Origin of the sequence: Pseudomonas huaxiensis, assembly GCF_003231275.1 — a bacterium.
Classification (GTDB): Bacteria; Pseudomonadota; Gammaproteobacteria; order Pseudomonadales; family Pseudomonadaceae; genus Aquipseudomonas; species Aquipseudomonas huaxiensis.
On sequence record NZ_QKVL01000043.1, the window covers coordinates 1 to 44,906 of the forward strand.

The 44,906-nt window shown below is 55.6% G+C and carries 37 protein-coding genes and 5 pseudogenes; 17 read left to right on the top strand and 25 right to left on the bottom strand.

What is annotated here, in order from left to right; all coding sequences use genetic code 11:
- A pseudogene (locus DM374_RS33850) lies at positions 1 to 253 on the top strand (hypothetical protein); the annotation flags it as partial.
- 138 nt (positions 254 to 391) lie between these two features.
- On the opposite strand, the gene DM374_RS34545 reads toward DM374_RS33850, so the two are convergent.
- The 3 genes and pseudogenes from DM374_RS34545 to DM374_RS33855 form a co-directional block, all read right to left on the bottom strand.
- Positions 392 to 721 carry an antibiotic biosynthesis monooxygenase family protein gene (locus tag DM374_RS34545; protein ID WP_110972708.1) on the bottom strand — a complete coding sequence of 110 codons (330 nt, stop codon included), beginning with the start codon at positions 719 to 721 and terminating at the stop codon, positions 392 to 394.
- 325 nt (positions 722 to 1,046) lie between these two features.
- Positions 1,047 to 2,069 (bottom strand): AraC family transcriptional regulator, encoded by a 1,023-nt coding sequence (locus tag DM374_RS27415; RefSeq protein WP_177431613.1) that lies wholly within the window; start codon positions 2,067 to 2,069, stop codon positions 1,047 to 1,049.
- A gap of 176 nt (positions 2,070 to 2,245) precedes the next feature.
- A pseudogene (locus DM374_RS33855) lies at positions 2,246 to 2,605 on the bottom strand (methyl-accepting chemotaxis protein); the annotation flags it as partial.
- A gap of 348 nt (positions 2,606 to 2,953) precedes the next feature.
- Between DM374_RS33855 and DM374_RS33285 the strand changes: the two are divergent.
- From DM374_RS33285 to DM374_RS34680, 3 genes are all read left to right on the top strand, one after another.
- Complete coding sequence (locus tag DM374_RS33285; RefSeq protein WP_157969757.1) at positions 2,954 to 3,691, top strand: substrate-binding periplasmic protein; 738 nt, start codon at positions 2,954 to 2,956, stop codon at positions 3,689 to 3,691.
- 174 nt (positions 3,692 to 3,865) lie between these two features.
- Positions 3,866 to 5,485 carry a methyl-accepting chemotaxis protein gene (locus DM374_RS27425; protein WP_110972710.1) on the top strand — a complete coding sequence of 540 codons (1,620 nt, stop codon included), beginning with the start codon at positions 3,866 to 3,868 and terminating at the stop codon, positions 5,483 to 5,485.
- Positions 5,486 to 5,694: 209 nt separating this feature from the next.
- A complete protein-coding gene (locus DM374_RS34680; RefSeq protein WP_110972711.1) occupies positions 5,695 to 7,320 on the top strand; it encodes a methyl-accepting chemotaxis protein in 1,626 nt (541 codons plus the stop codon).
- Positions 7,321 to 7,468: 148 nt separating this feature from the next.
- Here DM374_RS34680 and DM374_RS27435 read toward each other — a convergent pair whose 3' ends face one another.
- From DM374_RS27435 to rutA, 7 genes are read right to left on the bottom strand one after another with little or no spacing between them, the layout of a single operon-like run.
- The gene (locus DM374_RS27435) at positions 7,469 to 8,230 is read right to left on the bottom strand and encodes an SDR family NAD(P)-dependent oxidoreductase (protein WP_110972712.1); all 762 of its coding nucleotides are present in this window, start codon (positions 8,228 to 8,230) and stop codon (positions 7,469 to 7,471) included.
- Between the two features lie 23 nt (positions 8,231 to 8,253).
- Entirely contained in the window at positions 8,254 to 8,790 is a 537-nt protein-coding gene (gene rutF, locus DM374_RS27440; RefSeq protein WP_177431615.1) for an NADH-dependent FMN reductase RutF, read from the bottom strand.
- A 26-nt stretch (positions 8,791 to 8,816) separates the two neighbouring features.
- Positions 8,817 to 9,407 carry a malonic semialdehyde reductase gene (locus DM374_RS27445; protein WP_110972714.1) on the bottom strand — a complete coding sequence of 197 codons (591 nt, stop codon included), beginning with the start codon at positions 9,405 to 9,407 and terminating at the stop codon, positions 8,817 to 8,819.
- Between the two features lie 2 nt (positions 9,408 to 9,409).
- Positions 9,410 to 10,204: a pyrimidine utilization protein D gene (gene rutD / locus DM374_RS27450; protein ID WP_110972715.1), complete on the bottom strand. Its 795-nt coding sequence runs from the start codon at positions 10,202 to 10,204 to the stop codon at positions 9,410 to 9,412.
- Positions 10,201 to 10,593, bottom strand: coding sequence for a pyrimidine utilization protein C (rutC, locus tag DM374_RS27455; RefSeq protein ID WP_110972716.1), 393 nt, complete (start codon positions 10,591 to 10,593; stop codon positions 10,201 to 10,203). The genes rutD and rutC overlap by 4 nt, the downstream gene beginning before the upstream one ends.
- Positions 10,594 to 10,639: 46 nt before the next feature.
- Positions 10,640 to 11,371: a pyrimidine utilization protein B gene (gene rutB / locus DM374_RS27460; RefSeq protein WP_225422605.1), complete on the bottom strand. Its 732-nt coding sequence runs from the start codon at positions 11,369 to 11,371 to the stop codon at positions 10,640 to 10,642.
- A 14-nt stretch (positions 11,372 to 11,385) separates the two neighbouring features.
- Entirely contained in the window at positions 11,386 to 12,510 is a 1,125-nt protein-coding gene (gene rutA, locus DM374_RS27465) for a pyrimidine utilization protein A (RefSeq protein WP_110972718.1), read from the bottom strand.
- A gap of 461 nt (positions 12,511 to 12,971) precedes the next feature.
- On the opposite strand from rutA, the gene rutR reads away from it, so the two are divergent.
- The 6 genes from rutR (at position 12,972) to DM374_RS27495 (ending at position 19,611) form a co-directional block, all read left to right on the top strand.
- Positions 12,972 to 13,616 (top strand): HTH-type transcriptional regulator RutR, encoded by a 645-nt coding sequence (gene rutR / locus DM374_RS27470; RefSeq protein WP_110972741.1) that lies wholly within the window; start codon positions 12,972 to 12,974, stop codon positions 13,614 to 13,616.
- A gap of 357 nt (positions 13,617 to 13,973) precedes the next feature.
- Complete coding sequence (locus tag DM374_RS27475) at positions 13,974 to 15,068, top strand: BMP family ABC transporter substrate-binding protein (protein ID WP_110972719.1); 1,095 nt, start codon at positions 13,974 to 13,976, stop codon at positions 15,066 to 15,068.
- The gene (locus tag DM374_RS27480; protein ID WP_110972720.1) at positions 15,065 to 16,579 is read left to right on the top strand and encodes an ABC transporter ATP-binding protein; all 1,515 of its coding nucleotides are present in this window, start codon (positions 15,065 to 15,067) and stop codon (positions 16,577 to 16,579) included. The genes DM374_RS27475 and DM374_RS27480 overlap by 4 nt, the downstream gene beginning before the upstream one ends.
- Positions 16,572 to 17,687, top strand: coding sequence for an ABC transporter permease (locus DM374_RS27485; RefSeq protein ID WP_110972721.1), 1,116 nt, complete (start codon positions 16,572 to 16,574; stop codon positions 17,685 to 17,687). The genes DM374_RS27480 and DM374_RS27485 overlap by 8 nt, the downstream gene beginning before the upstream one ends.
- Entirely contained in the window at positions 17,687 to 18,613 is a 927-nt protein-coding gene (locus tag DM374_RS27490) for an ABC transporter permease (RefSeq protein WP_110972722.1), read from the top strand. The genes DM374_RS27485 and DM374_RS27490 overlap by 1 nt, the downstream gene beginning before the upstream one ends.
- Positions 18,614 to 18,837: 224 nt before the next feature.
- Positions 18,838 to 19,611: an outer membrane protein OmpK gene (locus tag DM374_RS27495; protein ID WP_110972723.1), complete on the top strand. Its 774-nt coding sequence runs from the start codon at positions 18,838 to 18,840 to the stop codon at positions 19,609 to 19,611.
- A 91-nt stretch (positions 19,612 to 19,702) separates the two neighbouring features.
- On the opposite strand, the pseudogene DM374_RS33860 reads toward DM374_RS27495, so the two are convergent.
- The 11 genes and pseudogenes from DM374_RS33860 to DM374_RS27545 form a co-directional block, all read right to left on the bottom strand.
- Positions 19,703 to 19,834 (bottom strand): annotated as a pseudogene (locus DM374_RS33860) (IS5/IS1182 family transposase); the annotation flags it as partial.
- Between the two features lie 189 nt (positions 19,835 to 20,023).
- Entirely contained in the window at positions 20,024 to 21,376 is a 1,353-nt protein-coding gene (locus DM374_RS27500) for an aminotransferase class III-fold pyridoxal phosphate-dependent enzyme (protein WP_110972724.1), read from the bottom strand.
- Between the two features lie 83 nt (positions 21,377 to 21,459).
- Positions 21,460 to 22,935 (bottom strand): NAD-dependent succinate-semialdehyde dehydrogenase, encoded by a 1,476-nt coding sequence (locus DM374_RS27505; protein WP_110972725.1) that lies wholly within the window; start codon positions 22,933 to 22,935, stop codon positions 21,460 to 21,462.
- Between the two features lie 455 nt (positions 22,936 to 23,390).
- The gene (locus DM374_RS27510) at positions 23,391 to 24,242 is read right to left on the bottom strand and encodes a DMT family transporter (RefSeq protein ID WP_110972726.1); all 852 of its coding nucleotides are present in this window, start codon (positions 24,240 to 24,242) and stop codon (positions 23,391 to 23,393) included.
- Positions 24,243 to 24,305: 63 nt separating this feature from the next.
- Positions 24,306 to 25,028 carry a haloacid dehalogenase type II gene (locus tag DM374_RS27515; RefSeq protein ID WP_110972727.1) on the bottom strand — a complete coding sequence of 241 codons (723 nt, stop codon included), beginning with the start codon at positions 25,026 to 25,028 and terminating at the stop codon, positions 24,306 to 24,308.
- 68 nt (positions 25,029 to 25,096) lie between these two features.
- Complete coding sequence (locus DM374_RS27520) at positions 25,097 to 25,426, bottom strand: tRNA-binding protein (protein WP_110972728.1); 330 nt, start codon at positions 25,424 to 25,426, stop codon at positions 25,097 to 25,099.
- Between the two features lie 46 nt (positions 25,427 to 25,472).
- Positions 25,473 to 26,756 carry a 4-aminobutyrate--2-oxoglutarate transaminase gene (gabT, locus tag DM374_RS27525; RefSeq protein ID WP_110972729.1) on the bottom strand — a complete coding sequence of 428 codons (1,284 nt, stop codon included), beginning with the start codon at positions 26,754 to 26,756 and terminating at the stop codon, positions 25,473 to 25,475.
- Positions 26,757 to 27,006: 250 nt separating this feature from the next.
- Positions 27,007 to 28,434, bottom strand: a complete 1,428-nt coding sequence (gene gabP / locus DM374_RS27530; protein ID WP_110972730.1) for a GABA permease — start codon at positions 28,432 to 28,434, stop codon at positions 27,007 to 27,009.
- A gap of 216 nt (positions 28,435 to 28,650) precedes the next feature.
- Entirely contained in the window at positions 28,651 to 29,100 is a 450-nt protein-coding gene (locus tag DM374_RS27535) for an amino acid kinase family protein (RefSeq protein WP_157969758.1), read from the bottom strand.
- 131 nt (positions 29,101 to 29,231) lie between these two features.
- Positions 29,232 to 30,794: a PucR family transcriptional regulator gene (locus DM374_RS27540; protein ID WP_110972732.1), complete on the bottom strand. Its 1,563-nt coding sequence runs from the start codon at positions 30,792 to 30,794 to the stop codon at positions 29,232 to 29,234.
- A gap of 104 nt (positions 30,795 to 30,898) precedes the next feature.
- Positions 30,899 to 33,805, bottom strand: coding sequence for an FAD-binding and (Fe-S)-binding domain-containing protein (locus DM374_RS27545; protein WP_110972742.1), 2,907 nt, complete (start codon positions 33,803 to 33,805; stop codon positions 30,899 to 30,901).
- A 649-nt stretch (positions 33,806 to 34,454) separates the two neighbouring features.
- On the opposite strand from DM374_RS27545, the gene DM374_RS27550 reads away from it, so the two are divergent.
- The 5 genes from DM374_RS27550 (at position 34,455) to DM374_RS27570 (ending at position 39,415) form a co-directional block, all read left to right on the top strand.
- Positions 34,455 to 35,570, top strand: coding sequence for a branched-chain amino acid ABC transporter substrate-binding protein (locus DM374_RS27550; RefSeq protein WP_110972733.1), 1,116 nt, complete (start codon positions 34,455 to 34,457; stop codon positions 35,568 to 35,570).
- 66 nt (positions 35,571 to 35,636) lie between these two features.
- Positions 35,637 to 36,548, top strand: a complete 912-nt coding sequence (locus tag DM374_RS27555) for an ABC transporter permease subunit (RefSeq protein WP_225422604.1) — start codon at positions 35,637 to 35,639, stop codon at positions 36,546 to 36,548.
- Between the two features lie 16 nt (positions 36,549 to 36,564).
- Positions 36,565 to 37,833, top strand: coding sequence for a high-affinity branched-chain amino acid ABC transporter permease LivM (livM, locus tag DM374_RS27560; RefSeq protein WP_110972734.1), 1,269 nt, complete (start codon positions 36,565 to 36,567; stop codon positions 37,831 to 37,833).
- Positions 37,830 to 38,702: an ABC transporter ATP-binding protein gene (locus DM374_RS27565; RefSeq protein ID WP_110972735.1), complete on the top strand. Its 873-nt coding sequence runs from the start codon at positions 37,830 to 37,832 to the stop codon at positions 38,700 to 38,702. Before livM ends, DM374_RS27565 begins: the two co-directional genes overlap by 4 nt.
- Complete coding sequence (locus DM374_RS27570; RefSeq protein WP_110972736.1) at positions 38,699 to 39,415, top strand: ABC transporter ATP-binding protein; 717 nt, start codon at positions 38,699 to 38,701, stop codon at positions 39,413 to 39,415. Before DM374_RS27565 ends, DM374_RS27570 begins: the two co-directional genes overlap by 4 nt.
- A gap of 300 nt (positions 39,416 to 39,715) precedes the next feature.
- Here the strand turns inward: DM374_RS27570 and DM374_RS27575 are convergent, their stop codons facing one another.
- Complete coding sequence (locus DM374_RS27575) at positions 39,716 to 40,627, bottom strand: LysR substrate-binding domain-containing protein (RefSeq protein ID WP_110972737.1); 912 nt, start codon at positions 40,625 to 40,627, stop codon at positions 39,716 to 39,718.
- 96 nt (positions 40,628 to 40,723) lie between these two features.
- Here DM374_RS27575 and DM374_RS27580 point away from each other — a divergent pair, with 96 nt between their 5' ends.
- On the top strand, positions 40,724 to 41,821 hold the full coding sequence (locus DM374_RS27580) for a tartrate dehydrogenase (RefSeq protein ID WP_110972738.1): 1,098 nt from the start codon (positions 40,724 to 40,726) through the stop codon (positions 41,819 to 41,821).
- Between the two features lie 241 nt (positions 41,822 to 42,062).
- On the opposite strand, the pseudogene DM374_RS27585 reads toward DM374_RS27580, so the two are convergent.
- Both DM374_RS27585 and DM374_RS27590 read right to left on the bottom strand, forming a co-directional pair.
- Positions 42,063 to 42,164, bottom strand: a pseudogene (locus DM374_RS27585) (IS5/IS1182 family transposase); the annotation flags it as partial.
- Between the two features lie 243 nt (positions 42,165 to 42,407).
- Positions 42,408 to 43,640 carry an MFS transporter gene (locus DM374_RS27590; RefSeq protein WP_110972739.1) on the bottom strand — a complete coding sequence of 411 codons (1,233 nt, stop codon included), beginning with the start codon at positions 43,638 to 43,640 and terminating at the stop codon, positions 42,408 to 42,410.
- A 98-nt stretch (positions 43,641 to 43,738) separates the two neighbouring features.
- On the opposite strand from DM374_RS27590, the gene DM374_RS27595 reads away from it, so the two are divergent.
- The gene (locus DM374_RS27595; protein ID WP_110972740.1) at positions 43,739 to 44,710 is read left to right on the top strand and encodes a LysR family transcriptional regulator; all 972 of its coding nucleotides are present in this window, start codon (positions 43,739 to 43,741) and stop codon (positions 44,708 to 44,710) included.
- 12 nt (positions 44,711 to 44,722) lie between these two features.
- Here the strand turns inward: DM374_RS27595 and DM374_RS33865 are convergent.
- Positions 44,723 to 44,906 (bottom strand): annotated as a pseudogene (locus tag DM374_RS33865) (hypothetical protein); the annotation flags it as partial.

Here is a 44,906-nt window from a genome sequence, read left to right on the forward strand (position 1 = left end):
CCGTTCCTCGGCTGTTTTCGCCTTGCCTGACCTTCGTCTCCAGGCTTTTCATACAGAGCCTAGGGCCTACGGATTTGGCATTCCGGTACTGGACATCGACGGTTATCCGGTCGGCACTATGAGCATCGCAGCGCCGGCAGTGCGCTGTACCACGGAGGAACTCGAACGCAGAGCGCTGTCGATAACCATCACAGCGGCTAAGACCATTGGCCGAGCGCTGCAAGCTAGCGGAAACGTGAACTCAAGCCTGTAATCATCGCGCGGCAAAAGGAGTAACCAGTGATGAGGTTGCCGGGACTTCAAAAACTGTCATACAAAGCCTCGCACCAGGACACAGCCTTTGAATGGTGTAGCCGGGTTCATCAATTGCTTTATATCTATGAAGATCGAGTTAGTACCGATCAGATACCGGCGTCACCGGTTCCATCTCGACACAGGAAGCAAATGTATTGAACCTCATATGAATGCAATGCAGAATCAAAAACCCAACAAACTTAGAGAACACCGGGCTAGAGAAGTGATCATACATATCCTTTTGATTGCACCAGAAACCGCTAACAAAAACCGTATGGTCACCAAGCTTTGGACGCCGCAATGAATAACCTAGGCACCCTGAATGGGATCGAAAATCAGCAATGAATTTTTCTAGTCTCTTCAACGTCTCTACATCCCAATTGCTAGATAAATCCACCGCCAAGACACTAATAGTTACAAGCCTCATCTCAGCGCCTCTTTCACTTACATCGACGATTCGCGAATATCTCTACCGCAATATCCAGCAGACACGCAAAACATTAATCCCGAACACTGGACACAGCTCATTTCGCCGCCCCGCTAACGAATCACACTTTTTGACACGACCTGAAAATAAAAGGCATTGCGCATAATTCATTGGAAACTTATCCGCTAGCTTCGTACCAAAAAACCGGATCGCGGGAGCTCGACATTGTCAGAGATTTTGACACTACGAACAGCGCCAATCTTATGTTGTCGCCTCAGGCACCACAAATAAGAAACCCGCTTCCTACAGGGATTTATTTTGGCCTCTACGATAACTGCCTAACGCCGCCATACTCGGCCCTGTATTGGGCTGGCGGGACGTTAAACCACCTCAAGCACGCTTTATGAAAACTGCTAAGTTCGTGAAACCCTAGCGCAGCTGAGATATATTTCAGATTTTTGGAAGAATTGAGCAGAAAATTCTTCGCTCTTTCCCGACGGTACTCATCTTGCAGATCGGAAAAACTGGCATTTTCTTTGGCCAGTTGCTTTTGCAGCGTACGCTTAGTCATCCCCAGGCACTCAGCAACCTGCTCGAGAGACATCAGAAGACTTTCTACAGATGACTCTGCAAAAGCCTTACGAACCCTCGCTTGGACCGCCCCCTCTATAGCTTTAATCCATGCATCAGCGTAATTACAGTGCACCGTATCAAGCGAGCTGTCAGCAGTAATTATCGGCAAATCACACACTTGATCTCTAAAAGTGAGCACCAGGTTTTCAGCGTCAAAGGACAAGCCACCACCAAACATCATCTTTAACTGCAGTGTGTCTACAGGTTCAGAGTAGGGGAACTCTATAGACAACGGTAGCGGGCGCTCTTCCGGCACCAACCAGTGGATGAGCCCCAAAAGTAATGCAGCGCCAACGTCAATGTAGCAACGCGGTGTAGAATTCGGCGAAACACCTTCGTCGATTCCTGTAATGGTGAACGTCCCCGGGGCTCTTTCAATAAGAAGCCGTGACCCTGTCACGGCACTCGCCAGGTACTTTGCTAGACGCTCCAAAGCGATTCCCAACGTTGGACTGGACATCACGGCATAACTTGGGGGTCCCAAGCCCCCCGGGTGCGAGAAAGCGTAGGCGCAAAGCCCGATATCCGGATCACCAGTTTGTTCCACGGCCTGCAGGAGCAATTGGTAAACGATATCAAGACTCAACCAGCTTCCGCTGGCCAGCTTTATTCCTCGTGCGGCTGCCAGCGCTTGCAGCGTGGTTTCGACATCCACGCCCCGCTGAGAAAGCCCCTGTGCTATGGCCCCAAACCCCCGGTCTGAGATGCCTCTCATACCTTTCCACCTAGCTTGACAACGGGCAGAAAAAGAGAGAAGCCAGACAGGTAGGGGGGCATAGATCGTCTCCTCGCACGGAATTTGTCCGGACATAATAATAGATAGATAGGACACTATGCAAAGGCTCCCCGAGGGGGGACTCTCCAAATTTGACTGCTGGTTCCAGAGTGTGAATCGGTTGCCATAGCGGCCAGTGTTTGAATCTCTCCTGCCGTGGCGTGGACATTAGAAACCATCAGATTGATAGCGTTTACAGTGTCATTGACCTGCGTACGTCCTACTAACGCTGACGCGCTTGACGGTGAGGTCAAGTGAGACGTCGAGGCGGTATTACTGGCAACTTCCTCCACTGCCGAACTCATTTCATTCACTGCGGTGGCAGCCATCTCGATTTCATGGCCTTGACGTGGAATTGTTTGTGAAGCGCTTTCAGTAACAGCGTGCATTTCTTCCGAGGTGGTCGCCAACTGGGTCGATGAGTCAACAATCAATATGAGGGCACCACGCAAATTAGACTGCATCAAAGCTGAAGCCAAAGCGTACCGCCGAGCCGGGAGCGAGGTTCAATTTTCCGGAGACTCATATCAACCAACCTCAGATTCTGTTATAGCTCTGTCGCCCGTGATGCTTGAAACTTTAGCTTCAGCCTAAAATTTTTCACTTCGAGCCTAACCTCTACAAGTGACAATCTACAAAAAATCTCCGGGCACACTCAAGATGGCACTCAAGGACATAAAAAAGGGGCTCAGCGGACACTTTACAACGCTGGAGTTCAATGGCTACGCATGTAAAATAAGCATGATAAAAAACACACCAACACTTTAAAATTTATGTAATCGATTACTCCTGCACTATTAACCAATCCATTAATTTCAATCGCCATGTCAATATTAAAAATCGGATTACTCATTTTAATGACAATAGGCGAGGCCTCAGCCAACGAAACCATTGACTTATACATTCCCGATGCCACTCCGCTGTTGAAAACCGAACCCGGGTTTAGATCCCCCCTGATAGCACCAGTTGAAGCGGCGCTAGAACTGACGAAGCAATATCGAAAAATCTCAACACTACCTTGGGCGCGAGCACAAAAAACGGTAAGCAATGGAAAGAATCATTTGATTGCCCCACTCGCCCGAACAACAGCGCGAGAGGGAAAATTTATTTGGGTGGCGCCGATCGCAATTTCCCTACATGCCTTTTTTTCACTTCATGACCCAGTCCATACGTTTTCAGAAGCAAAAGCTCGCTACAAACGCATAGGTGTAGGGCTGGGCACCGCGCAAATAGAAATACTGTTAGCAAGGGGTTTTAGCCGAAGCCAATTGGTAGAGCTAAAACTTGGTGACACTCCCGCACAGCTACTTGCAAAATATCGAATCGACGCTTGGTTTACCGAAATAGCGGAGGGCCGCCATGTTTGGCTGGACACCATCGGTCAACTTGGAAAACTAAAAGTCAGTCAACCACTGGCCACTACAAATTTATACCTCGCCTGTTCTCTAGACTGTTCTCCAGCACTCGTAAAAGATCTGCGCGAGGCATTAAGCAAGTCTCTTGGCGATTTAGATAGCCTCGAGAAAATCAAAAATTATAACTCTCTAGATCTTCCGGAGTGACCTTTACGTGCCCTCATGGGCTGCAGCAGTCACACCGCTGCTCAGGAGAGGGATGCAACCTTCTTCTCATGCCGCTTGCCAGGTTTCAGACACCGGTATGGATGAGTGATCTGAACTGCCCGAAATAGTACTCAAAATACATAAATCTACTGCGTAACGGTAAGAGGAATTGCAATGAACCTTCGAACGATGAAAATTGCCCCAAGAAGCTTTTTGTGCTTTGGAGCGATTGCAGTGGTCGTCGCGGCGCTTGGCTTTTTTGGTTTGAACCAGATGTCCGGCATTCGCAACGAGGGAAAACTAATCGAAGACGACGTTATACCGGGCATCATTTCCAGCGACAACTTGGCATTTCAACTCGTTCGAGTTCGAGCGGAGGCCTTGCGCATGCTTGCGGTGCCCGAAAATATTTTAAGTACGCAGCAAAATATAAAAAATATCAGCCAAGGCGTAGATGCCGAGTTCGCCAGATATAAAGCCATGGTCAATGGTAATGAAGAACAACTGAGCTATGACGACTTACTGTCGACGTATCGAGACTATCTGGCCTACACAGAACGGCTTGCCAGCTACATAATTCAAGGTGATAAGGCAGCGGCCCACACTTTAATCATGAATGAGATGGCGAAAGCTGGCGCGCGGATGAACGAGCTGGCCAGTAAACTCCAGTCAATTAATCTCGCTGCATTGGCTCACCATAGTAAAGCCGGTAATTTACTCTACAGCCAGTCCAAGATGGTTACAGCGTTCGCCATCCTATCCGCACTCTTGCTCACCATCTTTCTGTCATGGCGAATGACCCGAAGCTTAACCACCCCCCTCAATACCGCAGTGATCGCAGCGCAGACAATTGCGTCCGGTGATCTCACTCACCGTCTAGACGTGCAAGGCGATGACGAGGCCGCACAGTTACTACAAGCAATGGCATCAATGCAGGCGACCCTGAGGGAAACACTCGAACAGATTGGCCGTTCCTCCGAACAACTCGCGTCGTCCACTGAGGAGATGAGTGCGGTCATGAGTGAAAGCGCTCGCGGGCTTCAACAACAAAACAATGAAATAGAAATGGCGGCCACTGCGGTTACGGAGATGAGCCAAGCTGTCGAAGAAGTCGCTTCGAATGCTGTTGTCACGTCCACGGACTCCAAGGCCGCATCGAAAACTGCAAATAACGGACAAGCTCAGTTGGCTGATACTTTGACGGCAATCAGCGCACTAACTGAAAACGTGCTCGGCGCCTCTGTACAGGCACGCAACCTCGCCGAACAGACACGCAGCATCAGCACAGTGCTGGATGTTATCCGCGCGGTCTCAGAGCAGACCAACCTGTTGGCATTAAACGCAGCGATTGAAGCCGCACGAGCAGGTGAGGCGGGGCGAGGTTTTGCTGTGGTCGCAGATGAGGTTCGATCACTTGCCTACCGTACTGGTGAATCCACTCGCGAAATTGAGTCTCTAATCAATCATATCCAAGCAGGCACAAACCAGACCGTAACCGCACTTATCACCAGTGCCGATCAAGCACGGCAGACGCAAGTGCAAGCCCATGCCGCAAACCAGGCACTTAGCACCATCGCTCAGGCTGTATCGGGAATTGATGAGCGCAACATGGTTATCGCCAGCGCTGCAGAAGAGCAGGCGCAAGTCGCCCGTGAAGTAGACAGAAATCTAGTACGCATCCGCGACCTTTCGATTCAGACTTCAGCTGGTGCGGAACAGACGCACACTGCGAGCCAAGAATTGTCAAAGTTAGCCGGAAGCCTGAGTGGCTTAGTCAGACGCTTTACCGTATGAGAAAAATGGCAGTTGCCAGCATTGGGGTGCTTGAGAGCCACCTGCCAAACGCTATCTCTTGCTGGATCTAATAAACGAGATTCACTTATTTATCTAACCGCCCCTCGCCACCAATCAAAATCTAAAATCTGGCGTTCGAACGATCATCTATTTTCCTGTTCTGAATGCCATACCCTCTATTCCCTACCTTAGGAAACATTGGAGCACACGTGAATCTAAATAAGTTCAAAATTGGCACGCGATCTATCTTGCTATTTTCCATCGTTGCCGCGCTAGTAATACTGATGGGCGCCATTTCGCTGTATCAGTCAAAGAGTATGAATAATGCTTCCGATGAAATTCGATCGGTATGGATGCCTGGACTATTTGAGCTTTCAGATATCGGCACAAATATTGGTAGAGGCCGCGCCTTAACTCTTCGCGCTTTTCTACTAGAAAGCGACAACGATAGAAACCTGACCCTTAACAAATTAAAAAAAATCAAGGAATCCATCCCGCCCTCGTTAGAACGATACCGAAAAACAATTAGCACTGAAAAAGAAAAAATAACATTTGAAAAATTTGAAGCACTGTATTGGCGCTATCAAGAGCTGCAAAATAAAATCGTTGAAAATATTGTGTCCAATGATAGAGACGAGGTCAACCGTCTAATTAACGGCCCATTGATTGAGTATGCCGAATCAATGATTTCGGGACTCGAACTGGTTGCAAAGCTAAACTATGAGGGTGCAAGTTCTGCTGCGACAGCGAGCGACGATGCTTATAACGAAAATATCATTTCGCTTTGCTCTTCGCTGGTTGTTATTTTATTAACCATGATCGGCCTTGCCACTTATTTTACCAATAGCATTGTCACACCGCTGGCCAAGGCAGTCGAGATATCACATGAAATCTCACAGGGCAACCTCTGTCAAGATATTGAAATTACTGGCCAAGATGAAACAAGCGCCCTGCTCTCCTCACTTAAAAAAATGCAGGTTGACCTGAAGAACACTATCTCCCAGATCGCCAGTTCGTCCGACCAATTGGCCTCAGCGTCTGAAGAGCTTCAGGCAGTCACAGAGGATGCCAATAGAGGCCTTCATCAGCAAAATTTAGAAATTGATCAAGCCGCTACCGCAGTTAATGAAATGACTGCAGCCGTTGAAGAGGTTGCAAGGAATGCCGCTAGCACTGCTGAAGCATCCAAAGAAACTGAAAGTGCTACGAAAACAGGAAGCTATCAAATTGACCAAGCGCTCACTTTGATTGAGCTATTGGCCGGGGATGTAAGCATGACCTCTAAGGAGGTCGAGCTTCTTTCCGGAAATATTGAAGATATCAATAAGGTCCTAGAAGTAATCGGTTCAATTGCGCAACAGACCAACCTGCTAGCACTGAATGCCGCTATTGAAGCAGCACGTGCGGGCGAGGCCGGTCGTGGGTTTGCGGTGGTTGCAGACGAGGTAAGGGCCCTTGCTCACCGAACACAGCAGTCAACTGAGGAAATCGGCGGGATGGTCAATATGATTCTGTCCGGTACCTCTCGCGTTGTGGGCGCAATGACTGCCAGTGAGAGGCGCACTCACGAAACCTTGCTGGCAGCTAAGGCTGGCGGTGATGCCCTGCGTAAAATATACGACTCTATAATTGCCATAAACGAGCGGAATTTGATTATTGCTACCGCTTCCGAGCAGCAGGCCCAAGTCGCGAGGGAGGTCGACAGAAATATTATCAACATCAGGGACCTATCTACTCAAAACTCAGCCGGGTCTAATCAGACAAGCGCCTCATCGCAGGAACTTTCAAAGCTGGCTATTCGACTGAATGGTATGGTGCTGAGATTTAAAGTATAGCGCTCACCCAAGACGGCTCTGATAAATAGGTGAGCCGCTTTCGCCGCTTTCACACTGCCGGCCCCCAGCTGCCGTCTATAGATGGCACTCGGGAACCAATAATGCGCCCACTGAGAGCTTCACCTGGAGCACGCGTTCTCCCAATGCGTTAATTGTCTCGATCTATGGCATAAGCAGCCCACGCTTGTCGCGTAGGAACCACTTCGAGTCGATTTATGTTGATGTGTGCTGGCAAGCAACATACGTAAAAGATCTGCTCAGCAACGTCCTCCGCGGTCAACGGCGTCGTATTACCGTACAGCGCGTCAGAAGCCGCCTGGTTGCCCTGAGTACGCACCAGAGTAAACTCGGTCTCGGCAATCCCTGGCGCGATGTCGGTGACTCGCACACCACTCGCAATCAAGTCGCAGCGCAGGTTGTAGCTGAACTGTTTGACGAACGCCTTACTGGCGCCATAGACATGACCGCCCGGGTAAGGCCACTCACCTGCCACCGAACCAATATTGATGATGCTCGCACCCTGCCCGGTTTCCAGCAGCTTAGGCAATACGGCGTGAGTGACGTTGACCAGCCCGGTGATGTTGGTATCAATCATGGTATGCCAGTCTTGCAATGCCACCGTCTGTGCCGATTGTGGTGCCAGCGCCAGGCCGGCGTTGTTGACCAATGCGTCGATGCGCTGGAACGCTTGGGGTAATCCAGCAACAGCGCGCGCTACCGCGCATGCATCGCGAACATCCAGTTCTGCTACGTGGACCGGCACGCTTGCAGCCAGCTCATCCTGGAGGGCTAGCAGGCGATCCAGGCGGCGGCCGCTGAGGATCAGCGACCACCCAGCGGAGGCGAAACGTCGGGCAGTAGCGCGGCCAAAGCCGGAGGTGGCTCCCGTAATGAAAACAACTTTTCTCATGACATCCCCAGGTTGGGCGAGGCTCAGTGGCTGGACTGCAGCTCGTGATACTCGCGATTGAAGTAGATCAGGCTGTGGGCGTTTTGATTGCTATGGATAGCAAGCACTTCACAGATGAGGATGTCGTGGGTACCTACTTCGGTGATCTGCTGCAGCCGGCAATCGAAGGAAACACTCGCCTGCTCCATCACCGGTGAGCCGGAGACTCCATCGTGCCAAGTGGCGGCCGCGAAACGCTCTTCCATCGACGTTTTGCCGCCGAACAGGTTGGAAATGTCCTGGTGGCCAGCGCCTAGTACATTCACGCAAAGCACCGCATTGCGCTTGAAGATTTCGTACACCGAAGCACTGCGGTTGAGGCACACCAGCAGGCTCGGCGGCTCATCAGTTACGCTGCACACGGCAGACGCGGTAAAGCCGGCACGACCACCAGGGCCATCCGTGGTGATCACGTTGACGGCGGCGCCGAGGCGCGCCATGGCACTGCGAAAATCGGCTTTGCTGGGCGCCGTATGCTCGGCGCCTCGGGGGCTGAAGGTTGCGGCAAGGCTACTGGACATGATGGGTCACCAGGTTGAGGTAGTTTTCAAAGCAGTTGGCAGGCGTCTTCAAAGGCAAGGCGTGGCAGGCGGCCGAACAGTTTCTCCGGATTGCCATGGCCCAGGTTGACGATGAAGTTGGCGGTCCAGGTGGTGCCGGCGAAGAACTCGGCGTCGACCTTGCTCGCCTCAAAGCCGGAGAGAGCCCCGACATCCAGCCCAAGGGAGCGGGCAGCTATGATCAAATAAGCGCCCTGCAGGGAACCATTGCGGAAAGCGGTTTCGTGAGCCGCCTCAGGACTATGGGTGAACCAACTCTTGGCATCCGCATGCGGGAAAAGCGTGGGCAGGTGCTCATAGAAAGCAGTGTCCCAAGCGACAACAATGCTAACCGGCGCCGTCATGGTCTTCTCCAGATTCCCCTTGGAGAGAGCAGGCGCCAGGCGTTCCTTGGCAGCCATGCTACGCAGGAAGACAAAGCGCCCAGGTGAGCAGTTGGCAGAGGTCGGGGCCATCTTCAGCAGGTCGTATAGTTGACGAAGGACATCATCATCAATGCCTTGCGTGCTCCAGCCGTTATGGCTGCGGGCGGCACCGAACAGTGTGGCCAATGCAGAATCATTCAGGGGTTGGCTCATGGTCACACCTTGGTTTGAGCGTCAAGAAAGGCCAGCAACTGCTCGTTGAACTCACTGGCGGCGGTGATGTTATGGGCATGCCCACCATGCTCAGCGGTATGCAGCCGTGCGTTAGGCAACCTCTGGGCGAGGGTCATTGAACAGGTCCAAGGCACCAGCACATCATCCTTGGCCACCGACACCAGCGTGGGCACACCGATATCGGCCAGTTGATCACTGATGTCGAAGCGGCGCAGCGCAGCGATTCGCGCCTTCATGGTGGCGGCCCCCGGAAAATGCGCCGCCGAATGCTCCACTTCGGCTTGCACCTGCTCAGCATTCGCGGCACACCAACTGGCCGGGTACAGGAAGATCGGTTGTGCCTCGACATAGGCCCGCGGGCCGACTGCATCGAGCAACGCCAGGCGCGCATCGAAACAACGCGCCGAGTGCGGATTGGGCGCTGCCCAGGCATTGATCAAGGTCAGACTGCGCAGCCTCTCCGGGAAGTCGAGCGCCAGTTGCAAACCCGCCAGTCCGCCCAGGGCATGGCCAACGAGATGGCAGTCGCGGGTTTGCGTGACATCGAGTACATCACGGATGTCACGGGCCATATCGGCAATCCGATAATCCTCGGGCAGTGTTTGGCGGCTACGTCCGGTGCCACGCTGGTCATAGACAATGACCTTGTAACCCGCCGCAACCAGCACCGGAACCAGCGACGACCAGTAACCCGCCCCGCCTCCCAGGCCAGAAGAAAGCAGCACTGCTGACCCATCGACGGGCCCGTGCACCTCATGGTGCAGGGCCGTGCTCATTGGCCTTTGCCGATATGCGCGACGCTGGCGATCTCGATCAGCGCGTCAGGCTTCACCAACCCTGTCTGCACGCAATAGCGGGCGGGTTTCTCGCCCGGGAAAAACTCGGCGTACACGCTGTTGATGGCGGCGTAGTTATCCCAGTTCGTCAGGAATACATGGTTAAACGTGACGTCATCCATGCTGCCACCAGCGGTTTCGATGACACTCTTGATGATGGTCAGTACATGCCTCGTTTGCGCGGCGGCATCGCCGACATGCACGACGTTGTTGTCGCTGTCGAATGGCAAAGTGCCCGATACATAGAGGATGCCGTCGGCCAGAGTGCCAGGAACGAATGGGGCGAGCGGTTTGCCGGTACCAACCGGGATGATTACCTGTTTAGGCATGGAGGAGCCTCAGAGTTAATAGATGAAAGAAGGCAAGGCCAGTCGATCAGTTCGTCGCAAGACTGCTGACGAAGTGATCCACCGTGGAGACCCAACCGAAGAAGCTTTCGACGTTGTAAACCGTGCTGGCCTGGATACGCTCGCCACCCAGTTCATGCGTGGCGTCTTCGAGCATCACGCCGAAGTACTCAAGGTGGAAGGCATCGCGCAGGGTGCTTTCAACGCAGACATTGGTGGCGATGCCGGTGAACACCAGATTGCGGATGCCACGGGCACGCAGGGTGCTGTCCAGGGAGCTATTGAAGAAGCCGCTGTAGCGCGGTTTCGGCACCACGATATCGCCAGGCTGTGGCGTGAGCTCGTCTACGATCTGGTAATCCCAGCCGCCTTTGGCGAGAAAGCGCCCCTCCAGTTCCGGGTACTTGCGCATGGTTTTAAGGGCGTTGGATTTGTACCAGTTCGGCGAGCCAGGACCGCCTGCCTCGACGTAGGCGCTGTCCCAGCCGTTCTGCAGGTAAACAACGCAGATGCCGGCAGCACGGGCCGTGCGGATCGCCTCGCCGACTTTGGCGATCACACCCTGGGCGCCGGAAATATCAAAGCCCGCCGAGTCGACATAGCCGCCGACGGACGCGTAGGCATTTTGCATATCGACCACAATCAATGCAGTGTTGCTTCGATGCAGGTACAACGGCTCGGGGCGGGCCGGCAGCACCAACGGTGCTCCCCCACCGGGTGCTTCGGCGATACCGGCGGGGATGGTCGAAGAGAGTGTCAGGTTCTTTTCGGCACTCATGATGCTGCTCCGACTGCCGCCTGCGTTTCTCCGACCAGGCTAGGTACCGGGCTGGCCACTTCGATACGACTTTTCATCAACGGCTGGATGCGTTGCCCAAAGGCTTCGACACCCTCGATGAAATTGTCGAAGGTCAGTAATACGCCTTCGGTGCCTTCAACTTCAGCCACTTCGTCGAGCATGCGAGCGACGCTCTCGTAGGAGCCAATCAGGGTGCCCATGTTGATGTTGACTGCAGAAGTCGGGTCAGCCATCTGCCGCACATTGGTGTCGGCACCCGACGTCTTGTCGACAGCGCCCTGCACGCCCAGCCAGGCGACAGCTTCTTCATCGACGCCAGCTTTGTAGTGCTCCCACTTGGCGCGGGCGGCTTCGTCGGTCTCGTCGGCAATCACCATCATCAGAACGAAGGTGCTGACCTCACGGCCGGTCTCGCGGCTTGCCTCAAGCAGTTTTTTCGCTGCGGGAGCGAAGGCCTTCGGCGTGTTCACGCCTTTACCGAAACAGAAGTTGTGATCGGCATACTTTGCCGAAAAAGCCATGCCCGCATCGCTCTGCCCAGCGCAGATGACCTTCATGTCGGCCTGGGGTCGGGGGCTGACGCGACAGTCATCCATCTGGAAGTGCGCGCCCTTGAAATCGGACTTTCCAGTGTTCCAGAGATCACGCAGCACCTGGATATATTCGGACAGATACTCGTAGCGATTCGAGAAGAACTCGTCACCAGGCCACATGCCCATTTGCGAGTATTCGGGGCGCTGCCAGCCGGTAACCAGATTGACGCCGAACCGGCCATCGGCAATCGAATCGATGGTGGCCGCCATGCGCGCGATGATCGCCGGCGGCATCACCAGCGAGGGGGCCGTGGCGAATAGCTTGATCCGGCTAGTGACCGCCGCGAGGCCTGCCATCAGGGTGAAAGACTCCAGGTTGTGATCCCAGAACTCGGTTTTGCCACCGAAACCACGCAGCTTGATCATCGACAGAGCGAAGTCGAAGCCATAGTGCTCGGCAGCCAGAGTGATCTTCTTGTTCAGTTCGAATGTAGGTTTGTACTGAGGAGCATTTTCGGAAATCAGCCAGCCGTTGTTGCCGATCGGGATAAAGATACCCACCTTCATAATCATCTCCACTCGCCTTCACATCCCCCTTGGATGCGTGTCGATAAGAGTGTTAGCAGACACCATGCCAATTATATTTTCATGATATTTATCAGATACCTACATAAAGTCATCAGCATTATTCAGACCAAATGGTCTGTTTTGAACCGTTTGATTAAACAAGATCGCCCGATTTTGATGCGTTCGCGAGCCGTCGTGGGGCATTGGCAGTCGGGTCCCTGACCTCGATCAATGACACTGCCACTCAAGGCTGCTTGCCTGCCTCTGGCAGACCTGCTCTCCTGGCCAAGCCTGATACACTGCCCGCATCGATTGGCTTGGTGATTCAGGTAGTGGAAGACAAATCCATCAAGGGCGTGGTTGCTGCTGGCAAACCGCTCAAAAAGAAAACACCGCTCAAAAAGGGCGGCGCCAAAACCAAGGAGCCTACGGCTGGTGTCAAGACCACGGTAGCGCGCACCATGAGCGCGAAATCGGAGCAGCGCCGGCAGTTGCAGATAAAGAACAAGCGCGAGTCGATCATCCATGCCGCGCTGGAGCTCTTTTCTCGGTTCGGTATGCACGGCACGAGTCTGGATCAGGTAGCTGAAGCGGCAGATGTATCCAAGACCAACCTGCTTTATTACTTCTCCAACAAGGAAGAGCTGTACACCAACGTGTTGCAGCACCTGCTGGAGATCTGGCTGGCACCGCTCCAGGGTTTCGACGTCGAACAGGAGCCGATCGAGGCCATCCACCAGTACCTGCGTGCCAAGCTGGAGCTGTCCCGCGACCACCCGGCCGAGTCGAAATTATTCTGTATGGAGATCATGCAGGGCGCTCCTCTGATGAAAGAGCGACTTGAACAGCAGTTGCGGCAGATGGTCGCCACCAAGGTCGCGGTGATCCAGGGCTGGATGGATGCCGGCAAGCTGTCGCCAATCGACCCCTACCACCTTATTTTCTCGATCTGGAGTACAACCCAGCATTACGCGGATTTCAGCACCCAGGTACAGGCCATCACTGGCAGGACCCTGGCTGACCCTGCGTTCTTCGAGGAGGTTTTGCACAACCTTCGCAATCTCATATGCCAAGGATTGCGTCCGCGCGCCGAACAGGACAGCTGATCGTCCACTGACATCGTCTTTATAAATGGAGCGGCCGAACGGCACGCTCTTTGAGCTTTTGCACCTGACACCCCCGCCTCTGCCTTTCGTGCCATTCACCAAAAGCCTGCACGCCCTCCTCTATCGATCAGTCGCTTGGCCATCTGCCGCCCATTTCTCGTGCGCCATGCACAAACTAAGTGCTCTAGATCAGACCATTTGATCTGTTTTTGTGTTAGTCGATCTTTAAGACACTGTTAATAAACGAATTATTTTTAGTGGCACGGAAGCTGCTCCCAGCCTCGCATGCTGAGTCAGAGGGCCCACTGGTTCAGCAGCGTGCTCCCAATAATTCGCCTAACAGCAGGAAAACGACTTATGTTCAGGAATGTTTTGCAGGGGACTCTGTGTGCAGCTGTTCTGCTTACTGGCGTTGCCGTTAAAGCTCAGGCCGAGGGGCTCACGCTCAAGGCACCGGCGAAGATAGCCATGGTCTACATCAGTCCTCGCAACGATGGCGGCTGGACCCAGGCTTTCGACGAAGCGCGGCAGAAGCTAGAGACTGAACTCGATCAGAAGATTCAGTTTGTCGAGAGCGTGCCGGAAAACGCCGCCGCCATCACCCCGGTGGTTGACCGCTTGATCGCCCGCGGTGCCAACATCATCGTCGGTACCGCCTTTGGCTACTCCGACACGTTCCTTGAGCTTGCCAGGAAATACCCTGACGTCGCCTTCCTCAACGGGTCGGGTACCACCAACGCTCCCAACCTCGAATCGTTCTACGGGCGCACCTATGAAAGCCAATATCTGTGCGGCATGGCGGCTGCGGCAGCCTCCAAGACAGGGAAGCTGGGCTTCGTTGCCGCCAACCCCTTTGGTCAGGTGAACTGGACGGTAAACGCCTTCGAACTGGGGGCCCAGCAAATCAATCCCGCAGCGACCGTTAATGTGGTCTACACCGGCGCCTGGAATGACCCCGTCAAGGAGCGTGCCGCGACTATGGCATTGATCGACAACGGCGCCGATGTGATCGGCCAGCATGTCGACAGCCCTACACCGCAATTGGTAGCCCAGGAGCGCGGCGTACACGGCACCGGGTATCACCGCGACCTCAGCGAGTTCGCCCCCAAGGCCACCGTCTGCTCGTCGATGTGGGTGTGGGATCGTTTCCTGGCACCGGAGCTGAAGAAGGTCATGGCGGGCAACTGGCAGCCCACCGGCAACGGCGCGCTGCTGTCGATGCAACAAGGTGGCACCGATATCAGCCTGACCAACGACCCGATCATCTCCGCCGCCGATCGCGCGAAGATCGAGGCTGCCCGCGCCGAACTGCTCGCCGGACAAAAGATCCTCTACAGCGGCCCACTCAGTGACCGCGACGGCAAAGAGCGCATTGCCGCCGGCGAGGTCATGGCCGACGCAGATCTCTGGAAAATGGACTGGTTCGTCAAAGGCGTGAAGACCCAACAATGAAACAGGTCAACGCCCTCCAACTGACCGGCATCAACAAGTCGTTCGACGGTTTCCAGGCCCTCAGTGACGCGCACTTCACCGCCTCGTGGGGCGAGGTGCACGCCCTGCTGGGTGAGAATGGCGCTGGCAAGTCATCATTGATGAACATCGCCGCAGGGCTGTATGCGCCGGAAACCGGCAGCCTGCTGGTGGATGACAATCAGGTACGGCTGAGCGGCCCTCGGGACGCCAGCCGCTACCGTATCGGCATGGTGCATCAGCACTTCAAACTGGTGAAGCCGTTCACTGTGGCGCAGAACATCCTCCTCGGCCTGCCGGCAGACCCGCGGCAGGGCAGCTATCGCAAGCGCCTGCAATTGCTGGAGCAGCAGATCAGTGCCAAAGCCGAGGAGCTTGGCTTTGCGCTTGATCCCCGGCAACGGGTGGAACAACTGTCGGTGGCGGAACAGCAGCGCGTGGAGATCCTCAAGGTGCTGCTCGCCGGGGCGCGGATCCTGATTCTCGACGAACCTACTGCGGTGCTCACCGATCAGGAGGCCGAGCGCCTGCTTGCCACAGTGCAGGCTTTCGCCCGGCAAGGTGCGGCAGTGGTGCTGGTGACGCACAAGATGGCCGACGTGAAGCGCTATGCCGACCGCGTGACAGTGATGCGCGCAGGTAAAACCATTCAGACCCTCGATCCCCAGAGCGTCAGCGTCGAGGAGCTGGTTCGCCTCACCGTCGGTGAATCGAGCCTTTCAGGTTATCAACCAGGCCCGGCGGCAGGCTCGCTGCGCTTGCAGGTGCGCGATCTACGCAGCCCGACGGGTAGCGGCCCGCTGGCAGGAGTCAATATGAGCGTGCACGCCGGGCAGATCTACGGCATTGCCGGAGTTGGTGGCAACGGCCAAGGCGAGTTGGCGAATGCGCTGATGGGGCTACCGCAGCCGACCGAGGGAGAGATCCATCTGGAGGGTTTCGGTGACCTGCGCAACGCCAGCCCCGAGCAGCGTCGCGCTCTGCGCATTGCATGTATCCCGGCAGACCGCTACGGCGCCGCCCTTGCGGGCTCGCTGAGTGTGGCCGAAAACTTCGCCATCGGTCAGGTTCATGAAGGGCGCTACGGCTCGTTCCTGCGCTTGCTGGGCAGTCGCATGCAAAGCGATGCGGCAGCGGCGGTCAAGGATTTCGATGTGCAGGGTGTGCGCTCATTGGAACAGAGCGCCGCCCTGCTCTCCGGCGGTAACGCACAGAAGCTGGTCATTGCCCGGGAGTTCAGCCGCGATCCACAACTGGTGGTGGTGCATAGCCCGAGCCGCGGCCTCGATGTGCGTGCGACCCAGGCCGTCCATGGCCGGCTGCGTGCAGCCCGGGACGCCGGTGCTGCGGTGCTGGTGATAAGTGAAGACCTCGATGAAGTGCTGACCCTGGCCGACCGTATTGGCGTGATGAACGGCGGTCGCATCGTCGCCGAGTTCAACCACCCCGCCGATCGCCAGGCAATTGGTAAAGCAATGGTGAGCCATGACTGATACGACGCTGTCTCAGCCCTCCGTCAGCCCGCGACAACCTCTGTTCGGCAGACGTTACACCCTGGAAACCCGCCAACAGATGCCTTGGCACCGGCAAGCGCTGGTGATCGGCCTAGCGCTGCTGTTCGGTCTGGCAATCTGCGCACTGATCCTGATCGGCGCGGGTGTCCCGGCCCGTGAGCTTCTCAACGAGTTCGTCGTGCAGACCTTGTTCGATGCGCAAAATCTAAGGGCCGTGCTGTTCCAGGCGGCCCCCATGATCATGGTCGGCCTGGCAGGCTGCATGGCCTTTCGTGCGAGGTTCTGGAACCTGGGCCTGGAAGGTCAGATGATCTGGGGAGCGATCGGCGCTACTGCAATTTCCATTTTCGATATTGGTCCTCAGGTGCTGCGCCTGCCACTGATGATAGTCGCGGCAATGCTCTGCGCGATGCTCTGGACCTTGGGACCGGTGCTGTTGAAGCTGCACCTCAAGGTCAATGAAATCATCTCGACGCTGATGCTCAACTACATCGCTGCCAACTTTCTCCTGCACCTGGTGTACGGCAGTTGGAAAGACCCGCGCGACAACTTCCCCTACTCACCACCACTGCAGAGCTTCGAGCGTTTGCCGGACTTTCTGGCCGGCTACAACGTGGCCATCCTCATGGCCCTGGCCATCACTGCCATCACCCTGTGGTTCGTCGGCATTTCCCGCGCCGGCCTGTATCTGCGCTTCGTCGATGCCAACCCGCGAGTTGCAGGTGCGGTCGGCGTGCCGGTACGCAAGATGATCATTGCCACGGTCCTGCTGTCCGGCGCCTTGGCTGGCATCGCCGGGTTTGTGGTAACCGCTGGCCAGGAAGGCCGACTGACCCAGTCCTTCTACCAGGGCTATGGGTTCTCCGGGATCCTTATCGCTTTCCTGGCTCGCAACAATCCTGTGGCGGCGACCGTGGTCGCTCTGCTGATTGCGCTTCTTTTCGTCGCCGGGCGCAGCTTGCAGGTGTTCTATCAGATCCCCTTTTCGATGGTGCAACTGATCCAGGCCATTCTGGTGATCTGTGTGGCTTCCTCGGACTTTTTCATTCGCCATCGCTTGCGGCGCATTCAGGCTGGAGACTGCTGATGGAACTGTTGACTCACTGGCTTGGCAACGCGCCAGACTTCGCGGTGCCCTTTGCCCTCGCGGCGTTGGGCCTGATTCTCACCGAACGCGCCGGTGTGCTTGCACTGGGCGCCGAAGGCTTGATGCTGGTCGGTGCACTGGCCGGCATCGGCATGCAATTGGGCACCGGTTTCGCGGGCCTTTCGCTGCTGGTCGCTATGTTGGCGGCCGGCATCGTGTCGCTGCTGTTTGCGCTGATGGTGCTGGTTCTGCGGATCAACCAGGTGATCGCTGGCCTGGCGCTGGTGTTCTTCTGCCAGGGTCTGACCGGCCTCGCGGGCACTGTATTCGGCTGGACGAACCGACCGGTGAGCGGCCTACCGAGCGTCGAATTATGGCCTCTTTCCGAGTTGCCACTGGTGGGCAAGGTCTTCGTGCAAAACCCACTGGTGTACCTGACCGTACTGATCTTCATCGCCGTGGTCTGGTTTCTCCAACGCACGCAGACTGGCCTGCGTTTACGCGCCGTGGGGGAGAATCCGCAAGCTGCCGACGCAGCCGGTATTCCGGTCCTCACCTACCGGCTGGCGGCGATTGTGGCGGGGGCGGCGTTGATCGGCCTTGCCGGTGCCTACATCGCCGTACTGAGCACCAAGATGTGGATTGCCGACATGACCGGTGGACGGGGCTGGATCGCTGTTTCCCTGGTGATTTTCGCGCGCTGGTCACCGTGGCGTGCGCTGGCTGGCGCCTTGCTGTTCGGCGCCATCGAAGCGCTGATTCCACAACTGGCCGCAGCAGGCGTGCGCCTGCCGCAGTATTTCCTGCTCATGACCCCCTACGCCGTGACCCTGCTGGTGATGATCTGGGTAGCCCTGAGCAGCCGTGAGTCGGCCAGCCAGCCGGGCGCGCTAGGCGAGCCTTTCATCCGTGAGCAACGACGATAAGCACCGGATCATCACCATAGCCTTGACGCACTTCTGCGCTGCGCTGCGCAGAAGTGTGGATTGTCTTGGCGGCCTATAAAAACAGCATGCTGCGTGTCCTACGCCGCGAATTCGTCGCGCGGCCCCGCCCCAATTGCCGGGGCCAAATGGATCACATTGAGACTGCCCGCAATACACGCCATACAACAACTTAGAAACCTGAACGTCATTTCGGAGCACTCCTCATGAAACTCAGCACAACCTCCCTGATAGTGGCAGGCGGCATACTCGTGGCTGGCCCAAGCATGGCCGACGACCTCTTGCAGTGGCAGGACAATAGCCTGACCTATCTCAACGGAATCGACTTCAAGGTTGATCCGCCCAAGCAGCAAACCCTCACCTTCGAGCATGCCAGCGGCTGGAGTTTCGGCGACCTGTTCGTATTTGTAGACGTCATCAAGTTCAATACTGAAGCGACCAACAGTGCAGGGGATGGCCACACCTACTACGGCGAGATCAGTCCGCGGCTATCGTTTGGCAAACTCACCGGAACTAATCTCTCCTTCGGGCCGATCAAGGACGTACTGCTGTCAGCGACCTACGAGTTCGGAGAAGACGATAACGAAAGCTACCTGCTCGGTCCTGCAGTTGACCTGAACATTCCCGGCTTCGACTACTTCCAGCTCAACACCTACTACCGTGAAACCGATGGCAAGCGTGACGGTAGCGGGGTCTGGCAGATCACTCCGGTGTGGAGCTATACCATTCCGGTCGGCAATTCCGATCTCGTCATTGACGGTTTCATGGACTGGGTCGTGGACAATGACAAGAGCTACCACGCCAACCTGCACTTCAACCCCCAGATCAAATATGACCTGGCCAAAGGGCTTGGGCTGGGCAAGAAGTTCTATGTGGGTGTCGAGTACGACTACTGGAGCGACAAGTACGGAATCAAGGACAGCCAGGCCTTTGCTACCAACCAGAGCGCGATCAGTTTGCTGCTCAAGGCGCACTTCTAACCGTCAGCCTTGAAATCCCGCAGCAGGAAGTGATCCGAATCGCTGCCAACATAAAGGCACTGTTCATAAAGTTACGTCGTAAATACCGCCCTCAGCAGGTCAATGTGCCCATCGCCGCATGACGTGTTGCGAACGTGCAGTAACGCGTTATGCGGCGCTGCTCATTCAGCCAGCCAAACAACCACTCGATGACGTTGCGCTCTCGATACTTCCGGTTGTCGAAGAACAAGCACTGCCGCGGCGAGCTTAGTTTGGTGACTGAATGTGCAGCGTGCACTCTTAGCCTCTGATCAGACGCAGCATGCATCCGTACCCGTGCATGACCATGATTTCGTTATGCAAAAAAAAGAGGGCGTTTCAGAAGAAAACCCTCAATAACAGCGCCTAACGCCGCCTGGTGAGATCAACCGGTTTAAACCCAATTAGCACCCGTCACTTTCTGGATGGAGAAAGTGAGAATTTCGATCAGGGTATCTACGTCAGATCTGGTGTAGTTCAGCGATGGTGCGAACCCAAGGATGTCGTCGGCAAACGCGCGGAACACCAGTCCTTCGGCAAACGCATGAGCCAGGATTTTTTGGCCCAATTTCAGGCTGGTGTCCGGTTTGACTCTTGTGTGCTTGTCCGCGACAAGCTCCAAACCCGCGAGCATGCCCCGCCCCCGAACCTGACCAACGATATCCAGGTTTTCCAAGGTGCGTAACCTGGACTGGAAATACTCACCAACGTCTGTGCCGTTCTTCAAAAGACCGTTTTCGTACAGATCCAGCGTCGCGTTGGCGATCGCGGCGCTGACAGGATGACCTGCATAGGTTTGCCCATGACCGAATGGTGTGCCGTCGGAGCCCGCCTCGGCAATCGCTGCATAGATCTGCTCGGAGATGAGTGTTGCCCCCATCGGCGCATAACCCGAGGTCAGACCTTTCGCCAGCGTCATCAGGTCGGGGCTGACTCCTTCGTGCTCGCAGGCAAACATCGGCCCGGTACGACCAAAGCCAGTGATGACCTCATCCACGATCAGGAGGATACCCAGCCTGTCACACGCTGCCCGCATCGCCTTCAGGTAGCCTGCGGGTGGAACGATTACGCCGCCAGAGCCAATGATGGGTTCGCAGATGAAGGCAGCTACCTTTTCAGACCCGATTTCGAGCACCTTGCTCTCTAGCGTGGCAACCGTAGCTTGCAGGATCGCCGCTTCATCCGGGCCCGCGCTGTGGCGATAGGGATAAGGCGCCTCGATATGGTGCTGAGTGGGGGCCGGCACATCAAAATAACGGTGGAATACCGGAAGCGCAGTCAGCCCGCTGCCGATGGCAGAGGAGCCATGGTAGCCCCGCTGCACCGCGATGAAATGTTTCTTCTCTGGCCGACCGATGGCATTGAAGTAGTAGCGCACCGTACGAATGGCGGTGTCGACTGCATCAGACCCACCTTGGCCGAAAATGACGTGATTCAATCCCGGCGGGGCAAGCCTTGCCAGCCGGTCAGCAAGCTCAATGGCTGGCTCACTACCAAAACCAAAATATCCGGTTGCATAAGGCAATTCTTCGAGTTGCTTTCTCGCCGCGTCTACGATGGTCTTTTGTCCGTACCCCGCGTTTACACACCAAAGGCCCGAAAATGCATCTTGAACGCGATGCCCGTTGACATCGACCAAGTGAATGCCGTCCGCGCTCTTCCAAGCGCATACACCCTTGGCCTGATGATCCAGCAGAGCCGTTACAGGGTGAACCCAGTGTTGATCTTTTTCTTGAAGGTTACTCATACGACCTCTGATCTACATGTCGGATCGGCCCTGCACCTCAGCGCCGAGAGGTACAGAGCGCGAAGCCAGCGAAGGAGAAACGATTAGTCCAGGCCGCCCTGGCAGACGTATTTGATGTGCATATATTCTTCGAGCCCGTGAACAGAGCCTTCACGGCCATAGCCAGAATCCTTCACACCACCGAACGGAGCCGCTTCAGCAGCCAATGCCCCTTCGTTCACGCCGACAATGCCGCATTCCAGGGCATCTGAGACGCGGTGCACGCGACGCATGTCTTGGGTGTAGAAGTAAGAGGCCAGGCCGAACGGAGAGTCATTGGCCATCTGGATGACCTCTGCCTCGGTTTCGAACGATGTGATAGGTGCGACAGGGCCGAAGGTCTCTTCATGGAAACAACGAGCGGCACGGTCAACGTCAGCCAGAACAGTGGGAGCGTAGTAGGTGGACTCTGCTCGCTGCTCGGTGAACAGGCGCTGACCGCCCGTCAGCACACGCGCACCTCGAGCGACCGCGTCGTTGACGTGCTCTTCGATCTTGTTGATGGCCTTGGCATTGATCATGGGCCCGATCTGCGACACGGGATCGCTAGCGGGGCCGACTACCAGAGCCGAAACACGTGCGGTCAGCTTCTCCAGGAAAGCACCATAAACCTTGGACTGCACATAAACACGGTTAGGGCAAACGCAGGTTTGCCCGCCATTGCGGAATTTCGCAACCATCAAACCCTCGACCGCTGCATCGATATCCGCATCATCGAACACGATGAACGGAGCGTTGCCACCCAGCTCCAGCGCAAGTTTTTTCAGGGTGCGAGAGGATTCGTGGGCTAGGTGTTTACCTACCGGGGTCGAACCGGTGAAGGTAATTTTGCGAACGCGCGCATCGTCCAGCCATACGTCCGCGACTTCCTTCGAGGAAGCGGTTATGACGATGTTCAATACACCTGCCGGTACCCCAGCCTCTTCCGCCAGCTTCACGAGAGCAAGAGCAGTCAGTGGCGTTTCCGCCGCGGGTTTGCAGACAACAGTGCAACCGGCAGCCAGCGCTGGCGCGATCTTCCTGGCGATCATCGCGGCGGGGAAGTTCCAAGGGGTGATGGCTGCAACGATGCCCACGGGCTCTCTGTACGCAGACATTTTACGGCCACGAACAGCCTGAGGAATGATGTCGCCATTGGAACGAGTGGCCTCTTCGGCAAACCACTCGACGTAGCTTGCTGCATAGGCAATTTCACCTACGGCTTCTGAGAGCGGTTTACCCTGCTCAGAGGAAATGATCTTACCCAGATCCTCAGCCGACGCCATGATCAGGTCGTTCCAGCGCTTGAGAATTGCAGCACGCTGTTTCGCAGGCGTGGCGCGCCAGGCTTCGAACGCTTTAGCAGCTGCATCGACGGCAGCCTTGGCATCCTTAGCGTCACTATTGGGTACCAGAGCAACACGCTCGCCAGTGGCAGGGTTATTGACCGAAATGGTTTCCCCCGAAACCGCGTCCTGCCATACACCAGCGATAAAGTTTTGGGTTGCCATCAGTTCTTTACGCTGCAATTCGAAGCTCATAAAACCCTCACACAAATCCAATAGAAACTATCCGCACCCCAAACCTGGAAATTCACTTACCAGCTATGGGCTGCACGCGGTGTAGCTCCAGCCATTGTTCTAATGAACATCGTATTCAACGTTTCCATTGCCATCCACCCATCTGAAATAGGATGAATAAGATCAAATTAAGTAGCGGAAGTAGCAAGTCAGGCTGTAAACCGGGCCGTTTGAGGTAAACATATGAGCGGAAAACTTTAGCCGTACGAGCTAGAGATAAAACTGGGTTAATATCAGCAACGGTGCCTCAGACACGCGCGCACAACCGGAGGCCTTAGCCATAACTTGGAAATAACGCCACCCATAAAAAAGCCCCCAGTGTGAGGGGGCAACGCACAACGACGGTAAAGACCAGAATAGACTAACTATTTTCAATTCATCTGCCGGCTGAACGGAACTACAATCTTGAGCACTGATTATGCCTTTTTCGACATGATCATTGAGCAAACTACCAAACCTGCCCCCACCCAGATATACCATTGCATACCGACCTGGAGATAGAGCACTAGAAAGGCAGTAGACAGAACAGGCGTAGCGTAGCTAAGAACCGCAACTTGCTCGTGGCAAGCTTTCTTCATTGCATAGTCCCAGACATAGAACGCTCCCCCCATAGGCCCAACACCCATGTACAGGATGGCCCAGAACTCGCTTTTCGTCAGGGACGGCCAATCGGCACCTGCTCGATACAACACCAGGCAAACTGCGCCAGAGACAAGGCAGAAAAGGCCAACAGAGACGCTCTTTACATTCGGGTACTGCTTTGCCAGCAAAGAATAAACAGCCCAAAGAACTGCCGAAATGAATGCCAGAAAATAACCCAGCCAACTGCCCGTACCTACAGCGTGGTCTGGATTACAGCTGATAATGGCCCCCGCGAACCCAATCGCGCCGGCTAGCAATGACTTGAACGTGAGTTTTCCATTGGAAACAAATAGTGGCGCCATTACAACAATCAGCACAGGCCACAGGTAATGCAACAAGCTCACGCCAATAGGATCTGCCAACTGAAGCGCATAGAAATAAATGACGTGATAGGCAAGCATACAAAACGTGCCCAGCACGAACAGCCGCCGTGGCATGCGCCAAAGTTTAATCCACGGCAAGCCTATCAGCCCACCAATGAACAGCGCGGCACCCGTAATAAATAGCGGTGAGACATCGCTACAAAACGTGACGCTGACAGCAAGCGTGCTCCATATGATCACTGCTAAAAAAGCGGGAATCAAAGCTGAATTTGACTTTACAACTGAAGACTCTAAAACACTCATAACGCACACATTCCGCATTAGGGATACGGAAAGCCGGCAACCATGGGGCTGCCGGCCCTGGACTTAGCCCTTCAGCGCTTGCTTATGCGCTTCGGCCATTTCGCCCATGCTGTTGAAGCGGAAGTCCACATTCGGCATGCGCGACGGCACGTGGGTAGCGCCGTAGCCTTCTTTGCCGTGGCGACGGTAGATCCAGGCCGAAACCAGGCCAGCGTCGTTGGCAGGAATGTGGTCGTGATACAGACTTTCTGCGGTGTGCAGAATGTCCTTCTTCTCAATGCCGGCCTTGGCCAAGGCATCGATCATGTAAGTGAAGTTATTCGGGTTCGGCTTGTACGAACCCACATCCTGCGCGGTGATGATGTGGTCGAATTCGACGCCCAGTTTGGCGTTGCTCAGCTTGAACTCATTGCGGTCGATGTTCGACAGAATCACCAGCTTGTAATGTTTTTTCAGGTATTGCAGGGCTTCGACGGTGTCCGGGAAGGCTGGCCAGTTCTTGACCGAAGTGCCGAACTCTTCACGCTCGGCAGCATCGGCGTCCAGGCCCCACTCTTTGGCGATGCGGTCGTACACAGCACGCAGGATGTCCTGGTACAGAGCGCCGGGGGTTTCGGTTTGCTGAGGCGACTCGTTGCGACCAAACACTTCCAGCAGTTCGTCGGAAGTGAAGGTCTTGCCAGTGCGTTTGGCCAGTGGTTGCAATGCGTTGACAATGCCGGTTTCCCAGTCGATCAGGGTGCCGTAGCAGTCGAAGGTCAGCGCTTTGAAGTCGGTCAGTTGCATCTTGATATCCTACTTTTAGGTTTACTTGTTTTGGGTTAGTCGCCGCGCAGAAGCACAGCGATCTGGGTTTAGAAAATCTTGCTTCCGAGTGGCACCGGGCGCTCGGTGGTCAGGTAAACCACTTCACCCGGCTCGCGATCCACGCCCAGCATCAACACCTCAGAGGTGAAGCCTGCAATCTTCCTTGAGCCCAGATTGACGGCGCAAACCACCTGCTTACCGACAAGTTCTTCAGGGCTGTAGAGCTTGGTGTACTGAGCGCTGGTAGTTTTCTCGCCCAATTCACCGAAATTGATCCAGAACTTGTAAGCTGGCTTGTTGGCTTTTTCGTTGAGTTCCACTCGCACGATTTCGCCGATGCGAATATCAACCTCATTGAACGCTTCAAACGGGGTCATAACCACTCCAGAATAATTGCGGTGCTAAAACGATAGACCGTCAGACTCAGGCCTTAGCGGCAACCAGCGCACGCTCGAACATACCCAGTGCCTCGGCAACATCCTGCTCGGAAATCACCAACGGGCATATGAAGCGAACGACGTTACGGTAGACGCCACACTTGATGACCAGCAGCCCCTCCTCGCGCGCAGCATCAATCACACGCTGGGCGGTGGCAGCATCAGGCTCTTTAGTATCGCGGTCGGTAACAAACTCTACCGCTGCCATAGCCCCGGTGGCCCGTACATGACCAATACCCTCGAAACGAGCTTCCAGCGGCTTGAAGCCTTCCAGAAGCTGAGCACCAATGGCACGGCTGCGCTCGGTCAGGTTCTCGGACTCGAAAATCTTGATCACTTCCAGCGCAGCAGCGCAGCCCAGCGGGTTACCGCCGTAGGTACCACCCAGGCCGCCAGGCTGAGGTGCATCCATGATTGCTGCACGACCTACAACACCCGAGATTGGCAGACCACCGGCCAGACTCTTGGCAACAGTTACCAGGTCAGGCTGGATGCCCGAGTGCTCGAAGCCAAACATCTTGCCGGTACGACCGAAGCCTGTCTGGATCTCGTCGCAGATCAGAACGATGCCCAGTTCTTCGGTTTTCTTGCGCAGCGCGCGCATGAATTCGACCGGCGCTTGAATGAAGCCGCCGTCACCCTGGACAGGCTCAATGATGATGGCCGCCACACGATCAGCAGCGCACTGGGTATCGAAGACTTCTTGCAGTGCAGCCAGCGCCTTCTCGGTGGTAATTCCGCGGTACTCGTTCGGATACGGCGTGTGGTAGATGTCCGGCGCGTAAGGGCCGAAGTTCTGGCGATATGGCTGGCTCATACCAGTCAGGGTCATCCCCATCAGGGTGCGACCATGGAAGCCACCGCGAAATGCAATCACTCCAGGGCGGTTGGTATGGGCACGAGCGATCTTGATGGCGTTCTCAACAGCTTCAGCGCCGGTAGTCAAGAACACTGACTTGTAGTGCTCTGGGCCGCCAACCAGATTGTTGAGCTTGGCAGCGAGATCTGTGTACTGATCATAGGCTGCAACCTGGAAGCAGATGTGCGAGAAAGTCTCCAACTGCTTGCGTACCGCTTCGACTACACGCGGGTGATTGTGACCGACGTTAAGCACGCCGATCCCCCCCACAAAGTCCAGGTATTTCTTACCTTGGTCATCCCACAGGTAGGCACCTGCCGCACGGCTCACGGTGATGGGGTGAGCGACTGCAACACCGCTGGACACGTGTTGGGTACGGGGCGATACAGACAATTTTTGTTGAGAAGACATGGCATCCACCTTTGTGTGTCAGTGTGGCAATGCTATCCATCCCTTTTTGCTCAAACTACGCAGATTAAATAGGAATATTTCGCCAACTATTCCTACCCTATGCAGAATTTTTCGAGGAGATGAATTAGAGGCAAGCGGAGGACTGCAAAAAATCGGCGACTAATCGCTCCGTGAATGCATGAATTTTCCAAAAAAAAAGAGGTGGCACCTCAGGTAGCCACCTCTTTCTCAAGTCAAAATCGATAACGCATTACCGATCGATCGCGACGGTTTCCTGGGACCAGGCGGCAGGTTTGGAGCGTCGCTGGGTGTAGATACCCGTTGCCACGATCACAATTGCGAGAACAGCTGTAGAAGCCACCTCCCCCGTGTGCTTGGGAAGAGTCAGCATCAACGTCAGAGCGCCGGTAATGAAAATGATCACCAGCCAGGTCAACCAAGGATAAAGCCACATTTTGAAGCCAAGCTCATGGCCACTTGCGATCAACAGCTTGCGCATGCGCAGCTGCGAAACAGCAATCACCAGATACACCAGGAGCGCGACGGCGCCCGAGGTAGCCAGCAAGAATGCAAATACATTCTCAGGGGCAAAGTAGTTGATCACAGTGGTAAGGAAGCCGATTGCCGTACTGGCCAGAACGGCCTTACGCGGTACATTCGAGACAGTTGTTGCTTTCAAGCCTTGCGGTGCGTCACCACGCTTAGCCAGGGAGAAGAGCATCCTTGAGGCAGTGTAGATAGCTGAGTTCAGGCAACTTGCTACTGCCACCAGGACCACGATGTCGACGATCAGTTTTGCGTAAGGGATCTGCATGAATTCGAGGGCGCGCTGGTAAGAGCCGACCACGGACAACTGCGCATCGTTCCACGGCACGATGGACACCACCATGAAAATGGAGACGATGTAGAAGATGCCGATCCGCCAGATCACCGAATTGGTCGCGCGCGCAATCTGCTGAGCAGGGTTTTTGGACTCTGCAGCAGCGATGGTGACAATTTCAGTACCCATGAAGCTGAACATCGTGGTCAACAGTGCGCCCAGTACCGGGCCGTATCCATTGGGCGCGAAACCGCCGTTGGCATTCATCGTGGCAATGAACCCTTCCATTTCGCGACCCGGGAGACCTCCAACCAGGGCGACAGCCGCCAACACGATAAACGCCATGATCGCAACCACCTTCGACAGCGCGAACCAGAACTCGAACTCTCCGTACTTGGCAACACTGAACAGGTTGGACAAAGTCAGCAATGCCGTAATGGCCAAAGCGAACGCCCATGTCTCTATGCCTGGGAACCAGGTATTCAGGATTGCCGCAGCCGCAATGGCCTCAAGGGGAATGACAAGCACCCAGAACCACCAGTAAAGCCAGCCAATGGAAAAACCAGCCCATGGGCCAATAGCTCTGTTTGCGTAGGTCGAAAATGAGCCGGTATCAGGTGATGCGACAGCCATTTCACCGAGCATGCGCATCACCAGCACAACGAGCGTGCCGGCTGCGAGGTAGGAAAGAATCACAGCTGGGCCGGCTGCAGCGATAGCGTGACCGGAACCAACAAACAAGCCTGCACCGATCACGCCCGCAATGGAGAGCATGGTGACATGGCGCTGCTTTAACCCAGGGGCAAGGTTTGAGCCTTCAGCATTGGCTGAGTGAGCTGGAGGGGGGGTATGGGACATCTCTACAAGCCTCGAGTTATTATTAGGCAGGCAAACTTCTTATGTAACTGACTAATCGGCTGTTGCACGATCGGCAGGCCCTATCCATGGGACTTATGGTGGGGCATTGAACCGGATCACCAGTTGCTGGAACTACCTACTCGAGAAATGAATTCAAGACTCTTTTTTTCTCAGCCATATCAGACAGCCACACCTGCGCAAAACCACCCGGCAGACTCAGACAGCCGCCCTGGCACGCAATAGTCTCGCTGGCTTATCAAGCAAACCGAGCAAGAAGGTATCCAGAAGTGAGCTTCCGACACCTCGCCCCGCAGCGCTAAGCCCAACCATCGGGATCACCCCCATGTCGGTCAGCTCGGTGAGAACATCCGCTAGCTGCTGCGCCCTGTGCTTGTTATGAAAAACCACCGCATCCACCAAGACCTGGGCGGCCAACTCACCGCAGTTGTCAAAGCACTTCTTCCACTCCGACATGAGCCTGGTCTGAGAAACGACCATCGATGCGTAACCCGTGCGGTACACCTGATCGCCTGGGTAATCGCCCGTAGCATTCGGAGGCTCACCCACTGCAACCACCACACGATGACCTGCGAGCTTCAAGGTAATTGCTTCCCTGGCAAGATCCACTAGCTCCTGCTGAATCACCGTGCCTTTCGGATCAATCAAGGTGCTTTCCGTCTGCGACACCAGATGCAACCCACATGAGGTTTTCAAAACTCGCCTAGTCACACTACCTTCCTTTTGCCAAACAAAGCACAGCCCCTCTTGAAGGCGAGTCTCAATTGACAAACAAGCATTTATTTATCGTCGGCTGCCAACACATACATCTGCGCAGCCACCTGCAACTTGAACTTTTCGTCCGGGTTGTCCAACGAGATGCCTAGCATCGACTCGATTCGCTCGACCCGATACCGCAGCGTGCTGATGTGGATCTCAAGTGCCTTAGCCGTGTTGAGTAGCTGGAAACCTTCCCGAGCCAACGTCAGTACCGTGTCAATCAAGGCATTGCCACGCTTGGGATTACCCAGCGGCTCGATGAGCTTCTCCATCAATACACGCCGGGCATCTGAATCGCCCATGAGCGCCCTCGGGAAAAGCACCTCGTCAAAATCATGCAGCTTGCCGGGCTTGAGCAGAGGTAGAAGCGCCAACACGTCTTCCGCCCCTTGCGCCATGCCTGTCACGCCTTGATGCACGCGGCTTACCGCCATGGCACTGCCTTCGGTACGCACCCACCTCCAGATAGCGTCAGGTGAGTTTTCCGCCGGAAGCAGAAAACTGACTTGATTAAGTGAGACAGACATGAGTGGAGCGACGCCCATTCCCTGCATCGTCTGAGCGATCCGATCAGCAATCCTGGCTCGCCGATTAAAACCCTCCACCGACAGTGGGATAGGCTCATTGAGCAACACCAGACACACACGGTAGTTTCGGTTCTCCCCCCAACCGGACGCTTGCGCGCGCTCAATAGCGCTCGGTGTGGCAGAGAATTTCCCCTCCAGCAGGCCCGCAACGAAGGCATAACCCAGTCGGGTCTCCTGATCAGACAACTGCCGCTGATAAGTAAGATGCAAAGCCGCGATGACTACCGCGTGTTCGAGCGCGCGCGAATCCAGCTCCTCAAAACCCTCTTGCTCACTGTGCAACCAGACAACGCCAATCACCTCGCCGCGAAGCCTGATGGCACCACCCAGTCTTGGACGCTCCACTCCCTCAGTCACAACCTTGGGGGTGTTAGACTCAAAGAAACTCGAGAGCGACTCTATCTCTGCGATCTTTTTGACAAACGCACGCTCGACCGCCTCATCGATCGCAGGATCTGACGCCCCCAAAACGGTACCGTCAACCGATACAACCGTTGCATTCTTGTCGAGAGCTGAATACAAGGCGTTCGCCAACCCCTCCAGGTTGTTTCCCTCCAGCGCGGCCTCGGTCAGAGTGCGATGAATATGGTCTGAGCGACGGATGGTCTCAGCCTGGATATTGATGATCCGGGCCAGCACATCATGCATGATCTCGCTGAACTGAATTTCCCACGGCAACTCGAGCAACGGCAGGTGACGCTGGTTGGCCTCATCGATAGCGGCCTGAGTGAAGTGCTCTCGAAAATGCGGCACGGCGAGCACTACACCGGCCAAACCAATTTCGCTCAACCGGCGCACCATTACCCGGCATTCCTCGTCATCAACCGGCCAGTTGTAACCCGTAGTCAACAGAAGCTCGCCGGGCTTCAACCAATTAGTGATCTCAGGGTGATCGACGATGTGAACCCATGTGATTTCGCGCCCCATGGCCGTTTCACCTGCGACCACCGTAGCCTCGCGTAACACCGTGTTTTCTATCGCTGCATCGAGTTTCATGACCTGCCTATCCCACTCAAAAATAACAACACGACGGCACTCAATGGCTGCCAGGTTAGGTGGGCCATAGCAACCAAAAACCTGAAGGTGCCGCGCTGGCGCAACTAGCCCAGAATTTTGGCGAGGTACTCCGCCAGGTGCATCGGCTCCCTGCCGCTCACGTTGCGAATTTGTCCGCGGCAGCTGAATCCATCCGCCACCACCGCCGCGTCCAGGGGAATTTTGTCGAGGTGAGGTTTGAACTCTTGTTCACCGATGATTTTCGCAATCGGAGCTGTCTTGCTGTGGTAAGCGTAAGCACCCGCCACACCGCAGCAACCGGCGGCAATCACCTGCCCTTTACCGCCCAGCTTCTCCAGGACGCCCTGCTCTCCTCCCATGCCACCACAAGACTTCTGGTGGCAGTGACCATGAATCCGCACATCCTCATCAATCGCAGGCAACTCAAGCCCACGCCCCTTGATGAACTCACTCAACGTCATGATTGACTTCTCAAGTCTCTTGGCACGCGGATCCGCCGGGAACAGGCCCGGCATCTCATCTCGGAATACCGACAAACAACTCGGCTCAAGCACGATAACTGGCAGCCCCTCGTCAAGCACAGGCTCCAACTGATCAAGAATCTGCTCAAGGTTGGACTTGGCCTGGTCAATCATCCCGACGTCGTAGTAAGGCCGACCGCAGCACACGTGGCGCTTCATCAATTTCACGGTGAAGCCCAGCGCTTCAAGCACTGTTACGCCAGCCTCAAGCACCTTGGGCGTGAACCCGTTGTTGAAGCTATCGACCCACAGCAGCACGTCAGTGCCAGCACTTGAGCCCTCACTTTTCAAGATGCGCTTGGCCGTAGCGCTGGCGCGGAAGCTCTTGGACGCGATCTTCGGAAACTTGGCCTCACGCGCCAGCCCCATGTAAGCGCCAGCCGTGCGCACCAATGAGTTACCCATGGCGTAATTGAGCACGGGCGAAAGCTTGGTTGCATGAGGTAACCACTCGCCGATACGACCAATCATGGCGTCCATTACCGGTCGACGCTTTTCGCTGTAGTAGCGATTGAGGAATTCCGTTTTATACCTGGCGATGTTCACATTGGTTGGGCAATCGGTCTTGCAGCCTTTACAGCTCAAGCACAGATCGAGGGAGTCTTTGACCTCCTCGTTCTGCCACGCATCCTCGATGACGTCCCCCTTCAAAAGCTCGAAGAACAATCGGGCACGACCACGCGTGGAGTACTTCTCTTCCCGCGTAGCCCTGAAGCTCGGGCACATCGTGCCGCCATCCAGCGAGCGACACTTGCCCATCCCGATGCAACGCTCGGTCTCACGGGCCAGGCCTTTGTCACCCAAACGGGCGTCATAGGTAAATTGGCTTGGAACGTCACGGCGCTCATAGTCCGGGCCCATTCGAAGGTTGGCATCAACAGGCATGGCGTGGATGAGCTTGCCCGGGTTCATCTTGTTCAGCGGATCCCAGATAGCCTTGAAGTCTGCAAAGGCGTTCATGATCTCATCGGAGTACATGATACGAAGGTACTCACCCTTCGCCTGGCCATCACCATGCTCGCCGGAAAGCGAACCGCCGTAGCGCACCACCAGGTGTGCGGCCTCATCCAGAAAAGCGCGCCAGTTATCCAGGCCATCCTGCGATTTCAGGTCGAAGGTAATGCGAGAGTGAATACAGCCGTCACCGAAGTGGCCATAAAGATTCGTCTTGTATCCGTAACTGCTGACCATCGCCTTGAATTCGCGAAGGTACTTGCCGAGGTGCTCGGGCTCCACCGCGGCGTCCTCCCAGCCAACAACGGGATCAGGCTCATTCGGATCCAGGCCGAGCGACGTTGCAGATGCGCCCGTCTCGCGAATGGTCCAAATTTGATTCATCAACCCCGCATCGGTAACCAGACGCACACTTGGACGCCCCGGCAACTCAGGCGCAATGTCGACAGCCTTCTGCGCAAATGCAACTGCCTCCTCAGTCGACAGGGCGCCAAATTCAATCATCAACCAAGCGTTGCCCGCCGGAAGCTCCGCGATGTCAGCGAGCTTCATGCCGCGGACCTTGAGACCCTCGATGATGCCGTCATCCAATCCTTCCATTGCAATCGGATTAAGCGGCAGCAACTGAGGAACAGAGTCAGCTGCGTAGTAAATCTCCTCGTAACCCAACACCACCAACACACGATGCGTTGGATTTTTCACCAGGATCGTTTCGGCTTGGAGGACGGTGACGCACGTACCTTCAACACCTACCAAGGCACGTGCAATGTTGAAACCATTTTCAGGCAGCAACTGATCGAGGTTATACCCAGACACTCGGCGCTTGAGCTTGGGGAACCCTTGGCGGATCTGCTCCTCGTTGCGATCGACTAGCGCTTTCAACGATCGAACGATTTCAGCGCGTCGACCTCCAGCATTGATGTGTTCCTGATAAGTGGCGTCATCAGTGGGCCCAACCCAGAAGCGCGCGCCGTCATAGGTCAGAATCTCCAGGCGCTCGACGTTCTCTACTGTCTTGCCCGCCATCACAGAGTGAGCACCACATGAGTTGTTACCGATCATTCCACCCAAAGTGCAGCGGCTGTGGGTCGCTGGATCTGGGCCGAAAGTCAGGCCCACCTTGGCGGCCTCACCTTTCAGTTGGTCGCAGATAACACCCGGCTCAACCCTGGCCAGACGCCTTGCAGGGTCAATTTCATGGATGGAATGAAGGTACTTGGAAGCATCGATCACGAGTGCGGCGTTCACAGCCTGGCCGCACATGGAGGTGCCAGCGCCTCTCGGCAAGATAGGAAGGCCAGCCTCCTTACAGAGGCGCACTGTGGCCACGATATCGTCGACGCTCTTGGGTATCACAATGCCGATTGGCAACTGACGATAGTTCGAGGCTTCAGAGGCGTAGATTGCGCGAGTGGCGGCATCAAACCGAACCTCCGCCGACGTTTGAGCCTCGAGCTTGGAGCGCAGGTTCAACAGGAGGTTGAGGTCGAACGGGATAGGATTATTTTTTGTCATTTGGAGAAGCCTGGTCTCGATCATCAGCACGGGAACGCAGCGGCTCTACAGGGAAGTTCCCAAGGTAGAACGACGGACGTTAGATACTGTAAGCCGAGAGCGCACCCGCCTCTACCAACGCGAAATAGGATCAAATGGTCAACTTATCCTTCCTTAAGAAGGATATTCATCGCGAAGGGGTCCATCCCCTCTCGATTCCGCTGCACCAATTACTCTCGCCCACCCAGCGCCCCTTCTGCATGCCGGTTTTTCCTACGACAAAATGGAAATTCAGTCTGCGAAAACCTATTCAAGGTAGATGGCGCAGTTTCAAAGCGGTCGTTAAGATTAAAAAAATGAGCGATAAATGTTCACTATCGCTGCCGGTTAGAACGTCGACTTTCAATCATTTAAAGTCTACCCATTCGCCTAGCCGTTTAACTCTAACCGCATCAAAAAATGGAAATACCAATAAGGAACTTGTAATAAAAGGCCCGCCAGAGGATGCCGCTCGACCATACAAAAATAACAAAAGCTCCAAGATCCAGATCTAGTTACTCAAAACTGCCATCGCCACTACCAGGCCAGCCGATCAATACGCCATTGATTTAATCGATGTGTAGAGCGCTGCCTGAACGAGCAACAAAGTCAATAATAAAGAGGCACGAGCATGAAAAAGATCTTCAAGGTATCCACCACTCTCCCCGCCGCCATTTCGATGGCACTTTCCATGACGGCCATGGCCGATATCAAAATTGGCGTCGGTGCACCGCTCACCGGGCCCAACGCTGCTTTCGGCGAGCAGATTTGGCGCGGGGCCGAGCAAGCCGCCAAAGACATCAACGCCAAGGGCGGGATCAACGGTCAGCAAATCGCCTTGGTAAAAGGGGATGACGCTTGCGAACCTAAGCAGGCCGTCGCTGCAGCCAACCAGATGGTGGACAGTGCCAAAGTTGTGGCCGTGATCGGCCACTATTGCTCTTCCTCAACGATTCCAGCCTCAGAAATTTACGACGAAGCCCAGATCGTCAGCATTACGCCAGCCTCTTCCGCACCCAGCATCACAGAGCGCGGCCTGGTTGGGGTCTTCCGCATGGCCGGTCGCGATGATCAGCAAGGGCAGGTAGCGGCTGATTACATCGCAAAAAACCTCAAGGCCAAAACCGTCGCTGTTATCCACGACAAAGACACATTCGGCCAAGGCGTAGCGGACACGACGAGGTCCGCACTGAAGGCAGAAGGTGTAGAGACTGTGCTGTATGAAGGCCTGACTCGCGGAGAGAAAGACTTCAACGCCGTCGTCACCAAGATCCGCTCGTCGAAAGCCGAAGTAGTGTACTTCGGTGGTTGCCACCCCGAGGCTGGCCCACTGGTGCGCCAGATGCGTGAACAGGGTGTCAGCATTCCCTTCGTGACCACCGACTGCACCGTCACCGACCAACTGGTCACGACTGCTGGTGGCAAAAAGTACACCGATGGCGTGCTGATGACCTTCTATCCGGATCCACGCAACCTTGAGTCGGGTAAGGCAGTAGTCAAGGAGTTCCGTGACGCAGGTTATGAACCCGAAAGCTATACCCTCTTCTCTTACGCGTCCCTTCAAGCTTTGGCCGCAGCGTTCAGCGCAACCGGCGGCACGGATGGAAACAAGGCGAGCGAATGGTTGAAAACCCATTCGGTGGACACTGTTCTAGGCAACAAAAGCTGGAACGAAAAAGGAGATCTCAAAGAGTCTCCGTACGTGATGTACAAATGGGACGCCGACGGGAAATTCGATCAACTCTGACGATTCCTCAGCAACGTGCAGGCTGATTCAAGCCTGCACTTCCTCCGTCCGTTTGGGGAAATTCTCGTGGACATATTTATTCAACAGCTAGTCAATGGACTAACGCTGGGCTCGGTCTATGGCCTGATCGCGATCGGCTACACCATGGTCTATGGCATCATCGGCATGATCAACTTCGCTCACGGCGAAGTGTATATGGTCTCTGCTTACCTGGCCGCTATCTCCATTGCCGTACTGAGCTTCTTCGGTATCGACTCCTTCCCTCTGATTATCCTTGGCACATTGATCTTCACCATCGTCGTAACCGGGGTTTATGGCCTCGCAATCGAACGAGTGGCCTATAAACCGCTGCGCAACTCTACCCGCCTCGCACCGCTAATCTCCGCCATCGGCATTTCACTCGTTCTGCAAAACTACGTGCAAATCAGCCAGGGGGCGCGCCAACAGGGTGTTCCCACCCTGCTTGAGGGAACCCTTCGCTTCTCGGTCGGTGATGGTTTCGTAATGATCACCCACACCAAACTGTTCATCCTGGCCGCTGCCATCATTGGCATGCTCGCCCTCACCTTCGTGATCAAGAACACACGCCTTGGCAGGATGTGCCGCGCCACTCAGCAAGACCGGAAAATGTCGCAAATCCTGGGCATCAACACTGACCGGGTGATCTCGTACGTGTTTGTCATCGGCGCTTCGATGGGCGCACTCGCGGGCGTGCTGATCACCCTCAACTATGGAACCTTCGACTTCTACGCAGGCTTCATCATCGGCATCAAGGCGTTTACAGCGGCAGTTCTCGGCGGCATCGGCTCACTGCCTGGCGCGATGCTTGGCGGCCTGATCCTGGGTGTCGCTGAAGCTCAGTTCTCCGGGGTGGTGAACGCTGACTACAAGGACGTGTTCAGTTTCTCCCTTCTCGTCCTGATCCTCATCTTCCGCCCCCAAGGCCTCCTTGGCCGACCTCAAGTAACCAAGGTATGAAGCCGTGAGCGATAACATGAAAAGCATCAATATCAAGAAGGCCCTGATTGACACCGTGATGGCAGGGCTGGTCGCCATGATCGTGTTCGGGCCTATCGTCGGGGTAGTTCTGCAGGGCTACGATTTCACCCTTCGCTTTGACCGCGTTGCATGGATTGTAGGTACCGTCATGGCTGGCCGGCTTGTGCTGAGCCTCTTCCTGCAGACCGCCACTGGTCATTCGCTCATTGCACGCTTCGATCGTACGGGCGGCGGAGTAGGCGTGAAACCTCCAGGGCATGCATCGCACATGCGCTGGGTCGTACCTGTGCTGGTGGTCATGGCACTAATCCTGCCGTTCTATGCAAACAAGTATCTACTGACCGTCGTTATCCTCGGTCTCATCTACGTTTTATTGGGCTTGGGCCTCAACATCGTGGTTGGTTTGGCCGGCCTCCTCGATCTTGGTTTCGTCGGCTTTTATGCGATTGGCGCTTACGGTCTTACGCTCGGCTACGAGCACCTTGGCTTGGGCTTCTGGAGCATGCTGCCACTCGCGGCACTATTCGCGGCCTTTGCAGGGATGCTGCTCGGCTTCCCGGTGCTACGAATGCATGGCGACTACCTGGCGATCGTCACTTTGGGCTTTGGGGAAATCATCAGGCTCGTGCTGACCAACTGGGTTTCGTTCACCAACGGCCCCAACGGTATGACCGCACCCTCTCCCACCTTCTTTGGGCTTGAGTTCGCTCGACGTGCGAAAGACGGTGGTGTTCCCTACCACGAGTTCTTCGGGGTCACCTACAACTCGAACATGAAGTTCATCTTCATCTACACGGTGTTGCTCCTCGTCGTGCTGGCCGTGCTGTACATCAAGCACCGCCTGACTCGCATGCCTGTGGGCCGAGCGTGGGAAGCACTTCGCGAAGATGAGATCGCGTGCCGCTCCATGGGGCTCAACCATGTCCTGGTGAAGTTGTCGGCGTTCATGATCGGTGCATCGACTGCTGGTATCGCGGGAGTGTTCTTCGCGACCTATCAGGGCTTCGTAAACCCCACCTCCTTCACCTTCTTCGAGTCCGCCTTGATTCTCGCAATTGTCGTGCTGGGCGGTATGGGCTCTACCGTCGGTGTAGTGATTGCGGCATTCGTCCTGACCATCGCACCGGAATTGCTGCGTAGCTTCGCCGACTACCGGGTGCTGATGTTCGGCATCCTGATGGTCCTCATGATGATCTGGCGTCCACGCGGACTGATTCGCATCAATCGGATCGGCATCGCACCGCGCAAAGGAGTAGCACCATGAATGACAATATCCTCACCGTGGACCGTCTCATGATGCACTTCGGCGGCATCAAGGCGCTCAACGATGTCAACTTTGCGATCAAACGGCATTCGATCTCTGCGCTGATCGGCCCTAACGGCGCCGGCAAGACCACCGTCTTCAACTGCCTGACAGGCTTTTACTCAGCCACTGGCGGGAAAATCCTGCTCAACGCGCAAGGCAAGCAGACCGACGTCATCAAGGTGTTGGGCGAGCCATTCAAGGCGCATGACTTCATCAGTCCGGGCCAGTTCGGCTCGCGGCTCAGGTACAAGATGTTCGGTGGAACGCACCTGGTTAACCGGGCTGGGCTCGCGCGCACTTTCCAGAACATCCGCCTGTTCAAGGAAATGACCGTCCTGGAGAACCTTTTGGTCGCTCAGCACATGCTGGCTCAGCGCAACCTGTTGACCGGAATCCTGAATACCCCAGGCTACCGCAAAGCGGAGAGCAAGCTGCTCGATACGGCCTTCTACTGGCTGGAGGTAGTCGACCTGGTCGAGCACTGCAACAGGCTGGCGGGTGAGCTCTCCTATGGCCAGCAGCGACGCCTGGAAATCGCTCGTGCGATGTGCACCGGCCCGGAACTGATCTGTCTCGACGAACCCGCGGCGGGTTTGAACCCTGCTGAGACCATTGCCTTGAGCGGCATCATTCGCCGGTTGCGCGACGACCATAAACTCACCGTGCTGCTCATCGAACACGACATGGGCATGGTCATGAGCATCTCGGATCACATCATCGTGCTGGATCACGGGCTCGTCATCGCCCAAGGCACGCCGAAAGACATCAAGGATGACCAGAAGGTAATCGCAGCCTACCTCGGCGCGGAAGAGGAGGAAGTGGCATGAGCACCCCGATTCTGGCGTTCAAAGACGTAGATGTGCATTACGGACCCATTCAGGCGCTGCGCAAGGTCAACCTGCACATCAATGCAGGCGAAACGGTAAGTCTCATCGGAGCCAACGGCGCAGGCAAATCTACGCTCTTGATGTCGATCTTCGGCCAACCTCGAGCCAGCAGCGGACAGATCGTTTATCAAGGCCAGGACATCACGCGAAAAAGCACGCATTTCGTTGCGTCCAATGGCATCGCACAGTCGCCCGAGGGTCGACGCGTCTTCCCTGACATGACTGTTGAAGAAAACCTGCTCATGGGCACCATCCCTATCGGCATGAATCACGCCGAAGAGGATCGGGAACAGATGTTCAATCTTTTCCCTCGCCTGCGGGAACGACGCAACCAGCGAGCGATGACGATGTCAGGCGGTGAACAGCAAATGCTGGCCATCGCCCGGGCGCTGATGAGTCGGCCCAAACTCCTGCTGCTGGATGAGCCCTCCCTGGGCTTGGCGCCCATCGTGGTAAAGCAGATCTTCGCGACGCTCAGGGAGCTTGCAAAGTCCGGCATGACCATCTTCCTGGTCGAGCAGAACGCCAACCATGCCCTTCGCCTAAGCGATCGAGCCTACGTGATGGTGACAGGCGAAATCAGGATGACCGGTACGGGGGAAGAACTACTGGGTAATCAGGAGGTGCGGGAAGCGTACTTGGGCGGCCACTAAAACGACGAGGGAGGCTCACCAGAGCCTCCTTTCTCGACCTCGAGATTGCCTTCAATAGCCCTTGCTGCAATCAACGGTGTTCAGCAAAGACGACCCATTACGCGCTCGATAGAGATTTCGCATAACCACATCAACGGCACCTTTTGAGCTGCACGTTGCTGCCGGTACGAGGTGTCAGCAACACACTACTTCCTCCCCCTCCTACAGTGTTTCTCCTTCCATCGAGAAAAACCGCGAGCACCAGAATCAAGCCAGATGGGTAAATCAGCCGCTCTTGGCGCTGCGACGCTGTAGAGCTCATCAATCAGGCAACTGATAGCGCTCTGCGAAGTATTGACGGAAGAACTCCACCGCGACACGCACCTTCGCGGAGCCCTCCAGACGAGAGGTGTAGACCGCCCAAATGTCAGCATCCTGCTGATAGCCTTCAAGCACCTGAACCAATCGCCCGTCGGCCAGGCTGTCATGAACATCCCACCAGGAGCGCAGCAAAATACCTCGACCATCGAGACACCACTGGTGGGCCACTTCTCCGTGGTTGCTCGAAAGTCCGCCTCTTACCCTCACCGTCTCCTCGCCCTGCGGCCCTCGAAGGTGCCATAGGCCAAAGGGATGATCCCGCTCCTTGATCACAAGGCAATCGTGGCTGGCTAAATCCGCCAGAACACGGGGCTTGCCATGACGCTTCAGGTAATTGGGAGATGCGCACAGGACGCGACGGTTGCGAGCAAGCGGCTTGGCGATCAGGTTAGGTGCAATGGCATTACCCACCCGGATATCCAGGTCGACACCTTCGGCAACCAGGTCAACCAGGCGGTCGTGCACATCCAGGCGGATATCCAATTGCGGATACCGAGCGGCTAGCTCGGACAGAGCCGGCGCCACATAGCGGCGACCTAGACCCAGGCTGCTGGCTATACGGAGTTGGCCGGTGGGCTCCCGCTTGCCCGCGCTGAGTTGGTCACCCATCTGTTGCAGCGCTTCGAGAATTTGCTGCCCCCACAGGTAAACCCTTTCACCATCTTCACTGATGGTTACCCGACGAGTCGTTCGATGAAGCAGGCGTACGCCCAAATCCTCTTCCAGCGCCCGGATGCGTTTGCTGACAAACGCAGCAGACATCCCGAGTTCCTCGGCCACGGCACTGAAACTAGCGCGCTGGGCCACTTGAAGGAAAATATTGAGATCATCAAGATTGGGAAGATTGTTCACGTTTTGTTTAAAAAGAATAAACGAGATAGGAGATTATCACCGAAACGCAAGCTTATAGCATGGCCTCACCAGCGTGTTAACCAAGTGAGGTTTCCAATGAGCAAGCCATTCAAAATTGCCGCCATTCCAGGTGACGGAATCGGCAACGAAGTGCTCCCTGAGGGCATTCGGGTCGTACAAGCTGCTGCCCGCAAACACGGCCTTGACCTACAAATCGAATTCTTCGAATGGGCCAGCTGCGACTACTACCTGGCCCATGGATCGATGATGCCGGACGACTGGTTCGATCAGCTCAAAGGATTTGATGCGATCTACTTCGGCGCAGTGGGCTGGCCCGACAAGGTACCCGACCACATCTCTCTCTGGGGCTCGCTGCTGAAATTCCGCCGCGACTTCGACCAGTACGTGAATATTCGCCCGGTGCGACTGTTCCCTGGAGTGCCCTGCCCGCTCGCAAACAAGCAGCCTGGTGATATCGACTTCGTCGTGATCCGCGAAAACACCGAGGGCGAGTATTCATCCCTTGGCGGGCGCATGTTCGAAGGCACCGCAAACGAGTTCGTGCTGCAAGAATCGGTATTCACCCGTCGTGGCGTTGATCGGATCCTGAAGTATGCGTTTGAGGTCGCTCAGACCCGGGATCGCAAGCACGTCACATCAGCTACCAAGTCCAACGGGATGGCAGTGAGCATGCCTTACTGGGACGAGCGCACCGCCGCCATGGCCTTGCAATACCCCGACATTAGCTGGGACAAGCAGCACATCGATATCCTCTGCGCTCGCTTCGTCCTGCAGCCTGAACGCTTCGATGTAGTGGTGGCCTCCAACCTCTTCGGCGACATCTTGTCCGACCTGGGCCCCGCCTGTGCCGGCACCATCGGCATTGCACCGTCGGCCAACCTCAACCCTGAGCGTAACTTCCCATCGTTGTTCGAGCCTGTACACGGCTCGGCGCCGGATATCTTTGGCAAGAACATCGCCAACCCGATCGCCATGATCTGGTCGGGCGCCCTGATGCTCGAGTTCCTGGGTAAGCGCGATGAGGACGCTCGCTATCAGGCTGCTCACGATGACATTCTCAAAGCGATCGAGACGGTTATAGCTCAGGGTGACACCACCCGAGACATGGGTGGCAGCCGGTCGACTCAGGAAGTTGGTCAAGCGATCGTGGAGTTTGTTGAACGCTCTGCTTGACGAGAGTCTTGGCCTGAATCGGCACAGCAAGCCACTGTGCTGATTGGCACTGGAGCACAGCCCGTTTGAACTTATCGACTTGTACTCGCGGCCCCCACTGAGCAAGACCGATCTCTACCGAGTTAGGGAAACTCCAAACAAGTCGCTCATCAACCTGAATTGGCGACTTGGGGATGCTGAAAAACCCAGTTCCCAGCCGCTGATTATTGGATAACCAAGGCAGAACCTTGGTTATCTGCCCTTACGGGCGCACCCTCCACAGATTCGACAGGGCGACCAGCGTGGTCATCTGCGCCGTATTCTTGGCCAATCCACGGAACCGGGTTTTTACAGAGCAGAACTGACTCATGGGATAGAGGCTTGCTGGGGCAGTTGGGCGGAGGGTTATTTCAGCACAGGCCAGATGGCCTGTGCTGACTTGATCGGAGAGCCCCTAACCGCCTTCAGAAATCGTTCACGTGCGGGCGCAAGCACAGTTGCGGGAGTTCACTGAAGTGATCACCGTTAAACCAAGGTGAGTATCGATGCCAAATCAAATGAAACCTCGATGATCACCTATGCCCACCCTCTCAGGACTGGTAAATCCTCAACGCTTCAGCAGCAACGAACGCCCGAAAGCATGCCTCTTGGCTATCGAGACAATCAACAGCGCCGGCAGCAGCAACGCCAACGCTACCCAGGGAATAGTGCTTGCCCCCCGGGTTTCCAAGAGAACGCCGCCAATCACACCACTGCCCGCAAACGCCAGGTTAAAGACGGTGACAAGCATTGATTGCGCAATATCAGCGCCGTCACCGGCAACATCGGCCAAGGCGGTTTGCAATAAGGTTGGCGCACCACCGAAGCTCATCCCCCACAAGACGATGCTGATATAGATCGCACTGGCGGGCAGGTCACCCAGCCCAAGGGCAAATGAAACCAGGATGAATGCTGTCAGGCTGATCAATACCAGACTCCGAAGTCTGCCATCAATTAGCATGCCGATCATCCATAGACCGAACAAGGCCGCAATACCGAATGAAAGGAGACCCCGATCTACCTGATCGGCCAATCCAACAGAAGCCAGGAACGCAGCAATATAGGTATAGAGGGTGTAATGGGCCAGGATCCAGAGCATGACCACCGCCAGCACCGGTCGCACACCAGGGGTTTGCATGACCCTGCGTAGCGGCAGGCGTCGATCGGAGCGTTGTCCGGGATAATCAGGCACTTTCAGATAGATCCAGGCCATCAACAAAAGGCTGAGCCCCGAGAGAGCCCCGAACACGCAACGCCATTCCAGCAGTTTGCCGAGCCAGGCACCAAGCGGTACGCCTAGGGCAAGCGCCAAAGGGATGCCGAGCATGGCCAGCGCCATAGCGCGACCGTGCAGTTGTGGGGCGACTAACCGTCTGGCGTAGCCGGCCAGCAGGCTCCAGGCCAGACCGGTTGCAATACCCACCATGAAGCGAGCAGCGAGTGTCAATGAAAACCAGGGCGACAGGGCGGTCACCGCATTACAGGCGCAAAACACCCCGACGGCCAGTAATAGCACCAAGCGCCGACGCCAACCCTGCAACGCGAGAGTCAATGGAATAGCCGCCAACCCTGAGCCCAGTGCACATAGTGTCACCATCTGACCGGCCCACGCTTGCGACACACCAAATGCCTCCGCAATTTGCGGCAATAGTCCTGCTGGCACGGCTTCGTTGGCGGTGGCGATAAAGCTACCCATTGTCAGCGCCAACAGGGCCGTCAGTGGGAGATGCTCGGTAGTGAGGTATTCGGTATTGCCCGATGTCGTGAAAGAGCCATTTTCAAAGTGTGATTTGCCGGTCATGACCTGTGCTCAACGGAATGGGAGACATGAGTGTGATGAATTGCCATTGATTTGATAATTGGCCTACCCTTTGATGAACTATCAAATGTGAATTGAATATGGCCACTGACCGGTTGGGTGATATGCGTTTGTTTGTCGAGGCGGCAGCACTTGGCAGCTTGTCTGCCGCAGGACGCAAACTGGCGCTGTCGCCAGCCGCGGCCAGCGCGCGCCTTATCAAGCTTGAGGCGGCGCTGCGCACCAAATTGATTGATCGCACAACGCGTCGGTTGCGCCTCACGGAAGAAGGTCGGTTTTATTTGCAACAGTGCTGGGTCGCGTTGCGGGCTATCGATGAGGCGGAAGCGGGGCTTCAAGCCAGTCAAACAGAGGTGCGTGGCAAGGTGCGGGTATCCGCGTCTGCCGATTTTGGCCGCAATCTTTTGAATGACTGGCTTGAGGCATTCAGTACATTGCACCCAGAACTATACGTCGCGCTGACGCTGTCGGACTCGGTGTCGAATCTGGTGCAGGACGACGTCGATCTGGCAATCCGGTTTGGACAACCACATGAAAGCTCAATGATCGCTAGGCAGTTGGCTCCCAACTGGCGAGTACTGTGCGCTTCGCCTGACTATCTGGCGCGATACGGTGAACCCCGAACCCCTGCTGATTTGGCGAACCACAAGTTCATCGTGCTGGTGACTTCCGCAGGTCCATTGAACACCTTTCACTTTGTGGTGAACGGTCAGGAATGGAACCACACCGTACCCATGAACCAAGCATGGGAAACAAATGATGGCGCACTCGCGCGCACATGGGCATTGGCAGGGCATGGCATCGCACGTAAGACCGTTTGGGATGCGGCAGCCGATATCCGTGCTGGACGACTGAAAGTCCTATTGCCTACCTTTTGTGTCCAAGAGGCCGGCGTCTACGCGGTATTACACGGCAGTCGTTACCGGGTTCCCCGCGTGCGTGTATTACTGGATTTCCTGATCGAGCATTTCGATAAGGCAACCGATGAGCTGTTGTGCGACCTTGAAATACCTAATGCTAGGCTTGCATTCGGCCCCGTCAAAGCTCGGTAGCCACCCTGAAGGTCATGCCGGCTGACCCCGAATATTGATTGCCCCCCCCAAGTGCGGAAGAACGTTTTTCGTCAAGATCCGGCGAATCTGGGAGAGCGGGCTTTGCCGCCCCTCCTTCAACTCAAGTGCACGAAACGCCAGCCACTGCGAATAAACGGATGCGAAGGTGTAGTCAGCCATCACCTGGGCTGCACGC

What these genes read in the sequence shown, in the direction of transcription:
- DM374_RS27520 (WP_110972728.1), bottom strand. Translation starts at nt 25,426, where the DNA reads ATGACCCCGTTTGAAGCGTTCAATGAGGTTGATATTCGCATCGGCGAA.
- DM374_RS34545 (WP_110972708.1), bottom strand. Translation starts at nt 721, where the DNA reads ATGAGGCTTGTAACTATTAGTGTCTTGGCGGTGGATTTATCTAGCAAT.
- rutC (WP_110972716.1), bottom strand. Translation starts at nt 10,593, where the DNA reads ATGCCTAAACAGGTAATCATCCCGGTTGGTACCGGCAAACCGCTCGCC.
- DM374_RS27485 (WP_110972721.1), top strand. Translation starts at nt 16,572, where the DNA reads ATGACTGATACGACGCTGTCTCAGCCCTCCGTCAGCCCGCGACAACCT.
- DM374_RS27515 (WP_110972727.1), bottom strand. Translation starts at nt 25,028, where the DNA reads ATGCAACTGACCGACTTCAAAGCGCTGACCTTCGACTGCTACGGCACC.
- DM374_RS27590 (WP_110972739.1), bottom strand. Translation starts at nt 43,640, where the DNA reads ATGACCGGCAAATCACACTTTGAAAATGGCTCTTTCACGACATCGGGC.
- DM374_RS27475 (WP_110972719.1), top strand. Translation starts at nt 13,974, where the DNA reads ATGTTCAGGAATGTTTTGCAGGGGACTCTGTGTGCAGCTGTTCTGCTT.
- DM374_RS27565 (WP_110972735.1), top strand. Translation starts at nt 37,830, where the DNA reads ATGAATGACAATATCCTCACCGTGGACCGTCTCATGATGCACTTCGGC.
- DM374_RS27540 (WP_110972732.1), bottom strand. Translation starts at nt 30,794, where the DNA reads ATGAAACTCGATGCAGCGATAGAAAACACGGTGTTACGCGAGGCTACG.
- DM374_RS27545 (WP_110972742.1), bottom strand. Translation starts at nt 33,805, where the DNA reads ATGACAAAAAATAATCCTATCCCGTTCGACCTCAACCTCCTGTTGAAC.
- DM374_RS27570 (WP_110972736.1), top strand. Translation starts at nt 38,699, where the DNA reads ATGAGCACCCCGATTCTGGCGTTCAAAGACGTAGATGTGCATTACGGA.
- DM374_RS27435 (WP_110972712.1), bottom strand. Translation starts at nt 8,230, where the DNA reads ATGAGAAAAGTTGTTTTCATTACGGGAGCCACCTCCGGCTTTGGCCGC.
- rutF (WP_177431615.1), bottom strand. Translation starts at nt 8,790, where the DNA reads ATGTCCAGTAGCCTTGCCGCAACCTTCAGCCCCCGAGGCGCCGAGCAT.
- DM374_RS27495 (WP_110972723.1), top strand. Translation starts at nt 18,838, where the DNA reads ATGAAACTCAGCACAACCTCCCTGATAGTGGCAGGCGGCATACTCGTG.
- DM374_RS27550 (WP_110972733.1), top strand. Translation starts at nt 34,455, where the DNA reads ATGAAAAAGATCTTCAAGGTATCCACCACTCTCCCCGCCGCCATTTCG.
- DM374_RS27490 (WP_110972722.1), top strand. Translation starts at nt 17,687, where the DNA reads ATGGAACTGTTGACTCACTGGCTTGGCAACGCGCCAGACTTCGCGGTG.
- DM374_RS27445 (WP_110972714.1), bottom strand. Translation starts at nt 9,407, where the DNA reads ATGAGCCAACCCCTGAATGATTCTGCATTGGCCACACTGTTCGGTGCC.
- DM374_RS27500 (WP_110972724.1), bottom strand. Translation starts at nt 21,376, where the DNA reads ATGAGTAACCTTCAAGAAAAAGATCAACACTGGGTTCACCCTGTAACG.
- gabT (WP_110972729.1), bottom strand. Translation starts at nt 26,756, where the DNA reads ATGTCTTCTCAACAAAAATTGTCTGTATCGCCCCGTACCCAACACGTG.
- rutA (WP_110972718.1), bottom strand. Translation starts at nt 12,510, where the DNA reads ATGAAGGTGGGTATCTTTATCCCGATCGGCAACAACGGCTGGCTGATT.
- rutD (WP_110972715.1), bottom strand. Translation starts at nt 10,204, where the DNA reads ATGAGCACGGCCCTGCACCATGAGGTGCACGGGCCCGTCGATGGGTCA.
- DM374_RS27580 (WP_110972738.1), top strand. Translation starts at nt 40,724, where the DNA reads ATGAGCAAGCCATTCAAAATTGCCGCCATTCCAGGTGACGGAATCGGC.
- DM374_RS27595 (WP_110972740.1), top strand. Translation starts at nt 43,739, where the DNA reads ATGGCCACTGACCGGTTGGGTGATATGCGTTTGTTTGTCGAGGCGGCA.
- DM374_RS27510 (WP_110972726.1), bottom strand. Translation starts at nt 24,242, where the DNA reads ATGAGTGTTTTAGAGTCTTCAGTTGTAAAGTCAAATTCAGCTTTGATT.
- DM374_RS27505 (WP_110972725.1), bottom strand. Translation starts at nt 22,935, where the DNA reads ATGAGCTTCGAATTGCAGCGTAAAGAACTGATGGCAACCCAAAACTTT.
- DM374_RS27480 (WP_110972720.1), top strand. Translation starts at nt 15,065, where the DNA reads ATGAAACAGGTCAACGCCCTCCAACTGACCGGCATCAACAAGTCGTTC.
- rutR (WP_110972741.1), top strand. Translation starts at nt 12,972, where the DNA reads ATGAGCGCGAAATCGGAGCAGCGCCGGCAGTTGCAGATAAAGAACAAG.
- livM (WP_110972734.1), top strand. Translation starts at nt 36,565, where the DNA reads ATGAAAAGCATCAATATCAAGAAGGCCCTGATTGACACCGTGATGGCA.
- gabP (WP_110972730.1), bottom strand. Translation starts at nt 28,434, where the DNA reads ATGTCCCATACCCCCCCTCCAGCTCACTCAGCCAATGCTGAAGGCTCA.
- DM374_RS27415 (WP_177431613.1), bottom strand. Translation starts at nt 2,069, where the DNA reads ATGAGAGGCATCTCAGACCGGGGGTTTGGGGCCATAGCACAGGGGCTT.
- DM374_RS27425 (WP_110972710.1), top strand. Translation starts at nt 3,866, where the DNA reads ATGAACCTTCGAACGATGAAAATTGCCCCAAGAAGCTTTTTGTGCTTT.
- DM374_RS33285 (WP_157969757.1), top strand. Translation starts at nt 2,954, where the DNA reads ATGTCAATATTAAAAATCGGATTACTCATTTTAATGACAATAGGCGAG.